The organism is Aquimarina macrocephali JAMB N27 (assembly GCF_000520995.1).
GTDB lineage: Bacteria > Bacteroidota > Bacteroidia > Flavobacteriales > Flavobacteriaceae > Aquimarina > Aquimarina macrocephali.
Genome location: NZ_JACA01000042.1, coordinates 57,672 through 115,342, shown reverse-complemented (window position 1 = coordinate 115,342; position 57,671 = coordinate 57,672). Strand labels below are relative to the sequence as shown.

The following is a 57,671-nucleotide window of genomic DNA, read 5'->3' as shown; positions in this document are numbered from 1 at the left end:
AGCATATTCTGTATCAGATTTAGATTTGTTTATCGATGAAAAAGAAATTTTTGGACTACTTGGTCCAAATGGCGCAGGAAAGACTACATTAATTTCGTTGTTATGTTCTTTAATAAAACCTACATCAGGATCATTTACTATAGATGGTTTAACCTATAAAAATCCCAATCAATTAAAACAACTCATTGGTATTGTACCACAAGAATATGCTTTATATCCGGCATTAACTGCGAATGAAAACCTTACCTATTTTGGTAGTATGTATGGTCTAAAAGGGCAGTTATTAAAATCTAAAATAAGCCAGGCGATTGAAATATTAGGTCTATCTAAGTTTGCTAATAAAAAAGTGAGTACGTTTTCTGGAGGGATGAAACGTCGTATTAATTTAATCGCTAGTATATTGCACGAGCCCAAAGTATTATTCTTAGACGAACCAACTGTTGGGGTGGATGTACAATCTAAAAATGTAATTATTAAATACTTGCAACTCTTAAATAAAAAAGGAACTACTATTATTTATACATCACATCATTTAAATGAAGCTGAAGATTTTTGTACCAGAGTAGCTATTATAGATCATGGGAAAATAATATCTCAAGGACAACCACAAGAATTAATTTCTAATCAAAAAAATGCAAATAACCTCGAAGATGTATTTTTAGCCTTAACCGGAAAAGCTTTAAGAGATCATGCATAAATTATGGGCTTCTACATATAAGGAATTCTTATTACTCACCAGGGATATTGGAGGTATTGCAATTTTATTCATAATGCCTATTGTACTAATCATCACGATAACAATAATTCAAGACAGTAGCTTTAAAACGATTAGCGATACTAAGATTCCTATACTTCTTGTAAATAATGATAATGGTCGTGTTTCTGAGACTATAATTAGTAGCTTAACAGCGTCCAATACTTTTGAGGTCATTCAAAAAGATAAAGAACAAGAAGCCAGAGACCTGGTATTTAAAGGAAATTATCAATTAGCGATCATCATTCCAGAAAAATTATCATCGGATTTAGACAAAAAAGTCAATCAGAATGTAGAAGGGATTTTATCAAAATTTGGTTTGGAGGAAGAAGAAGAGAAAGAAGTTCAACCAGAAGAAACTATTTTAAGCAAAGAGGTTAGATTATATTTTGATCCGGCAACTCAACTTACCTTTAAAAGTTCTGTGAAAAATGGTATCGATAAGATGATTTCTAAAATAGAAACACAATCTATATACAAAGCTTTTCACGAACAAGTATCAGAAGATGATACCGAGGTTATTTTTGAAACCGATAATTTTATCAGTTTTAAAGAAATAGTTCCAAAACAAGGAGACAAAGAGATCATACCCAATTCGGCGCAGCACAATGTACCAGCCTGGACTTTATTTGCCATCTTTTTTATTATAGTACCTTTATCTATAAATATTGTAAAAGAAAAAAATCAAGGAACTTTTGTACGATTAAGAACAAACCCTGTATCCTATGCAATAGTATTAGGGGGGAAAACAGTCGTCTATTTGGCTGTTTGTCTCATACAATTTACTTTAATGCTAGCAATAGGAGTGTTTTTATTTCCTAAATTAGGTTTACCAACATTAGACGTGTCGGGAAGAATATTTAATCTGTTTATTGTTGCTTTTTTTGCAGGTTTAGCCGCGATAGGATTAGGATTATTGTTAGGAACGGTTGCAAAAACGCAAGAACAATCTGCTCCATTTGGGGCAACCTTTGTGGTTATTCTAGCTGCTTTGGGAGGTGTTTGGGTACCTGTTTTTGTAATGCCAAAATTCATGCAACTGTTATCAAATATTTCACCAATGAATTGGGGCTTAAATGCCTTCTATGATGTATTTTTGCGAAATGCCAGCTTTATAGAACTTGTTCCAGAAATAATATTACTTTTATTATTTTTTATAATAACAGCTTTAATTTCTATTGTTTATAATGAAAAGAAAAATGCAGTCTAAAAATAACAAAGAGATAAGTTTCACCAGCCAGGTTAGAGTACGTTTTGTAGAAACTGACCCCTTAGGAATTGTCTGGCATGGTAATTATATTCAATATTTTGAAGATGGTAGGGAAGCTTTTGGAAGACATCATGGTATTTCTTATTTAGATCAAAAAAAATTTGGTTATGCTACGCCAATCGTAAAATCTAGTACAGAACACAAGCTACCTTTACGATATGGAGATATTGCTACCATAAAAACAATTTATGTAGATAGTCCAGCTGCTAAAATGATTTTTAGATATGAAATTTATAACCAAAATCATAAATTAGTCTGCACAGGAGAAACCGTACAGGTATTTGTTGGAGATACAGGAAGTGGTGATTTATCACTAACAATTCCATCTTTCTTCATCAAATGGAAACAAAAAGAAGGCCTTATAAAATTGAATGAGTAAGATTTACGCTTCATATAATAACATAATATCATCGCTTGGCTTTGACAGTCAAACTGTTGTACAGAATATTCATAACGAGAATTCGGGCTTACGACTTATCGATAATAAAGATCTGCTGCCTGATCCATTTTATTCTTCAATAATAAATACAGAAGATTTATATACCGATTTTAAACAATTAAATAATGAAGGGCAGTTCACACGTTTAGAACAGATGATGATTTCTTCGTTAAGCAAAGTTATTAAAGCATCTAAAATACCCTTAACAAATCGTGTTGGACTTATTATATCTACTACCAAAGGTAATATTGATGCCTTAAATAAAAACAATGAATTCCTAAAAGAACGAGCTTATTTAAGCTCCTTAGGAAAAGTGGTCCAAGAAACATTAGGATTTAAAAATGATGCTATTGTTGTTTCTAATGCATGTGTTTCTGGAATTTTATCTATTGCAATTGCAAAACGCTACATTAACCATGGTACCTATGATGATGTTTTTATTGTTAGCGGAGATATGGTAAGTGAATTTATAATAACTGGTTTTAATTCATTTCAAGCGTTAAGTAATGAACCCTGTAAACCTTATGACAAAAACAGAACAGGGGTTAATATAGGAGAAGTAGCTGCCAGTATTTTAGTTACTAATAATAAAAAAGGGCTACCAAAAGAAGCGGTTGCTATTTTGGGTGAAGGTTCTTGTAACGATGCTAATCATATTTCGGGACCTTCCCGAACTGGTGAAGGTTTATTTCGAAGTGTACAATCTGCTTTCAAAGAAGGGAATGTCACCCATAACGATATTGATTACATTTCGGCCCATGGAACAGCAACACTGTTTAATGATGAAACAGAATCGATTGCATTTGACAGACTTAATTTAAGCAAAGTACCATTAAATAGTTTAAAAGGCTATTTTGGACATACATTAGGTGCCTCAGGATTAGTTGAGACTATTGTTGGGATGTATTCATTAGAAAAGAATACATTATACACCTCATTAGGGTTTAATGAACCGGGAACATCAAAACCTTTAAACATTATCACAAAAACCACCCCAAAACAATTACATATTTTTCTAAAAACCGCCTCCGGATTCGGAGGTTGTAATACCGCAGTTATATTTCAAAAAGTAAAATAATTTATTCTATAAAGACATGCCAATCCAAACAATAAAAGCTATAGACGCAATTCAGGAAGCTCAAAAAATAGCTTTTGCACCTTTTGTTTTTCAAGCCACAGTTTCACTAAGAAAACTGGGAGTTCTAAATCTTATTTTTGATAGAAGAAAAAACGGAGGAATTTCTATAGAAGATATTTCTAAAGAATTATCTATTAGCATATATGGCATTGGTGTTTTATTAGAAATCGCCGAAAGCTCAAATATTGTTAGTAAAAATAGTGATGACAAATATGAGATTACTACAATTGGTTATTTTTTGACGTATAATAAAACGGTTGATGTTAATATTAATTTCACAAATGACGTCTGCTATAAAGGGTTATATCATTTAAACGATTCTATTAAAGAAGGAAAACCCGAAGGCTTAAAAGAATTAGGAAATTGGGATACCATATATGAAGGCTTATCACAATTAGATCCCGAAATACAAAAATCCTGGTTTGAATTTGATCACCATTATTCTGATGACGTATTTCAAGATGCTTTAAAAATTGTTTTTAGAACTAACCCAAAAACTATATTTGATATTGGAGCCAACACGGGTAAATTTGCTATAAGTAGTTGCGAATTTAGTGAAACAGTTTCTATAAAAATGATCGACTTACCCGGTCAATTAAACAAAGCACTAGCTAATGTAAAAAACAAAGGGTTTGAAAAACGAGTTTCTGGTCATGAAATAGATTGGTTATCAGAAAACCCACAAATTCCTAATGATGGAGTAGATACGATTTGGATGAGTCAATTTCTAGATTGTTTTTCTGAAAAAGAAATCCTTAAAGTTTTAAAAACCTGTGTTAATTCTATGGATGATACGACTGAGTTATTAATCATGGAAACTTTTACAGACAGACAAAAATTTGATAATGCCAAGTTTATCCTAGAAGCTACATCATTATACTTTACAGTATTGGCAAATGGAAATAGTAAAATGTATCCTGCTACTGTTTTTACAAAATTAATTGATCAGGCAGGATTAATAATAAAAGAAGATTTGGTTGTGGGAGAATACCATACCATGTTTGTCTGCAAAAAAAAGTAATCGATTTATGGAGTCTGGATTTTATATAAAATCATTCTGTCACATAAAAGATAATAAAGTCTCTTTAAACGGATCTGTTATATATGACGATAAAGGTGCTTTAGATTTTTTAGAATTTATTAAAGCAGCTTATAGAAGTTTTGATATTAAATATCCTAAATTCTTTAAAATGGATGGGTTAAGTAAACTTGCATTTTTGGCATCAGATCTTATCCTACAAAAAGAAAAATTAAATATAGAAGACGAAAATAACATTGCTATTGTATTTTCAAATAAATCATCCAGTTTAGATACCGATGAAAAACATCAGGAATCTATCCAAAATAAAGACAATTACTATCCAAGTCCTGCCGTTTTTGTTTATACATTACCCAATATTTGTATTGGTGAGATTAGTATAAAATATAAACTTCATTCTGAAAATAGTTTTTTTATCTTTGACAGCTTTAATGCTGAATATTTATCAGACTATACAAATAGTCTTTTATTAGCAAATAAAGCTGATGAAGCCCTTTGTGGCTGGGTAGAATTTGATGGGGTGGCATATGACGCATTTTTATACTTGGTTTCTAAAGAAGGAACCACAACACATACTAAACAAAATATAGTAAATTTATATAATACATAATATGGAGGTTTTAAAACAAGAACTAAAGGAAAACATTATTGAGCAATTAAATCTTGAAGATATTGCTGTTGAAGATATTGCTGATGACGATATTCTTTTTGGTGATGGTTTAGGTTTAGACTCAATTGATGCATTAGAGTTAATCGTAATGCTAGATAAAAACTATGGTATTAAATTAACCGATCCTAAAGAAGGGCGTGAAATTTTTGCATCTATAGAAGTAATGGCAAAATATATTTCTGAGCATAGAACAAAATAAATTTTAGTTGTATTTAAATGAGTAAAGGTGTTGCTATAACCGGAATGGGAATAATTTCTGCTATTGGAAACGATGTCACAGAAAATTACCAATCGCTTATTAATGGTAAAAAAGGAATCTCCAGGGTTTCCAAAATTAATACCATACATAAAGACGATATTATGGTTGGTGAAATCGCATCTACAAATCTGGAGTTAGAACAACAACTAGGTCTAACTCCTGATAATAATTACTCAAGAACAGCTTTATTAGGTGCTATTGCTGCTAAGCAAGCAATACAAGATGCCGGAATCTCTGATATCAATACCTATAAAACAGGATTAGTTTCGGCGACCAGCGTCGGTGGGATGGATATGACAGAGACTTACTATTATGATTATCTTGAAAACAAAAGCACCCAAAAATATATCGAAGGTCACCATGCCGGAGATTCTACTCAAAAAATCGCAGAGCAGTTAGGGATCAAAAAAAGCCTGGTAACTACAATAAGTACGGCTTGTTCTTCTGCTGCAAATGCTATAATGTTCGGTGCCCGATTGATTAAATCAGGAAAACTAGACAGAGTTATTGTTGGTGGTGCAGATTGTTTATCTAAGTTCACCATTAATGGATTTAAAACCCTAATGATCTTATCTGATACCTACAATACTCCTTTTGATGAAAATAGAAAAGGTTTAAATTTAGGTGAAGCTGCCGCTTTCTTAGTACTAGAATCTGATGAAGTGATTGCTGCAGAAAAAAAAGAAGTATTGGGATATGTTAAAGGATATGGCAATGCAAATGATGCCTATCATCAAACTGCATCTTCAGAAAATGGAGACGGAGCTACTTTAGCAATGCAAAAAGCTTTAAAAGTTGCAGCATACACAGCAAATGATATTGATTATATTAATGCACACGGAACAGCAACAGGAAATAATGACCTATCTGAAGGGCGTGCTATTCTAAGAGTTTTTGGTGAAGAAATTCCCGATTTTAGCTCTACAAAAGCGTATACAGGACATACTTTGGCTGCAGCAGGAGCTATCGAGGCTGTTTATGCCGTATTAGCCCTTCAACATAATATCATCTATCCTAATCTCAATTTTAAAACTCAGATGAAAGAGTTTGATATTACACCACAATTAGAGCTCAAAGAAAAAGAATTGCACACCGTGTTGTCTAATTCCTTAGGTTTCGGAGGTAATTGTTCTACAGTAATTTTTTCAAAAGAACAATAGCAAAATTGTAAACAAAGGTTAATACCTATATGCAAAAACTGTTTAATTAAAGAGATATGAGTGCAGTCTATATAACCGGTGTCGGATCTATTTCATCTCAAAAAACTTTTGACAATACTGAGTTTTTGAAAGAAATCCTCACCTATACAGATAATGTGATTTCTGTGGTTAACCCTAATTATAAAGAGTATATCCCACCTGCTGCAGCACGTAGAATGGCAAAAGGCATTAAAATGGGAGTTGTTGCATCCAGAATTGCATTGAAAGACGCAAACATAGAAAATGTTGATGCCATTATTACAGGAACAGGAATGGGATGCGTTAGGGATTCAGAGAAATTTGTTAGTGCAATTATAGATAATGACGAACAATACCTCACCCCTACTTCATTTATACAATCAACTCATAATACAGTTGGTGGGCAAATCGCTTTAGGGCTTCAATGTAAAGGCTACAATTTTACATATGTACATGCAAGTGTATCTTTTGAATCGACATTATTAGATGCCCAATTACAATTAGAAAATAATGAGGCCGATACTATTTTAATCGGAGGTGTTGATGAACATGGTGATCATACAATTACCATTCACAAACTTATTAATCACATTAAATTAGAAAAAACCGAATCTACTAAGGTATTGGATTCTAAAACAGAAGGTGCAATATTTGGAGAAGGTGCAAATTTCTTTGTAGTATCAAATAAAAAACAAGATTCGAGCTATGCCGAAGTTATAGCAGTACAAACTTATAATACATTATCAGAAACGGAAGTCTCTCATACAGCTCAACTATTTTTAAAGGATAATGACTTAGCTATTGATGATATAGATGCTATTGTATTAGGAAATAACGGAGATGTAAAATACGATACATTTTACAATGAGTTAAGTTTAAATCTATTCAAAGAGACACAACAGATATATTACAAACATTTATGTGGTGAATTTAATACCGCATCGTCTTTTGGGGTATGGTTGGCTTCAAAAATTTTAAAAACACAAGAGTTACCAGAAGTAGTTAGGTTAAACAAAAAATCAACATCAAACTTTACTACTATTTTATTATACAATCAATATCGAGGAGAGAATCATAGCTTCACTTTACTGCGTAAATGCTAAATTTTAAATACGTCAATAGAATAACAGCACTCGCTTTTTTGGTTTTACACATAACCAATTACTCATTAGAAATACCAGTATGGTCTTATTTCTTATTAGCATTTATATGGTTAATTATTACTATGGCTGGTTCTGGGCTTATACAATGGAACTATCATTTTACTTCTCTTAATGTAAATAGAGATATAAAAAATAATCAAATTGCCATTACTTTTGATGATGGACCAAATCCCGAATTCACACCGCAAGTCTTACAACTCTTAAAACAGTATAATGCAAAAGCTACTTTTTTTTGCATTGGCAAACACATTGAGATGTATCCCGAATTGGTTAAAGAAAGTATCAAACAAGGCCATGTTATTGGTAATCATACGTATTCACACCCTAACTCTTTTGGTTTTTTAAAAACAGAAGAGGTAATTTCAGAATTACAACAAACCAATGCCATAGCAAAAGAAGTAACCGGGTTAGCTATGCGGCTATACAGACCTGCTTTTGGTGTAACAAATCCAAGAATTAAAAGAGCATTAAAAGTCACAGAATTACAACCTATTGGATGGAATGTCAGGTCCCTGGATACAACATCCAGAAGTTCGGATAAAGTACTAAAACGAATAACAAAAAAACTATCCAAAGGTGATGTCATTTTACTTCATGATACAAGTTCAAAAACAATTATTGTTTTGGAACAGTTATTGTTATTTTTACAACAACAAAATATAGAATCGGTTACAATAGATTCTTTATTTAAGATAAAAGCATATGCCTAAAATTGTTTATTTAATATTATTTATAGCCACTACTCTATCTGCTCAAACTAAAATGAGTACTATAGAAGCTGATGCCTTAAAAACAAAAGTAAAAGCTCTTGCTACTACAACAAAAACTATTTCAAGTGATTTTATACAATACAAACACCTGGATTTTTTATCGAATGATATTATCACAACAGGAAAACTTGCTTTTAAAACACCAGATGTTGTAAAATGGGAATATGTAAAACCTTTTAAATATTCTGTGTTATTTAAAAACAAGACACTATACATTAATGATGAAGGCAATAAAAGTAACATTGATATTGGGTCTAGCGAGCAGTTTAAGCAATTGAACAAACTTATTATTAATAGTGTAAAAGGAGATATGTTTAATGATGATGAGTTTAGTATTAGTTATTATAAAAACCAAAGTAATAGCGAAGTACATTTTAACCCCAAAGACAAAAAATTCGAAAAATTCATTAAAGCATTTCATATTACATTTAACTCCAAAGGTGATGTTGTTGAAGTAAAAATGATAGAGCCTTCAAACGATTATACGAGAATAGTATTTAGCAATAGAGTCTTAAACACCCCTTTGGCAGATGAGATATTTGCTCATTAGTTTTTGTTTTATATGTATAGGATGTGCTTCCTATTCAAAGAAAAACAATTTCATCAAAAGAGAAACATCTGATATAGAAATAAGAAATTTATATTTTTCAGATAAGGCACAAGACTATGTGTATAAGGCAAATATTGAAGTTTACAAAAAACATTTTGGTGGGATTTTTATTGTAAAAAAAATTGAAGATAAAAATCATCGCATTGTCTTTACTACAGAAATGGGAAATAAAATTTTTGACTTCTCATTTATTAATGAAGGCTTTACAGTAAATTACATCTTAGAAGATTTTAATAAAAAGATTTTAATAAACATTTTGAAAAAAGATTTTAAAGCATTGATTGAAGAAACTCCTGTGCTTTTAAATACGTTCTCATACCAAAACGATGTCGTTTTTGAAACTGAAATTAATAATGATAAACATTATTATTACAATACAAATAATGAAATAAATAAAATTGTAAGGACTGGAAATAGAAAAGAAAAAGTAGTTTTTACATTTTCAGAAATTAGTGACACTATTGCAAATCTAATTACGATTGAGCATAAGAATTTAAAGCTTAAAATTAATTTAAAATCAATTCAAAAATGAGAAATCTTTTATTAGTCATAACCTTTCTTGGTGTTTTTGGGACGGTTTCTGCACAAAGCAAGACATCTTTTGGATTAAGAGGCGGAGCTAACATTTCGGATCTTTCAAATGCCAATTTAGAAACTAAAGCAGGTATTTATATAGGAGCTTTTTTAAATATTAGATTTTCAGAGCTATATGCTCTTCAACCCGAAGTGGGATATTCTAATCAAGGTGGTAATAACAAATTTTCAAATGGAGATGATCTCGAAATCCATTACGTTTCAATATCTGCCACCAATAAATTTTTCGTTAGAAATACAGGATTACATTTAATAATTGCACCAAGTCTTGATTTTGATTTTGATGACACCCCAGTAAGTCTTGTAAACAGAGAAGAAGGTAATGATATTACCTTTGTAGATCTTTCTATTGCTGCTGGTCTTGGTTACGAATTTAAAAACGGAATTGGTATAGAAGCTAGATATAAGCATGGTACACTAGATGTATTTTCTGGTGATTTCCATGATTTTTCAACACAATCGATATACGAAGAAAAAAATCAATTTAATCGTGTTTTTCAAATTGGCCTATCGTATAGATTTAATTTCTAATTACTTATGTTACTAAAAGATTTTTACACCGCAAATACATTAGAGACTGTTGAAAATATGTCGACAGCAACTATTACCATCAACAAAAACCATAAAATTTTCAAAGGGCATTTCCCAGGGAATCCTGTAACACCAGGTGTTTGTATGATGCAAATCATAAAAGAATTAACAGAAGGTATTGTAGATAAAAAACTATTTATGCAATCCTCTAGTAATATCAAATTCATGGCCATCATAAATCCGGAAAAAAACCCAGATTTAGTTTTAACTTTAGATATTACCAAGACAGATGATACTTATAAAGTAAAAAATGTAACTACATTTGAAGATACAGTTGCTTTAAAATTAACTGCTAATTTTAAGACAAAGTAAATTTAAATATAAAACGAACATTAAAAATATTTTTAATTTTTAATGAAAGAATGTGGTGACTACGCTCATTCTCAATTTTATAATTAATATATTATCAAATAATTACCAAAACCTAACCGTGTGAAATTTTTAATTGTTTTCATATCATTATCTCTTACCATTCTATCGATAGATCTGGATACCATTAGAATCGCGTATAAAGAAGCTGCTCATGACAAGACAAAAGTAGCTGCACTTAATGAGCAACTTGCATCGGTAAATAAAGAAGATAATATTGTTTTAGTGGCTTATAAAGGAGCTGCTATCACATTGCAAGCCAAATATGAAAAAAGTATAAAAGAAAAAAGACGGTTGTTTATAGAAGGAGTTACATATATAGAATTTGCTATAGAAAAATCACCAAATGCTATCGAACCTCGTTTTATACGTATAGGAATACAAGAAAATACTCCTAAATTGCTAAAATATAAATCCAATATAAAAGAAGACAAATTATTTCTGCTTAAACAATACAAGACTATAAAACCCAAAATTTTAAAAAAGCATATCGGTGAGTATATTTTGCAATCGAAAGCTTTTAGTGATGAAGAAAAAGCAGTAATTTTAGTTCCTTAAAAATTGAAACACTTCAATTGAGTGATAAAAGAGTTTACAAAACAAAAAATCGACCTATTCAACGTATGTGTAATAATTCCTACCTATAATAATTGCAAAACATTACGACGGGTTATAGATGGTGTATTACTTTACACTAAAAATATTATTATTGTAAACGATGGGGCCACAGATACTACTCAGGAGATATTAAAAGAATATCCTCAAGTTCAACAAATCCATCTGCCAAAAAATAAAGGAAAAGGTAATGCTTTACGTGTTGGGTTTGTATCTGCACAAAAACAAGGTTTTAAGTATGCAATTACGATAGATTCTGATGGGCAGCATTTTCCTGAAGATATTCCAGCTTTTATTACAGCTTTAGAAAAATCAGAAAATAAAAATATCTTACTCATTGGTGCCAGAAATATGAGCCAGGAAAGCGTTCCTAAAAAAAGTAGTTTCGGAAATAAGTTTTCTAACTTTTGGTTTTGGGTAGAAACCGGTACAAAACTTCAGGACACACAATCTGGGTATAGATTATATCCACTAGAAGAATTAGCAAAATTGAATTTTTATACTTCAAAATTTGAATTTGAAATAGAAGTTATTGTAAAAGCAGCCTGGAGTGATGTAATTGTAAAAAATATTCCAATACAAGTATTATATGATGAAACCGAACGGGTATCACATTTTAGGCCTTTTAAAGATTTTACCCGAATAAGTATTCTTAATACCTGGTTGGTTACGGTGGCTTTTTTATATATAAAGCCGAGAAATTTATTCCGGAAAGTTAAAAAAAAAGGAGTAAAACGTTTCTTTTTTGAAGATTTCTTAGAAAGTCAGGATTCCCCACAAAAAAAGGCATTATCGGTAGCTCTGGGAGTTTTCATAGGGGTGTCACCTCTATGGGGGTTTCATACAGTACTCGTGCTCTTTTTAGCTGTCGTTTTAAAACTAAATAAGGTAATTGCTTTTGCTTTTTCTAATGTAAGTTTGCCCCCTTTCATTCCTTTTATCGTTTTTATGAGTTTAAAAGTCGGTAGTTTTGTTTTAGGAGAATCTCAACCATCATTTACCAATATTGGTGAAAATTTTGAAATGATAAAAAGTCTAAAAACCTATATTGTAGGTAGTTTTACCTTAGCCATAATTTCTGCTTTTACTATAGGGATTTTGGCATATGTATTTCTTATCATTTTTTATAAAAAAAATAATGCATCATAATGGATAACTTTTTTTATAGTTTATATACATCTATTGTTTCCAAAAAAGTTGCAAGCTTTGGAATATTTGTACTCATTATTTCGGGTTTATTATTTATAGCTTCAAAAATTCAATTTGAAGAAGATATCACCAAATTGATTCCTACAAATGATAAAACTTCTGAGATTCAAAAAGTATTAAAATCAGTAAATTTTGCCGATAAAATTATAGTAAATATCACACGTCAACCGGGAGGATCGGTTGATGATATCACTCAGTATGCAGCACAATTTATTGATAGCGTTACTCTAAGATCTGGTAAGCACATTACCCAAATCCAAGGTAAGGTCGAAGAAGAAGATATTTTTAACACTTTGGATTTTGTGTACAAAAATCTTCCTCTTTTTTTACAAGAAAATGATTATAAAGACATTAAAAATAAAATTCAAAAAGATAGTGTTGAGGCTATCACAAATAGTAATTATAAAACTTTAGTTTCTCCTACAGGAATCATTGCAAAAGATAATATTTTAAAGGACCCCTTGGGGTTATCATTTATTGCCTTAAAAAAATTACAGCAACTTAGTTTTGGTGATGATTTCACATTGCACAATGGTTTTTTACTTAGTAAAGATCAAAATCATGTTCTATTATTTATAACTCCTAAATTAAAATCTAGCGAAACAGCCAAGAATGCTGCGTTTGTAGAAGATCTTTATCTAATAAACAATCAACTCAATGGTCTTTTTAAAGATAAAGTACAAAGTGAATATTTTGGAGGTGCTTTAATCGCTGTAGCAAATGCTAAGCAAATAAAACGCGATATCCAACTAACCATTAGTATTGCTATTACTATTTTATTGATCATACTTATCTTCTTTTATAGAAAAATTACTATTCCGATTATTTTATTTGTTCCAACAATTTTCGGAGGGTTATTAGCTATTGCTTTATTGTATTTAATTCGCGTAAAAATTTCTGCAATATCCCTGGGTATTGGCTCTGTACTGCTAGGGGTTACTTTGGATTATTCACTTCATATTCTAACACATATAAGAAGTACTACCAATATAAAAGCTGTTTACAAAGAAATCACTACTCCGGTTTTAATGAGTAGTTTAACAACAGCTTTAGCATTTTTATGTTTATTATTTTTAGAATCACAAGCCCTTCAAGATTTAGGTATTTTTGCAGCAATTAGCGTTGTCGGGTCCTCTTTTTTCGCATTAATTTTTATACCTCAAGTATATAAAAGCACTTCTCAAAAAAAGCCAAAAACAACATTAATCGATAATGCCGCTCAATATCCTTTACATAAAAACAAATGGGCAATTATAGTATTAACGTTGTTACTAATTGTAAGCTTGTTTACCTATAATAAAGTACAGTTTAATAATGACATTTCTAAGCTAAACTTTGAGCCACAAGAGCTAAAAGATGCACAATTAAGATTAGATGCTCTGACTAATATTGCTTCAAAATCAATTTATCTGGCAGCCTATGAAGATTCGGAGCAAGGTGCTTTACAAATAAATGACAAGATTTTCGAAAAGCTACAAATACTAAAAGCTGAAGGAAAAGTAATTGATTTTAGCTCGATTGGATCTTTAATTTATTCAGAAAAAGCTCAAAAAGAAAGAATTTCGAGATGGAATTCTTTCTGGAACACTAATACCATAGCAGATACAAAAGCTAATCTTATTGAAAGCGGAAACAAATTAGGTTTTAAACCTAATAGTTTTAATGCTTTTTACACCCTCTTAGAATCGAATTTCAAGCCTCTTAAAATTACAGATTATAATGCTTTAAAAACAATTTCTATTGCAGATTATATAACAACAAAAGATGATTTCATCACTGCAACAACACTCGTTAAGGTAAAAGATGAAAATGCGCAACATATAGTTGATATTTTTAAAGATCAGCCTCAAACTATTGTTATTGACAGGAAACATATGAATGAAACTTTTTTAGGGAATCTAAAAAATGACTTTAACAAACTAGTAGGTTACTCATTAATTGTTGTGCTGCTTATCCTTTTATTATTTTATAGAAGTTTATCTCTTACCCTAGTGACAAGTATTCCTATAGCGATCACATGGTTGCTAACAATTGGTATAATGGGATTATTTTCATTAGAGTTTAACATCTTTAATATTATAATTTCAACTTTTATTTTTGGTCTTGGGATTGACTATAGTATTTTTATGACTAATGGGTTACTACATGAATATAGAACCGGGGAAAAAGCATTAGCAACTCATAAAACATCAATTATTTTATCTGTTATCACTACTATTTTGGGAGTAGGTGTTTTAATATTTGCTAAACACCCTGCGCTATATACGATATCATTACTTTCTATTATCGGCATATTATCTGCAATTGTTATTTCATTTACAATTCAACCTCAATTATTTAGACTTTTTATTGGAAGTAAAACAAAAAGACCGATAACACTTAGGTTATTTATACATTCTGTTCTTTCTTTTTGTTATTATGGTATAGGAGGCTTACTACTTTCATTATTTAGTGTATTTCTGATAAAAATTATCCCGTTACCTAAAAAAATGAAAATGAAATGGTTTCATAAAATAATGTCAAAATTTATGGGATCAGTACTATATACAAACCCTTTTGTACGTAAAAAAATCATTAATCAAAGTAATGAAACCTTCGAAAAACCAGGGGTTATCATTGCTAATCATACTTCATTTTTAGACATCTTGGCAATAGGAATGTTATATCCAAAAATTATTTTCCTGGTAAATGATTGGGTGTACAACTCTCCTGTTTTTGGAAAAGCAGTTCAATTAGCAGGTTTTTATCCAGTGTCTAGTGGTATAGAGAATGGATTAGATCATTTAAAGAAGAAAGTTGATCAAGGCTACTCTCTTATTGCCTTTCCTGAAGGGACAAGATCTAATACCAATAAAATTAAACGATTTCACAAAGGAGCATTTTATCTTGCAGAGCAATTTGGGTTAGACATCATTCCGATACTTATTCACGGAAATTCCGAAGTGCTCCCAAAAGGAAGTTTTATTATTAAAGATGGTAGTATAACTATCAAAATACTCGATAGAATAAAAGCAAACGATACTAGTTTTGGCGAAAACTATGCTAGAAAGACAAAGCAAATCGGGGCGTATTTTAAAAGTGAATTTGGAAAACTTAGAAATGAGATAGAACATGATGCCTACTTTAATAATATTATTCTTGAAGAATACCGATACAAAGGTGACTCTCTATATAAAGAAGTACTAAACGATCTAAAAATTAATAAAGAAATTTATAAAATAATTATAGACACAGTCGGAAAAAAAGAAACTATACTTCATATTTCAAAAGATTCTGGTCAATTAGATTTCCTATTATCTCTAGATAGTCCAGACAGAAAGATTATTAATTATATAGAAAACAAAAACACTAGGGATATTGTTAAAAACAGCTATATTACTAATAATCATAGTAAAATTATTTGTGTCGATAATTTAGAAGAAACAATGGCATATGATGCAAGTGTTCTTATTATAAATTTAGCTACAATTACACAAAATGAATTAGAAAAGGTACTAAGCAGTAAAATTAATCTGTTAATTTTACTAAAAGAAGGTCAAAATATACATACACAGATAATTACTAATTTGGGATTCGAGATCGATCACCAAAAGAATAATCTGGTTATTTTAAAAAACAAAGAAAATTAAAGAATGAAAGAGCATTATGATATTGTAATTATCGGAAGTGGTTTGGGTGGTTTGGTTTCTGCTATCATTTTAGCCAAAGAAGGCTATAGTGTATGTGTGTTAGAAAAAAACAATCAGTATGGAGGAAATTTACAAACCTTTGTAAGGGATAAAACTATTTTTGATACAGGAGTACACTATATTGGCGGCCTTTCTAAAGGACAAAACCTATATCAATATTTTAAATACATTAATATCGTTGATGACTTAAAATTAAAAAAACTAGATGAAGACGGTTTTGATATCATAACTTTTGAAGGTGATGAAAAAGAATACAAACATGCTCAAGGATATGAAAATTTCATAAAAATTTTAGTAGATCAATTCCCAGAAGAGGAAGAAGCCATTATAACCTATTGTGATAAATTAAAAGAAACATGTCTTAAATTTCCGCTTTACCAGCTAAAACAAGGTAAACCTTACTTTGATGATACTGAAATTTTTGGTCTCAATGCAAAATCTTATATCAATTCCCTTACAGATAACAAAAAACTACAAGGAGTTCTTGCAGGAACAAATTATTTATATGCCGGGGATAGTGATCGTACTCCTTTTTATGTACACGCTTTATGTATTAACTCATATATCGAAAGTTCATATCGGTGTATAAATGGAGGGAGCCAGATTACAAAAGTTTTAATTAAAAGATTAAAAGAATATGGTGGTGAAACATACAAACACCATGAGGTTACTAAATTTGGATTTGATGATGGTAAAATCAGTTCTGTTACCTGTAAAAATGGTAAAGAAATAAAAGGAGATTTGTTTATTTCTAATATTGAGCCAAAACTCACTTTAAAATTAGCAGGAGAGGATAAATTTAGAAAATCATATGCCAATCGAGTACATAAGATTGAAAGCACAATCGCCGCTTTTACATTATATATCGTATTAAAACCTAACACTTTTGCTTATCAAAACAAAAACTTCTATCATTTTAATCATCCAGATAGGGTTTGGGATACACAAAGTTATACACAGGAAAGTTGGCCAGAAGGATATATGATGACTATGGGGATTAATAAAAACACAGATGAATATGGTGATAGTATTGCTGTAATGACATATATGCGTTATGAAGAAGTTGAACCTTGGGAAAACACATTTAATACGGTAGCTAATAAAAATGAAAGAGGACAAACCTATGAAGAATTTAAAGCTGAAAAAGCTGAAAAAATTATTAATGCATTAGAGAAAAAATTTCCGAATATAAGAGATTGTATTCAAGAAACATACACTTCAACACCATTATCCTACAGAGATTATATCGGTAGTAATGAAGGATCGATGTATGGTTATGTCAAAGATGTTAATAAACCTATGCACTCTTTTTTATCTCCAAAAACCAAAATTAAAAACTTAATGTTTACTGGCCAGAGTTTAAATATGCATGGTATTTTAGGAGTCACTATTAGTGCAGTCACTACTTGCTCAGAAATAATCGGTAAAGATTATTTACTTGATAAAATACTGGAAGCCAATAAAGAACAAAAAACTATTTAGGCAATGGGAAAAATTAAAATAACGAGCATCTAAAAAACAAAGAAGTATGTTCTCAAAAACATCTTGTTGTACAAAATGGCTGTGCTTTTTTGCACTCCTTTTTCTATTAATGTCGTGTGGCGTTTCTAGATCTATAAAGGATATTCCTGATGTTAGTGCCTATTCTTCTTCTATTGAAGAAAGAATTAAAGTTTCGGATTCTGTTTTTACTATCGGGAATAGTTTTCTTAGTAAAAACAAACAAGGTTTATGGGAACTTTATGTAGAAGGAGATCCTTTGCAAATAGGCTTACAAACCGGGAGTCTAACACAAGAATTATTTAAAAAGCAAGAACATGCTTTTCTATCTAAGGTTGGAGAATTAGTGCCTTCAAAAACAAAACAATATTTATTAAGAAAAGTTGTAGCCTGGTATAATAGGAAAATGTATTTACACATTCCTGCAGAGTATAAAGCAGAAATATACGGACTTTCAAAATATGCATCAAACGATTATAATCATATAGCAGAGAACTATCTAAGAATACTATACCTTCATGGTGCGCATGATATAGGGCATGCTTTGCAAGATTTAGCATTAGTAGGGTGCTCTTCATTTGCCGCCTGGGGAGAAAAAACTGTAGATGGTGATTTGATCATTGGTAGGAATTTTGATTTTTATGCTGGTGATGACTTTGCCAAAGATAAAATCATTGCTTTTGTAAGTCCAACAGAAGGCCATAAATTTATGTCTGTAACCTGGGGAGGAATGATTGGTGTGGTTTCGGGAATGAACGAACATGGACTTACAATAACTATAAATGCAGGAAAATCCAAGATCCCTTTATTAGCAAAAACACCAATTTCAATTTTGGCCCGTGAGATTTTACAATATGCTTCAACAATAGATGAAGCAATAGCAATAGCAAAAAAACGAGAAGTTTTTGTATCTGAATCAATATTTATAGGAAGCGCAAAAGATAAAAAGGCAATTACTATTGAGGTTTCTCCCAAAAACTTTGGTGTTTATGAAGTCTCTAACTCTAATCAATTAATTTGTTCTAATCATTTTCAAAGTGAGGCTTATTCTGATGATCAAAACAATATAAAACATATCGCAGAAAGTCATTCTCAATATCGTTATAAAAGAATGCAGGAGCTATTGCAACAACAACCAAAAGTAACACCACAAATTGCTGTTGATATTCTAAGAAATAAAGAAGGATTAAACAACAAACAGATTGGATACGGTAATGAAAAAGCTTTAAATCAATTATTAGCGCATCATGGTATTGTTTTTAAACCAGAAGATCGTATGGTTTGGGTATCATCAAGCCCATATCAATTAGGAGAATTTGTTGCCTATAATCTCAATGATATTTTTAATAAAAGACAGACAAAGGCAGCATTATCTCAATCTGAATTAAATATTGAAAAAGACTCTTTTCAATTTACTAAGGCATATAAAGATTATGAAAACTACAGGCGATTAAGTAAGGAGATTCAAATAGCAATTGACAACAAAAAAATGTTGGATCCTTCTTTTATTGGAGATTTTCAGAAGACCAATCCAGAGTATTGGGAAGTATACTATTTAATTGGTAAATATTATTACGAAAAAAAATATTATACCGCGGCATTACATGCTTTTGAGGAGGCAAGTAAAAAAGAAATTACGACAGTTCCCGACAAACGTGAAATCGATTTGTATATTAAAAAATTAAAAAGGAAATTAAAACAATGATTCCTGAAATAGAAAAAGCATCGTTGGCTCAGATCAAAAAAGTACAAGAGCAAGAATTAAAGAAATTAATATCTTATTTAGATACGCATTCTACTTATTATCAAAGTGTTTTTGCAAAGCATAATATTCTTCCTTCGACGATTAATACACTAGAGGATTTAGTAAAAATACCAGTTACTACCAAAGAGCAATTGCAACAGTTTAATGATGATTTTATCTGCGTACCAAAAAGCGAAATCATAGATTATGTTACTACTTCGGGAACTTTGGGAGAACCTGTTACTTTTGCATTAACAGATAATGATTTAAAAAGGCTAGCTTATAACGAAGCAATTTCTTTTGCCTGTGCTGGTGTGCAAAAGGAAGATGTAATGCAATTAATGACAACCATCGATAGGCGTTTTATGGCGGGACTAGCCTATTTCCTGGGCGCTCGAGAATTAGGAGCAGGAATCATACGCGTAGGAGCTGGAATCCCTGAATTACAATGGGATTCTATTTTAAAATTTAAACCTACCTACCTAATCGTAGTTCCCTCATTTTTATTGAAACTAATTAAATATGCCAAAGAACACGATATTGACCTCAATGCTTCTGGGATAAAAGGCGCTATTTGTATAGGAGAATCTCTTAGAAATCAAGATTTTTCGTTAAACACACTTGCAAAAAACATAAAAGACACCTGGAACATCGAATTATACTCTACCTATGCATCTACAGAAATGAATACCGCTTTTACAGAGTGTAGCGAGCAACAAGGTGGGCATCATCATCCAGAGCTTATTATTGCAGAGATTCTAGACGACAACAACAGCCCTGTTTCTCCTGGTGAGGTAGGAGAACTTACCGTTACTACTTTAGGAGTAGAAGCAATGCCTTTATTGCGATTTAAAACAGGAGATATGATCAAGGCACATACTTCAAGTTGTGCATGTGGGCGCAATACAATGCGTTTGGGGCCAGTAGTAGGAAGAAAAAAACAGATGATCAAGTATAAAGGAACAACCTTATACCCTCCCGCCATGGATAATATTCTCAATGATTTTAATGAGGTAGAGAATTATATCATCGAAATTTTTCATAATACAATAGGTACAGACGAAATTTTAATTAAAATAGTTACAAAAACCCCTACAGAAGAATTACTTCATGATATAAAAGATCATTTTAGAGCAAAGTTAAGAGTATCTCCAAAAATTGAATTTCACGATAAAAAAGATATTCAGAAACTTCAATTTCCTAAGCTAAGCAGGAAACCTGTAATTGTTATTGATAAAAGGGAAATGGAATAATGTCTTTTCTGATTTATGGAGTACTCCTACCTCCAAAGAAATCTTGCAATCTCTAGATTGATTTTAGCTATCTTCGACAAACAATAAGATACTCATAATGGCTACAACATATCCTGTATAAAATCATAATGGTGTTGTAGAGTGTTGTGTTTTGATTTCTCATAAGAAGAAAACTATTAATCTATAGGGTGACTAAGTAGTAAATCAACATTACTATAGAAGAAAATAGGATCTATCTAGATAAAATAGATAAATGACAGATAGGTGACATCTAAATGTCGTTACAACAACAAGGAGCTCTCCATAGCTTTGTATCAAACAAAAATATAATTATGGAAACCCAATCAATTGCTAAAAACTTAGTGTATCAACGAAAATTAAAAGGGTATACTCAAGAAGAATTATCAGAGAAAACACAAGTTACAATTCGTACTATCCAGCGTATAGAAAAAGGAGATGTAACTCCACATCTTCAAACTGTAAAATTGTTAGCTACTGCATTGGATATTGAAGTGAATGATTTATTGATATTAGAAAACCCAAAAGAAGAAACGATACAGAAAAAATGGTTAATATTATTACATAGCACTCCTTTTTTAGGCTTTATAATACCACTTGCAAATATACTTCTTCCTTTATTTATTTGGATTCATAAGAGAGAAGATAATGAGCTATACAACAGTCATGGTATAAAAATTATTAATTTTCAGATAACGATGAGTATACTATACTTACTATCACTAGTTGCCCTTGTAACTATTGAGAAATGGGGGTTTTTCTTGTTTATATCTGTAATCCCATTTAGTATAATTTGCATGTTATTTAATATAGTAAGAGTCGTTAATTCACAAAAATGTTATTACCCATTATCATTTCCGTTTATAAGCAGTACTAAAAAAGCTATACCTAAAAAAATGATAGTATTACTATTGACAAGCACTATGTGGTTCACAAGTTGCACTCAAGCGAAAGCACAAAATATTATACGTTTAGATGGAACCGAAATAGCTAAAGATTCATTAACAATTAAAATTAATCGACTCATCAAAAAGGCAAATATACCTGGGATTGCAGTTACTATTTTTAATGACAATGAAGTTACATATCAGAAGGCCTTTGGGTATAAAGATTATGATAAAAAATTAGCTCTAAATGATTCTACTAATATCTATGGAGGTTCTTTTAGTAAAGCAGTTTTTGGAGTACTCGTAATGAAATTGGTAGAAGATGGTGTTATTGATCTCGACACAGCTTTAGAGTCTTATTTACCCAAAAAAATATACGAGTACAAACCACTTACACGTTGGCATGATGATTTTTCTGCCTTAAAAAACGATAGCCTATATCATAAAATAACGGCTCGTATGTGTTTGACACACACTACAGGTTTTGCTAATTCCCGGTGGATGGAATCGTATTATCAACTGCGTGTAAACCGTGAACCAGGAAGCAGGTATAGTTATTCTGGAGAAGGATTTATTTACCTGCAAGTCGTATTAGAGAAAATACTGGGAAAGAATCTGGAGGAATTAGCGCAGGAATTAATTTTCGAACCATTAAACATGAGTCGCTCTAGTTACCAATGGTCACCATTATTTGAAGATAACTTTGCATATGGTCATACTATCACAAGTGAGCGTTTTAAAAAAGATATAGACAATGAGCCAAGAGGAGGTAGTACATTAGAAACTACTCCAGAAGATTATTCGAAGTTTCTTAAAGCCGTATTACAACAAAAAATTATCACACGAAACTCTTGGAATGAACTGTTTAAACCACAGTTTAGAATTCATTCTATCAAGCAATTTGGACCACTAGCTCTAAAAGATTCTACACAAAATGATCCTATTGAGTTAAGTTATGGATTAGGTTGGGGTATTTTGAAAACTCCTTATGGTTTTGGAGCGTTTAAAGAATGCCATGGCAATGGATTTCAGCATTATTCAATTATATTTCCAGAAGCACAAAAGGGTATAATGATAATGACCAATAGTGATAATGGAGAAAGTATTTTTAAAGAGCTATTAGAAATATCAATTGCAGATACGTATACACCATGGTATTGGGAAGATTATATCCCTTATGATGAAAAGTAAAGAATAAAAAAGCAAGTAAGTAATAACGTTATCCCAATTAGGTTTTATAATCTAATAGGATAACGTTAATATATCAAGTAGAGATTACTTTTCTTTAACAGAAGAGAATCTATTATCATCGGTAGCCAAACGTGATTTTTTAACTTCTATTTTACGAAGCATCCAGTCTGGATAATCAGAAGAATCTTCGGCATCATAAATACGAACATCCTGATTTAGATCCACATCTGGTTGTATAAGATCATCTTGTCTACATTTGAGAATTAGTGCAGCTGTCTGAACTCCAGAATAACTTGCTCCTGCTACTCCATGAGATGCAATACTAGCACCACAGAGGTATAAATTCTCGATCTCACTTTTTGGTTTATATGCTAAAGGACCAATATGACGTAAACTTTTTTCGGTACCGTACACACAACCATCGGTAGAATTTATATAGTACTCGTTGGTAATCGGAGTTCCTAATTCTTTTTGTACAATATGGTCACTAATCCCAGGAACTACTTTTTCCAAGCTATTCACAAACTTTTGAGTCAATTTTTCTTTGAATTGCAGATATTCTGGAGAGCGTTCTTTATTCTCATTTTCAAATCTTTCAAAAGCCTTATAATTAATATAAGTAATTACTTCCATAGTATGATATCGGCCATCATAACTTATAGGATCTTTAAGAGTTGTACAACTTATAAAAAGACCAGCAAATTCATCGCCTTCTTCAATATCAATTCTTTGCATCTCTGCAAATTGCTCATCCATATCTGCATTTTTGGGCATCATCCAAATATTACCAGAATCCAATCCTGCTTTTCGAAGATCCATATCCACAGTCAAAAACAGCATAAGTGATGTACACGAATATTTTGTTTTATTAAGTTTCTTTAATAATTTACGGCTTATATTATCACGACCTACCATATCTAAATAGGTTTTTCCCGGATCTGCGTTAGAGATCACCCTTTTGGCAAGAATTTTCTCTCCGTTTTCGAGCTCGACTCCAATAGCTCGTTTTTTCTTTTCTCCTTCTACCAAAATACGTTTCACACTTTGACCGGTACGTACTTCACTACCATGTTTTTTGATTGCATTAGTCATTGCCTTTACTATAGCTCCGCCACCGCCCATGGGATAAAAACCACCGTCAAAATAATGATCCATTACTGCACAATGCAGTGGAAAACTTGCCTTACCCGGTGGTAATCCATGATCACCATATTGTATATTAAGTATCGTTTTGAGTAATGGGTTTTTGAGATACCAACCGATCACCTTTTTTAAGCTAAATAATGCATATTTCCCCATGTATTTTGTTCGAAAAGGAATAGTAACGTGATCCCAAAAACCTTTTATTTTAGGAATTAATTGTATTTGTCGACTCACTGTACGAACCATAGTGAGGTATTTTTTAATATTCTTCTTTTCTTCTGGAAAACGTTGTGATAATGAGTCACATAATTCATCAAAATTAGCAGGATAATCAAAACGCTCATCACCAATCCAGCAATGTTCGTATGCTTGTGTATTCATTCTAAAAAAAGCGAGATCATTTGCAATCCCCAATCCTTCATAAAGCTCGCTTGTAGATTGCCCTTTATCTAACAACCCTACATAATGCACTCCAGGTGTAAAACGATACCCATTTAGATAAAAACTATGGCACCACCCTCCAGGCACATCGTGTTGTTCGAGAACTAATACACGTTGACCACTACGAGCAAGACAAATTGCAGAAGCAAGTCCTCCTACTCCAGAACCAATAATAATTGTATCTATTTCCGTTTCATTTTCATTTTTCAATTTTAGATCTGATGTTTCTTGAGGGTTGTCTCGCATTGTCTTAATAAAATGAAGGGTTATTTTTTTAATTGTGTTGTAATGATACAACTATATTTTCAGAAGTGATCAATGAACCTATCCTGAGTACCACTTTTCTCTATAAAATTCACATTTTACACTCTAATTTTGTTGTTTTTTCAATCTTCCATTTATCTACAAAAAATTACCATTCGTCTACACTAAAAATGCATTTCAACGAAAGAAATAATAAAATTCTCCCTAAAAAGGAGACCTTTAGTGTTGTTAAAGAACATTTTTTAACCTAACTTAAAACACTGAAATAATGAGTTTGACTTTTTTATTAATAGATGATGATGAAATAGAACGACTAAAATTTGCTAGAGTTATAGATAAAAATGGCTATCCGCATAAAATTGTAGAGGCCAAAAATGGTGAGGAAGCTTTAGATATTTTAGCTCAAAAAGATCAACAACCAGATATTATCTTTCTTGATCTAAATATGCCTAAAATGAATGGTTTAGAATTTTTGAAGGAGTTAAAGTCAAATGCATCGTTACAATACATACCGGTGATCATTTTAAGTACCTCTAATAATCATCAAGATCTTAAAGAGTCTTACAAAATTGGAGCTGCAGGTTATATTGTTAAACCATTAAAATATGAAGAATACACACATAAAATAAAATGTTTAATTGAATACTGGAGTGTTAATGAGCTTTTAAAAGTATAACGGTTATCTTTATTAACTTCAGAAATAATATAGACATGAAATAATTTTCTTTTTAATGTAAATATATTGTCATTATAGAAGTTCTTATCTGTTTTTATACCCCAAAAGAAAACATCAGTTTGAGTTAAAGTAATTTAATTTAAAATACTGAGAACTACCCCTATATTGTTTTCTTTCAAGATTACACACAATCATTCGAAACTACAACATAACAGTATTTTTGAGGTATAAAGGCGTCTAACCAAAAAGTTTTTAAAAGAATGAAAGGAATAGTATTTACAGAATTTTTAGAATTAGTCGAAGATAAATTCGGGTTAGCGGTAGTTGACAAAATCATCCAACAGTCTAATCTGCCTTCACAAGGAGCATATACTGCTATAGGTACTTACGATTTTTCTGAAATGCTAGGATTGTTAAAGCATCTTAGCGAGCATACAAAACTAAGTATCGATGACCTTCTTCTTACCTACGCCGAACATTTTTTTTCTGTCCTAGCTAGTAGTTACCCCGATTTAATTAACAAATACAACGATCCAATAGAAATGCTATCTTCTATCGAAAATCATATTCATGTCGAAGTTCGAAAAATATATCCTGATGCAGAACTTCCCACTTTTGAAATACAAGAAAAAACAGCTTCTAAACTGGTCATGATTTATAAATCCAGTAGAGCTATGTACAGCTTTGGACTTGGATTAATGCGCAAAACTTTTGAGCATTTTGATGCTACGGCTACAATCACTCTAGAAAAACTCACATCAGATGGAACGGAAGTAAAATTTAGTATCGTGAAAACAAATGAGTAGTGATGATATAGAAATACTAAAAAGAGCTATACAAAGAGAGAAATTAGCTCGAAAACAAGCAGAAAAAATTCTTGAAGATAAATCTCGAGAACTTTATCTAATCACTCAAGAATTAAAGGATACCAATGAAAAGCTAGAAGATCAAGTTGGTACAAAGGAATCTGAGTTACAAGGTGTTTTTGATAATTTACTGGATGCCTATGTTCGAATGGATATTTTTGGTAATGTTCTGGAGATGAATTATGCCGCCAGAAATTTATTTGGATACGATATTACAGAAGAAAAACTAAATGTTGTAAAACTTATTTATAAAGAAGATTATAAATATGCCATGGTTTCTTTTCAGGAACTGGTCACCAAAGGTTCTTTTTCTAATTACCAGGCCAGAGTATATACAAAAGATAATGGAGTACGTACCGTTCATATCAATGCCAGTCTTATTTTTGATAAAAATAAAACTCCAATTGGAGCACAAGGTATTGTAACGGACATTACTGATGAGCTTATACAAAAACAAATATTCGAAGAGCAAAAAAAACAACTATCTGTTATTGTTGAAAATTCGTCTTTAGGAATTGCTCTTTCTCAATTTGGAAAAATACTTCAAACCAATAAAGCTTTCCAGAATTTATTGGGATATACGCAAGAGGAACTACTACAAATGGAGATCAAAGATATTTCTTTAAAAGATGAATACGAAGCCTCGGCCAGTAATATGGAGAAAATGAATACTGGTGAGATTGATGATTTTTCTATAAATAGGAGGTATGTAAAACGAAATAAATCCACATTCTGGGCAAAAACCAATGTAGCCGCAGTACGAGATCCTAACGGAAATATTAAATATATGGTTGCCCTAGTAGAAGATATTACAGAGCAACTAGAGGTAGAAAAACAAAGGGATCAACTCGTAAAAAATCTGGAAAAAACAAATCAGGAACTTAAGGATTATGCGCATATCGTTTCTCATGATCTAAAATCACCTTTGAGAAGTATTAATGCTCTTGTAAACTGGATTAAAGAAGATCATGTTGATACACTTGATAAAACCGGGGTACGCCATTTTACCATGATCGAAAATACATTGGAAAAAATGGAAACTCTCATCAATGATATCCTTAGTTATTCTAGTGTAAGTAACAAAGAAGGCCTACAAACCAAAGAAATAGATCTTAATATACTTATTGGTGAGATAAAAAATACTGTATTAATACCAGAAAATATAACGATTTCTATTAAAAATAAACTTCCTGTAATCAATGGTGACATTACCAGAATTCAACAACTTTTTCAAAACCTAATTGGTAATGCTGTAATTTATAACGATAAAGAAATCGGAAAAATAGAAATCAATTATGAAGACAAAAAGACCTATTACCTCTTTAAAATTAAGGACAATGGTATAGGTATAAAAAAAGAACATCACGAGAAGATATTTAAAATGTTCCAATCTGTAGGAGACAATGAAAATTCTTCGGGAATCGGACTCGCCATTGTTAAAAAAATAATAGACCTGTATGAAGGAGATATTTGGCTGGAAAGTGAATTCGGTATGGGTACAACATTTTACTTCACATTAAAAAAATAGGCATATGAGATTTCAACAATTTGAAAAGAGAAAAAATCAAGAATGGACTGCCGTTGTAACAACAGAAAAAAAACTAAAAAACCCTTTAGTGTTGGTTTTCGGAAATCGATATGAACTAGAAGACCCAGAAGTTTATAATGACGTAAAAAAACTATTCCCAGATGGAGAAATTGTTATCGGTTCTACTGCTGGTGAAATTATTGGCGGTAAAGTTCTTGATGATTCAATAGCACTAACTGCCATAGAATTTGAAAAAAGTACTTATGTTATATTTCGTGAAAATAGTATCGACAATAATAAAGATGCAGTACGACTAGGAAATAAACTGATTCAAAAAGTACCAAAAGAAGGTTTAAAACATGTTTTCATTATTTCTGAAGGAAGTTTTGTAAACGGTTCGGCATTAATTGAAGGCCTCGAAACAATGATCGACAATGTTGCAATAACGGGTGGACTCTGTGGTGACGATTCGAGATTTGAAAAAACAATATCGGGTTATAATGAAAACCCTAAAGAAGGAGAGGTTATATTAATCGCCTTTTATGGTGAATCTCTAGAGATTAGTTATGCCCAATATGGAGGATGGACTGCTTTTGGACCAGAGCGAATTATTACAAAATCTGATCAGAATGTGTTATATGAATTAGACAATCAACCTGCTCTGGATTTATACAAAAAATATTTGGGTGATAAAGCTGCAGAACTTCCTCAATCTGCTTTATTATATCCGCTTAGTGTTAAGTCCAAAGATAAAGAAGAGCCTATTGTAAGAACAATTTTATCGATCGATGAGAAAACCAATACGATGACACTGGCAGGAGATGTACCAGAAGGAGCCGTCGTTCAATTAATGATGGGACATATTGATAATATTGTAGATGGAGCATTGCAAGCAGCAGAAATAGGAATGAGAGACAGAAAGCATAAACCCGAACTAGCATTATTGGTAAGCTGTATCGGTAGAAAATTAGTCATGGATCAACGTGTTGAGGAAGAAGTAGAAGAAGTTATAGAATCTATTGGCGCTCAAGCTACCGTAGCTGGATTTTATTCATATGGCGAACTATCTCCTTTTGAAGGAAAAAATTCAAACTGTGAGTTACACAATCAAACAATGACTTTAACTTTATTTAGTGAATAGTATGCACTCATTATTGACCAGACAAATCAAAAAACATTTGGATACTGAACATAAAGAATCTCAGTATTCCGAAAAATTCTTAAGTGCTATTGATAGATCCTATCACAATTTTGAAGATCAACTAGGTATGTTACAGAGGGCAATGTCTATAAGTTCTAAAGAATTATTTGATGCCAACCAAAAACTTCAGAAAGAAGCAGAACAGCAAAAAAAAGTAATTGCCAGTTTAACCGATGCCACTAGAATTCTTCAATCCATAACTTTCAAAAATATGAAAGGAGGAAAAAATGGGGATGAACTCTCAGGAATCGAACTAGCTGTAATGATCGAAGAACAGGCTGTTCAAATTTCAAAAGTCGAGAAACAAAGAGAATTGTTACTCAAGGATTTAGAAAAAAGTAATAAAGAGCTTAACGATTATGCGCATGTGGTATCTCACGATTTAAAATCTCCATTACGAAGTATCAATACGCTTATTAACTGGATAAAAGAAGATACCCAAGGAGGACTTGAAGCGCCAATACTAAAGAACCTGAATTTAATTGATCAGAATATTGAAAAAATGGATAATCTAATTAGTGGAATTTTAGAATATTCTATAATTAGTGATAGAACAAAAAATCTCGAATCTGATATTGATCTAAATACTCTAATCGGAGATATTACACATGTAATACATCCTCCTGATCATATAAAAATTAGCATACACAATCAACTTCCTGTTATATATGCAGATGTATCAAGAATTAAACAAATATTTCAGAATTTAATTAATAATGCTATACAAGCAATAGATAAAGATAAAGGAGAGGTCATAGTAATGTATGAAGAAATCCCTAATTTCTGGAAGTTTGGTATTAAAGATAATGGAAGAGGAATTTCTGAAAAATATCACAACAAGATATTTCAGATATTTCAAACTCTTGATGACGAAAAAAAATCAACAGGTATTGGGTTATCGATCGTAAAAAAAATAGTAGAATTTTATAATGGAAAAATTTGGATCGAGTCTGAAGAAGGACAAGGAACTACTTTCTATTTTACATTAAAAAAATAACATATGAACGAAACTCCAAATCTCATATATATTAAAGAATTGGCGGCTGGTTCTGAGTCTTTTGAACAAAAATTAATTGGTATTGTAAAGCGAGAATTCCCTGATGAAAAAGATGAATTTCTTAAAAATTATACCTCAAAAACATATAATAAAGCAGCAGAAAATGTTCATAAACTAAAACATAAAATTGGAATGTTTGGTTTTGAAGAAGGGTACCAAACTGCAATAGACTTTGAAGAAGAGCTAAAAAGCGGTAACACTTCGTTATATTCAAAATTTATATTAATTTTAGAATCCATAGAGCATTTTCTAAAAACTCTTTAAAAATCCTTTAAAAACCAATTTATTATGAATTGCATAATTATAGATGATGAAGAAACCGCAAGAATGATTATTCAACAACTTTGTTCACAGGTTGATGAACTAAATGTTATTGATGATTTTCCGAATGCAATTCAGGCCATTAAATTTTTAAATAAAGAAGAAGTAGATCTTATATTTCTGGATATTCATATGCCAGACTTTACAGGTTTTGATTTTATTGATACCTTAAAGAATCCACCTAAGATTATTTTAACAACTTCTGACAAAAATTTTGCTTTAGAAGCTTTTGAGTATGAATGTATCGTAGATTATCTGGTAAAACCAATAACCTTACCTAGATTTCTTAAAGCAATACAAAAGGCAGAAAGCGCAACAACAGTTGCTGCTACAGAAACCTCAACAGAGACACAAACAGAATCGTCCTTAAACACTTCTTCTTCTGAAGAAAATGAGCTTTATATTAATATAGACAGAAGGTTAATCAAGATTAATATCCCAACTATTAATTTGATTGAAGCCAAAGGAGATTATGTGCTGATTAAAACCGAAAAGCAAAATTACACAGTACATTCTACATTAAAAAAGGTTGAAGAAAAACTACCAACCGATCTTTTCCTAAAAGTACATCGATCTTATATTATTAATATCAAAAAAATTATTGATATAGAAGACAACAGTGTACTTATTGCAAAAGATGTTATACCGGTGAGTCGTTCTAACCGCCCTGAGTTAATGAAGCGCCTTAATATGCTTTAAGTTAAGAGAATAGTAGCCAATTACATAAATAACGTGAGTTCGACATAAGAAAATTTACGTCAGTCAGAGTGATTTTCGGTAGAAAATTGTACTTCGACCAAGCTCAGCAGAACTATCGAAGACAAGTAAATTTTCAAGCAAAAGCCTTGTCATCCTGAGCTTCGTCGAAGGGTCGATACAATTTTTCTCCGTTTCACTATGAAAAATCACTCAAGTTGACGGCTTTTTAAAACTAAATCCTTACATCGAATCCAGGTTAAATAACATCACGCCAGTCTTATCTAAGAAGGTAATTGAATTTGATATCTATGATATTTCAAATCGCATAATCTGGATTTAACCACTCCCACCCTCATGTACTCAACTCTATACAAAACCCATTCATCTACAGTAAATTACCCCTGATCGAATAACTCCAATATAAGGAGTTTATATAGATTAATTTTAGTCATCTGAAACCTAAATCTATATCAAAATGAAAAAAATAACTACCCTCATATTAATATTAGTAGTTTTATCTGGATACGCTCAACAACCTTTTGATTGTGATGAAGGTAATTTCTATCAGGTGATCTCTGGATCTTTAAAAGCATATGATCCAATTACCGGTTCATATTCTGATGCACTACACACCTACTCTACCACCTATAATGCTGGAGGATATAATCCCGAAGATAATTATCTATATGCAATTAAGAGAGGTGACAATCACCTCCTTAGAATTGCCAAGGATATGGTGATTGATCTTGGTGCTGTAACCCCTGCCGGGACTACAGTTTTTGGTGGTGGATATGCAGCAGATGTCGACGCAGACGGAAACCTTTGGGTGTATCAAAATACCAACAAAAAAACATTTCATAAAATAACAAACTTAAAAGATTATGACGGATCTTCTTCTCCTGTTTTCGAAGTTGTAGAAGCTGATCAGACTTCGCCTAGTACTTGTGCAGATATTGCATATATAAATGGTGCTTTTTATGGAGGAAGCAGAGGAAAGCTATACAAATGGGATCTGTCTTCAGGAACCCCTGTATTTTCTCAAAAAACAGTAACCAATCTACCTACTGGTACTTTTGGAGCTGCTTATGCCGATGCTAATAACAGATTGTATTTATCTGTTAACAACGGAGGTTTATACTTAATCAATGATTACGAAAGTGCTACCCCAACAGCCACATTGCTTAATCTTACCGAAACCACAAACTCTAATGACGGTTTTAAATGTGCCAACGGTATTTCTCCACTCGATAAAGATCAAGACGGGGCTTTAGATTCTATGGATGCTGATAGTGATGGTGATGGTATAACAAATATTGCAGAATGTAACGGTATGAATCCTTATGGAGATAATGATGGAGATGATTTATACAACTACCTGGATAACGATATTAGTGGTAACGGAGACAATGTAGTACAAGACGCTTTTGATAGAGACAGTGATGGTAATCCCGATTTTCTGGATATCGATTCTGATAACGATGGTATCTATGATATTGTAGAAGCAGGGCAAGGCGATAAAGACACAAATAACGACGGGATTTATAATGGATCTGACAGCAATTTTCTGGATACTGATCTAGATGGATTAGCAGATGCGTTTGATCCTGATCAAGGGAATACTTTTATTCCTAACGATACTGATAATGATAGTATTTATGATTGCTACGATATCGATTCTGATAATGATGGAATTGTAGATATTATAGAAGGACAAAATAGTGGTAGCTATCAAGGGTTATCTAATATTGATGAAGATAAGGATGGTATGGATGATGCGTTTGATCCTGATTATGGAGGAACCACAAACGGAACCATAAATACTGATGGTGCAGATACTTATGATCATCTGGATACCGATTCTGATAATAATGGTGTATCTGATAGTACAGAAGCATATGATAGTGATGGTGACGGAGTTGCAGAAACTACATTATCTGGAGTTGATAATGATAATGACGGATTAGATGATAGTTTTGATTTAAGAAAAAGTAGTTTTGCTCCAGAAAACGGAGGGCAAACTCCAGCAAGTTTTCCTATTCCTGAGATCTGTGACAGATATAACTACTTAGGTGATTTTTCTTCTAATGGAAAGCCACTGTATTTGGATGGGCAAGATGTAGTTACCCAAGAAACTATCGATTTGGTTAATAATGCATTACCAGAAGGGTATCCGGTACCAGATTTTAACCCTCATTATATTTCTTCTGGTTACGATTCAGATATTGAAGTACAGGAACAAGCTGATATCTGGGTAACTTTTATAGGAGAAGGTGCTGGATACAAAAATACATTAGGATTCTATACCTATGATATTAATAATCCATCGACTTCAATACCTGCTCCAGAAGATATTACCATCATTTTTCCTAACGTATCTGCTGTAGGAAGCGGCGGTGAATTAGAAATTGGTGATAAAGTAAAAATTGGAACTTTCCCTCCTAATACAGGAATAGGATGGGTACTGCTAGCCAATGCTTGGTCAGACGGTTGTGTGGGAACTGGATACTGGCAACTACATTCTAATCCAAATTATAACCCAGAAACAGATCCTTCATTAAGATACCACAACGTATTATTATCTGATCCTGATAATGAAAGAATTATATTAGGCTTTGAAGATATTAGAAGAGATTATGCTTCTTGTGATCAGGATTTTAATGATGCATTATTCTATATCACAGCAAGCCCTTATACAGCGATCTCAACAGATAATTATGTGGATATCGATACGGCTACAGATGTTACTTCTGCTAATAATGGTGGGTTAGAAAGTAACGGTGACTTAGCAAGCTTAATTGCTAAACGTAACTTTAGCAGAACAAAAACAAATAGTATTTTCAATACCAAAAAATCACAAAAAAGATTTCAACCTGGTATGAAATCGTACAAATCGGGTAACAATGAAGATTTAAGTATTTATTTCCCTAATACAGGAATATTCGGAACGGAGTCTACTTATGTATCAAGTCCAGATGATCTATTAGGTATCACTAATGCAAAAGCTGTATTCTCTGTAGATTACTACAAAGGAAATGAAAGAGTAGCAGCAGCATTAGCCACATCGACCAAAGGTTCTATTTATGATCATTCAAAAACAATTTGTGACCGATTAAATGGCTCTAAATTATTAGATGTAAGAACAGTAACTATTAAAAATCACACTATTGTGAGTACTAGAATAGAGAGAGCTTCTGGTCAAATTGAATATGCACTAACCTTTTCGGTTAAGAAAGGTGAATCTGAGAATGAAATCTATAGCTTATGGAATATTGGCAACTATCCTGATGGAGATTATATAAATTTCCAGGTATGGGGTGGATCAGTACCACAAGTAGCAAATATTGCGAATCATATTTTGGATTCATTTACAACCGACAAACCTATGCGTAGTCATAAAGTGAGTCATAGAGTACCTACTGTATTTGTAGAAAAAGGATCATATGCAAATGGAAAGCTAACCCTAAATATTATCAATAAATTAGGTGCCAATCATATGACATTTAATGGTAACATTAGAAAGACTGAACAATCAAAAGAACACAATATGATTGAAACAGTAGCATTATCAGGAGCATACAATGAGCAAATCACCATAGAAACAGGATATCTATTTGATATCGGGTTCTCTATCCTAGGACAAAACTCTACTCAATTAGATGCATTGTATCTGGCAGATGGTCCCTGGGGTATTGATTACCAGGAACAAGGAGTAGTGATCGAGAATTTTGAAGTAACAAAACATGATGTTGCAGCTCAGAAAAATGAATATACTATAGAACGTAATGCACTAGTATATGGTAATGTAAAAGAAACTTTAAATCTTTTTAGAAATATATTGGCAGGCGAATTAACGCTATCTGTGTCTGACTATGATGCTGTACAGTTTGAAATGTATAATGATAGAGATATCGAGGTGATATTAGTAACCGAAGGTCTTACAGACTGGAGTAACAGACTTAGATATAGAATTCCTGCTACCGATGAAAAAACAACGCATACCATTTCGTTTTCTGATTTCACAAATGGTAATAAAGAAAATGAAAGCTTCAAAAAAGTAAGAAGTATTGTGTTTTCTGTACAGGGAGATTATCAAAACTTTACTCCATTTCACTTGGAAGTATCTGATCTGGCATTCACCAATACAACAATAATAGATCCAGAATTAGATCCTGAAACACCTGTGGTGGTGGTAGAAAATGGAGAAGATAATAGCGACGAAATCGCACAAGTAGAAACAGATGAACAAATCACAGTTACTACGCTTTCTAATTATCCTAATCCTTTTAAAAACAAAACTTCAATTCAAGTACCAGGAACACATGAAGCATTAGAAATGGTAGTCATCGATATGATAGGAAGAACAGTACGACAAGAGCGCATGGTTGTATATAATAACACCATAACTTTTGAAACAAGAAGCCTTATCCCAGGTGTATATTATTACATCTTAAGAGGCAATAACAAACAAAAATATAAAGGTAGTTTTTTAATCCGATAACAAAAATAGGTTAAGTTCAGGATTTGGGTAATAGCGGGGATAACGTCATGGTTGTCCTCGCTATTTATATATAATTTATTTTGAAATACATAATCCAAATTTAACCAAGCATATGATATCAAGCCCGTCCCAAAATGACTCGAAGGATTACCAACGTATTTCGAACAGTCACCTATAATCCGGCTGTTTTGATATTAATCCTGAAGTAATTTACACAACCAACAATAGATAGTTAATCCCTCTTAAACGATACAGAATACTTTCTACTTATAGCATTAAAAAAAATCCGATAATCCAACATAGGTTATCGAATTTTCTATAAAAGAACATAGCTTCACAAAACAAAATCACTTTACATTAGATCCGTTTTATCTAAAGAATGTAGTAAGCTTGTTCTTTACAATTAATGGATAGCCATTGCTGCATACATTATATTTAACATATAGCATTGCGGGCATAAAACAAATGGAACAGGTCCTGGTCGTCGGTCATCATCTCCTCCATTGATTTTGGATAATTCTTTTCTATCTAACTTCTTGAAATTTTTAAGATTCTTCATAATTATTATTTTTGTTTATACACTTTTTACTTAACGCTTAACTTACGTTTCTAAGAATAGTATAAACCTAATAACAAAATGTTTTTTGAATATCCGAAATGTTTGAATTTCAAAAAATTCGGACGTTTTAGCCAGCGTTTCTATAAGTACCAATTATAATTCTTGTGAAGTTGTTTATCCCCGATAGTGTGGATTTAAGGTACCAATACTCGTTACTTTTGTAATTCCATTATCTTTTTATCAAAAATCGGTTTACGTAAGAAATACCATTTTAGTCTAAAACCAAATTCTACATACTCAAAACCTGCCGCTGTAGCCGAAGCAATATTACTATACTTGCCATAGAGGTCTGCTTTAAAACGTTCTGAAAACCGGTATCCAAATTTTCCTTCTGCTCTAAAAGTAGATGATCCCGGATCATCTTCTACAAATTGTCGCCCCAAAGCTGCACTAGCATTATAAAACCACTTTTTTTGTGGATCACTTACCACTTCTGCGAATAGCTCTCCTAAATTAAATCGTGCAGGGCTAAAATAGATTGTAGGTACCTGATTCTTAAAAGACAGGTATTGATAATTAATACCTACTTTTAGAATAGGCCTTTGTAGTACCGTATAATACAAAGATGTAAAAAGTAGATTTCTACTATTATCATCGGTTTGAGAAGTATAGATATACTGGGTATACCATCCTAAATTAAAATTGGTACCAAGGTTATAATTCAAAAAGTAATTATTCATTACAATCTCACGATTCAACAAATCTGCATTAAAATTTTGTAGCTCTCTTTTATATCCAACATCTAAGTTTTGAAGGGTAAATGGTTTTGTTTTTAATATTGCCTCGGCAACCAATTCTGTATACTCAGTTGTAAATCCATCGGCATTGGTAATCCCTATTTTGGATTGTAGAGAAACTCTTCCATTAAATTTATACACTCCCCCTAGCCAAAAATCATGAGAAGTGGCTTCATTTTTGGTTACTGTATTTTTAGTAGTTCTATAATCATATTGAATCTCGGATTTGAATTTGGCAGATAATGGAATCTCGGTCTTTACCGTAATATTTACTGCTTCATTATCTCCATTGTCAAAAGTAAATGCTGTTTTTTCTTCTATAAAAGGCGTGTGTGTTTTCTTTAATGTCTTTATCAGTTTTTCGGCATCCTGTTGCTTTGGGTAATATTCTAATGTTTTAAAAGCATATGTATAGGATTTCATATCCTCTCCCACTGCTCTATATGCATTTGCTATTCCTAAATTACCATCAAAAGATCCCTTGTCTTTTCCCAAAATCGTATTGTATTTTTGAAGACTGGTTTTAAAATTGCTGGTATACATACCATGAGTAGCTTGTAAAGCCAGTACTCTCGAGTTATCTGGATATAATTGTTGTAATTGATCTATATCTTCTTTTGCTGCAGTAAATTTCCTATTCCATAATAATGCTTGTATATATCGTTCTCGTGTAGATAGATAAAGTTCTTTATCTTCTTCTAATCTTTTCACTTTATGCATTGCCATACCAGCTATTGCTAATGCTTTCTTCTCTTTATATCTTTTATGAGCCACCAGAGCCAAGCCATTTAACGATAAAATACTATCCTTAGGGTTTACTGCCAAAGCGGTATATGTTTTTTCTGCGTTATCCAGATTATCTGTCATTAGATATAGGTTTGCCTTATTTAACTGAGTATCCTTATCATTAGGGAAATCAATCAGGTTTTGATCTAATAGCGCAATTGCTTCATCATATTTTTTGTCCTGTGCTATGGTATTAGCATACCCCAAACGAATATATTTTCGAGATAGTAAGGCATTAGGATTTCCTTTTTGTAGTTGTAATGCATTGTTGACCAACTTCAATGCATTTTCATATTTTTTGAGATTAGAAAGTGTATTTGCATATCCCAGTACCGCGGGAAAGCTTGTGCTATCTTCTTTAATCAATTTTTCATAAAACGTTTCGGCTTCGGTAAATTGACGATTCCAGAGTAGTGACTCCGCATAATTTAGTTTAATTTCAAAATCATTTGGATATTCTTTTTTTAGTCCTGTAAAAATTGATACTGCTTGTTGTGAATCTCCTAATAACCCCACAGCTCTTCCATAACATAAACGTGCAGTTTTGTTATCGGGATATTGTTTTAGAATCGTATCAAAAAAAGATTTTGCCTTATCATATTTACCGGTTTCCAAATACTTAAACCCTTCTTGCATATCTTGTGCAAACAAAAATGAAAATGAAAACAAAAATAAAAGGCTAATAAAAAATGACTTTAAGTGCATTATTTTGTGTAATAGTTGATTAACATCGTTAAAGTAAGAATAACTAAAAAAACATCTGTCAAAAACTTAATAAGTTTTATAAAAATAATATCACCACCCAAGATTCATTTAAGAAAAAACACATCGGTATTAACATAATTTTATAGAATTAAGGATTAAAACAGGGGAAAAAACCCCTTTTTTTAACATTAAAATTATCAAAAAAGCATTTTTTTCTTTAACACTTGTAGTATTTTACCTTCTTTTTTAAATTCAAAAATGTTAAAATTTCAGTAAAAAATATCGATTAACCGATGAAATACACCGTTTTTGGAATTTGCGTAAACATTTTGTGGTTTTACCATAACCAAATTTCAAAAACACATATTACTTTTACAACGAGTTGATAACTAGCGCTTATGGTCAATTCGAGATTACAGTAAATTCGTCAAAATGTAAAATAATCTTCAAAAATCCCCAGAAGAATGTTTAACATGTTTTAAAAGATTTAGGTCTAAAAAAAGTAATAAAGACCAATATTAAGAAACCAATACTTCTACTACCCCAGAAGTATGTCCCAAAATCTAAAAAAAAATGACGAAAATTACCGGAATTATTATCCCATGTTATAATGAATATAATAGATTACCTCAAAAAAAGTTTTGTGATTTTTTAAGCAGAAATTCAAATTACCACTTATGCTTTGTAAATGACGGCAGTTCTGACGATACATTAAAAATGTTGTGTGAACTGAAAGAATTTGACCCACAAAGGATATCAGTTCTTGATCTCGAACATAATCAAGGTAAGGCTACTGCAGTACAAACAGGAGCAAACTACCTGGCAGATATAGACATTATAGAAAATATTGCTTTCCTTGATGCCGACCTTTCTACATCATTAGAAGAAATGGACAACTTAGTAAAGAAACTGAATAGTGATCCAAAACTAACCATGGTTTTTGGTTCTAGAAAAGCAGCAGAGTCAAACAATATTGACAGAAATATAATTAGAAAACTCTTATCAAACTTTGTTGGATTCTTTATCCGATTTATTCTTCAGCTTCCTATTAAAGATACACAGTGTGGAGCAAAAGTATTTAAGAAAAGTATCATCGAAAATGTATATAGCCAACGATTTATCAGCAGGTGGTTATTTGATATTGAAATCTTTCTTCGATTAAAAAAGCATGTAGGGTTAAAAGATCTATTAAACTGTATTAGTGAAGAACCGCTAGATAGCTGGATTGAAGTAGAAGGTTCTAAAATAACACTAAAAGATTCTTTTCTTATCCCAATCAATCTATTAATGATCTGGTTTAGTTACTTCAAAATCAAAACAAATAGCAAAAGTGCTTCAGACATTTTCAACCTTAAAACAGATTACTATATGGTACGATAACTACTTTTCTTCTTTACTAAATTTAATTCAAAATATATTTTAACTATCAATAAACGTCTGTATTAGTTTTCAATACAAGCGACCAGTATATACTATGAAAAAGATCATTATACTTTTGATAATTCTCCTAGCAAATATTACGTATGCCCAGCAATCATTAGACTGTAATGAGGGAAAATTTTATCAGGTAATTTCTGGAGCATTACGATCATACGACCCGATAACAGGAACATATTCAGTGCCTCTTCATACGCATACAGCATACAATGCGGGAGGATACAACCCTGTAGATAACTTTTTATATGCGATTAGAAATAGCGATAAGCATTTATTACGTATCGGAACAGACATCGTAGTAGATCTGGGTGCTGTTGCCCAAAATGGAAGTGTTTCATTTGGTGGCGGTTATGCAGCCGATGTAGATAGCGAAGGGAACTTATGGGTTTTTCAAAATGCACTTGATAAACAATCATTTCATAAGATTACCAATCTTCAAAGTTATGATGGCTCTTCATCACCAACATTTGAGATCGTAGTATCTGATCAGGCCTCGCCAAGTACTTGCGCAGATATCGTTTTTATAGATGGTAATCTATATGGCGGTAGTAAAGGAAATGTTTATAAATGGGATCTTACTACAGCTACACCTGCTTTTAGTTATAAGACCGTTACAGATTTACCGAGTCATACATTTGGTGCTTGTTATACCGATACCAGTAACCGATTATATGTATCTAGTAATAAAGGTGGATTGTATTTAGTAAATGATTATGAGTTAGCTTCTCCTTATGCCACATTACTCAATAATACCGAAGTAACAAATTCTAATGATGGTTTTAAATGTGCAGTTGGAGTATCACCTATTGATGCTGATAAAGATGAAGTTTTAGATCCTTTTGATAAGGATACCGATGGAGATGGAATCCCTGATATTGTAGAAGGTGGTGGGATTGATCCATATGGTGATGATGACTCTGATGGAATTTTTAATTACCTGGATCCAGATTTTGGGAATACTTGTAATAGTGGAGTCTCTTTGGCTTTTGATACTGATCGTGATGGAGTCCCTAATGTATTGGACCTTGATAGTGATAATGACGGGATATTCGATATCGTTGAAGCCGGATTAGGAAGCTATGATACCAATGGAGATGGTTTTTTTAATAGTCAGGATGCTAATTTTGTAGATTCTGACCTTGATGGAATTGCAGACATAGTAGACGTTGATCAAACCGGAATTGCATTTTACCCTACAGATACCGATGGTGATTTAATTTATGACCCATACGATATTGATGCTGATCAGGATGGTATTATTGATCTTATTGAAGGACAAAACAGCTCAAGTTTCGTTGCTCTTTCTGGTTCAGATCAGGATAGAGATGGTATGGATGATGCCTTTGATCCAGATCATGGGGGTACGCCTCAAGGATATATAAATACAGATGGCACTGATAATCCTGACTTTATGGATACTGATTCTAATAATGATGGAACTTTGGATACTGTAGATGGGTATGATACTAACAGTGATGGTACTGCTGATACAGTTGCCGCAGGAAATGATTTTGATCAGGATGGCTTAGATGATAATTTTGATCTAAAGGAAACCGTATTTGATTCTGAGAATGGAAACCAGACTCCAAGCAGTTTTCCTGTATTAAGTATTGGCCAGCGATACCAATATCCAGGAACATATAATAGTAACGGAACTCCTGATTATTTAGGAACAAACGAAACACTCGCTTCTGATTACCTCACACGAATCGACAACGCATTACCAGAAGGAAATTCTGTACCAAATCTTAATCCGAATTATATTTACTCGGGATACGATACCAATGTTACCATAGAAAGTACAACGAATGTTTCTGTAACTTTTATTGGTGAAAACACAAATTATAAAAATACATTAGGTTTTTATACCTATGATATAAATAGTCCTTCTACTGCGGCTCCTAACCCAGAAGATATAACTATTGTATTCCCTAATGCTTCTAAAACAGGCAGCAATGGTGAATTAAATGCTGGTAATACTGTAAACATAGGTAGTTTTGCTGCAGATACTGGTATTGGCTGGGTATTACTTGTAGACGGTTGGAATGGTAGCACTGTAGACTCTGGATTATGGCAAATCTATTCTAATCCTGATTACAATCCAGAATGTGATGAAGCACTACGACCACATAACATCCTTCTTGCAGATACAGCAAATGAGACCATAGTACTTGGTTTTGAAGATATCAGAAGAGATTATCCGGGAGTAGATCACGATTTTAATGATGTTCTTTTTCACATCAAAGCTGATCAATACTCATCTTTAAAAACTACAAATATCCCTGAATTAACAGAAGAAGGTGTTGTAACTTCTGGAAACGACGGTGGATTAGAAAGTAATGGTGATCTGGCAAGTTTAATTGCCAAAAGAAATTTTTTAAGATCAAAAACGAACAAAGTATACAATCAAAAGAATTTACAGAAACGTTTCGCTCCGGGTCAAAAATCATACAAGTCTGGTAATAGTCAAGATTTAAGTATTTATTTCCCAACAACTGGTGCCACAGGAACAGAAACATCTTTTGTTTCTAGTCCTGATGACCTGATTGGTATAACAAATGCTACGGCAGTATTTTCGATAGATTACTACAATCAAAATAAGAGAGTTGGAGCGGCCCTTGCCATGGCAACCAAAGGATCTATTTATGATCATTCTAAAACGATCTGCGACAGACTTAATGGTTCTGTATTAGAAGATATAAGAACATTAACAATTCGAAATCATACTTTGGTAAATACCAAAATCAGAAGAGTTACAGGAGAAATCGAACAAGCTTTACATTTCTCTGTGAGAATAGATGAATTTCAAAATGAATTATATAGCTTATGGAATATCGATCAATACCCAGAAGGCGATTACCTTAATTTCCAGATTTGGGGTGGTTCTATCCCACAGGTAGCAACTATTGCAAATACTATTATCGATAAATTGATCGAACAAAAGTCATTAGGTAAAACTTTTATTCCTAATAATATCCCATCAGTATTTGTACAAAAAGGATTTTATAGAGATGGTAAACTTGTTCTAGATATTATAAATAAATCAGAAGTAAGTCAGTTTAATTTCAGAGGAAACAAAAGAGCCACTGAATTGTCTAAAGAACAACTAATTACCAAAACAATATCCTTATCTGGTAAATATCAAGAGACCATTACTGTAGAGACAGGATACTTATTTGATATTGGATTTGCCATTACCGGTGATAATCCCAATACAGCAGATATACTATATCTGGCAGATGGCCCCTGGGGGATCGATTATCTGGAGCAAGGAGCTACCGTATTTAATTTTGAAATCATAAAAAATAAAAACAGTGAAACTCAAAAAGGGCATTATCAAGTAGAACGAGATGCCAAAGTAAATGGTAATCTAAAGGAAACTATGAACCTGTTTAGAAATATCCTTGGTGGTGATCTAACACTAAATGTTTCTGAGTATGATGCCGTTGAGTTTGAATTATATACTGACAGAGATGTAGAAGTAATTTTGGTAACCAAAGATCTTGCGAACTGGAATGAAAGGCTTAGATATACCATAAAAGCTAGTGATACAAAACAAACGTATACAATTCCTTTTTCAGATTTTTCGAGTAAAGCAAAACAAAGTGTTTCTATCGATGAATTAAGAAGTGTTGTATTTTCTATTCAGGGAGATTATCAAAGCTTTGCTCTTTTCAATCTCGAAGTTGCTAAACTCGCTTTTACCAAGGAAAAAGAAAACACAGACACTATCGATGAGGAAGATAGCGATGCTACAATTATTAATAATGATGATATAGAAGATATTACTCTAGCTACAGATAATAATACTGTCATAAACAATTCTCCTAATCCGTTCAGGACACAAACAACTATCAAAATGCCTACAGTAAATCAAAAAATTACAATTTCTGTAATTGATATGTTAGGTAGAGTTGTGCAAAAAGAAGAGTTAGGAAGTGCAGGAGCTCCATCAGACACATTTACGTTTACCGCTAAGAATTTACAGCAGGGAGTGTATAAGTACATTATTAGAGGAGATGATTTTAAGAAAAGATACGAGGGAAGTTTTTTAATACAATAACAATAGTCAATAAAGCTGCTATACTACCTAAAAACAGGTAGTATAGTGGTTTTATCAAAAAGAGAATATTTTTAGAATAAAATGTAAACGTTGGAAAATTAAAAACTAACTTTATGAATATGATTCTTAATACTGCTTTAAAAAAATTAAGTGCTGAACAAAAATTTATGATCAGCGTTATCATTGTTAATGGAGGAAACTATCTATACAATTTGATATTAGGTAGAATCTTAGGTCCCGAACAATTTGCAGATGCAGCATTATTAATTACTTTTCTTTTGGTTTTATCTTTTATCGCTATGACATTTCAGCTATCCACAGCTAAATTTTCTGTGATTTTTGAAGATTCAATATTTAAAAGTTTTATCAATATTATTTATAAATATTCAAGTATTGTTGGAGTTATCTTTGGTGCTCTCTTACTTATTTTTTCCAAACAACTTCAAGTACTTTTTAATACTCAATCTTCTGTTATGTTTACCATTTTTGGGATTGGTGTTCCTATTTACTTCATAATGAGTGTGAACAGAGGAGTGTTTCAGGGCAGTAAAAAGTTTGACAGTCTTGCAATCACCTATCAGGGAGAGATGTTAAGCAGGTTGGTTATTACTCTTATTTTGATATATACCTTAGGTTTACAATCTTCTATTTTAGTTGCTTTGGGTATTGCTATTTCTTTTTTGTTTGGGTTATTACCTTTTCATTCGCGAGATATAGAGATCACAAAAAAGCATAAACTACCATCTGCAGAATCTAAATATATCATTAAGTTTTTCTTGCTAACGGCTTTCTATGAGTTTACTCAAATCATAATCAACAATAGCGACATTCTAATGGTTAAACATTATTTTGAAACTTATGAAGCTGGTTTGTATGCATCATTAGCATTGATTGGTAGAGTAGTTTATTTTGTGGCCTGGATGTTTGTGATGTTACTATTACCCAAGGTAGTACAAAAACAAAAGGACGGAGAATCCCATGCTCCTATATTATTTAAATATGTATTCTATATCACACTGCTTTCGGCATCCATTGTTCTGGGATGTTATCTATTTCCCGAATTGGTAATCAATATCATGTTTGGCTCAGAATACTTAAGTGTTGCTCCATTACTATGGAAATATGCAATTGCAACTTCACTTTTTGCTATTTCTAACATTTTTGCCTATTATTTTTTATCCTTAGATCAATATATCCCCGTTATATTATCGGCTTTACTAGGGGTCTCACAGGTTGTACTTATTATATTCTTTCACGACACATTATCCGATATTGTTATTATGCAAATAATAGCAATGGCTATTCTTCTTATATTTCAAATCTTCTTTTTTATAAGCTATCAGAAGCTATCTAAAAAAAGCTCAACGAACAATTAAATCAATTCATCGAAGGATACTTGCACCTCAACAGATTTAGCGTAGAGATGCAAAAAAACTGATCCATCTTTGAAATATTAATAACCAATAAAACAATAAGTTATGGCTTTAAGAATTACTAAAAATCAAGGGATTTTTGAAATTAAAGGAAGTATTGTAGCAGAAAATACCAAATCTCTACAACATCATTTTGAGAAGCTATTATTCAATTCAGACAAAGTGATATTGTGTATTGACAAGGTTAAAAAAATTGATGCTTCAGGTGTTACGGTATTGACCAAGTTATTCAGAAATGCTATGGAAAGCAACAAGATTTTTTACATCATTGGAAAAGAAAACAAAAAAGTAAGTAATGCTTTTGGTAAAGTAAGTTACATACTAAGAAGTGATTTCGTATAACATTTAACACTCCCCCCAAATATAAAATATCATGAAACTACAAATAATAAATACGTCAGGAACATTTGAAGTAATAGGTAACTTTACTTTGGATAATACAGAAGTAGTAAGAGATCATTTTAACTACTTATTAGATCATTATGAAGAAGTAGTAATGTCTTTAAAAAAAGTAAATAAAATCGACAAAAAAGCAATAAAAGTTTTAAAAGACATCTATGCAAAAGCAAATAGAAGAAGTAAAATACTTTTTGTTTTAGGAAAAGAAAATAATGTAATAGTAAATGCTTTCAAAAAAAATAAAGCAAATCATATTTTTAGAGAAAATTACTAATCTAGGTATATAAGTTTATTACCTGTAATAGTCTTATAAAATTCTTTCTGATCGGCAACACTATAATCATTCTTCTTATGTTTCAGTTGTTTTTGTTGTTAGGTTATTATAAATTGTAGTTTATTATATCAAAAAATAAAGACGTACCCCATTCGTCCTAAAATCTTGAAACCTATATAACCAATAAGATTTCTACTCGATTTTAATTCGTCTCTGTCTGTTTCTAAAAAGAACACAAAATTCAACAGATGAAATTAGCAATTGTAACAGCATATCCGCCTAGTAAAGTAACTTTAAATGAATATGCATACCACCTGGTAAAACATTTTAGACAGCATGCCGAGGTATCCGAACTTATTTTATTAACCGATGTATCTCCTAATGACGCTGATACAGTTTTTGAAGAAAAAGGATGTAATGTAGTCGTTAAACAATGTTGGAAATTTAATAGCTATAGTAACATCTTCTCTGTCATGAAAGCTATTAGACAAACTCGTCCAGATGCAGTATTGTTCAATCTTCAGTTTATGAAATTCGGAGATAAAAAAATAGCTGCAGCACTTGGTTTATTACTACCCAAACGTTGTGTTTTTAACAAAATACCAACTATAGTTCTGTTACACAATATTATGGAGCAAGTAGATCTGGAAAGCTCTGGGTTTACAAAAAATAAAGTTTTACAAAAAATCTATAACGGGATAGGAACAACACTCACCCGGTTTATTTTATCTGCAGATATCGTTGCCGTTACTATTGACAAATATGTACATATTTTAAAAGCGAAATATAAAACTGAAAATGTAGTGCAGATTCCTCATGGAACTTTTGAAATACCTGAAGAACCAAAATACACGCTTCCAGAAGGTCCATTACAAATTATGACTTTTGGTAAATTTGGCACCTACAAAAAGGTAGAAATCATGATTGAAGCGGTAGAAAAAATACGATCAAGAACAAATATTGATTTAGAGATTGTAATTGCTGGAACCGATAATCCTAATGTTATTGGATATCTACAATCGATGAAAGAAAAATATACAGATGTACCTCAACTCACTTTTACTGGTTATGTAGAAGAAGCAGATGTGCCTCGAATCTTTACAGAAAGTGCAATGGTCGTATTTCCTTATACCTCTACAACGGGTAGTTCTGGTGTATTGCATCAAGCAGGAAGTTATGGTAAAGCTGTGGTTATGCCAGATTTAGGAGATCTAAGTTTATTAGTAAAAGACGAAGGATACCAAGGAGAATTCTTTAATCCGGAAAGTGTAGATAGCCTGGCCGATGCTATCGAAAAAATAGTCATGGACCCTGCATATCGTACTGCTTTAGGAAAAGCAAATTATAAAGCAGCAACTGCCTTACCGATGAGTAAAATTACAGCAATGTATATAGAGCAGTTTAATGCTATTAAAAAAAATAACGCTCGCAAAATTGAAAAGACATATAAAGGGGCTTCTTTATAAAAACATTTCTGCCTGCATACTGGCAGGATTGCCCCCAAACTTAATGATTTGTCGTAACTGTAAAACACTCTATTGCAAAAACAATAGAGTGTTTTTTTTTAAATAGCTTTGTATAATAGTTGCTATTATGCGAATGTATTCTGGTTAAATTCAATTTGTTTTCTTTTTCTTGAATATGTTTAATATAAGGTTCAATTCATACCCTTTATTTCCTTTAAAAAAAGAAATAAACGCATAGCATTATACTATAAATCTATGGCATGAGTTAGTTATTAAAGCTTACTAAATATTCTTTTATACACAAGGTTCTATTTCACTTCAAATTAATCGTAATTTATATGCTTAATTCCCAGTATTTTTTATTGTTTTTTCTATTTAGTCTTTCCGTGGTTGCCCAACAATGTGACAATAGGGTTTGGTCAGGAGTGGCAAAGTACCATCACGTGACAAATGCTACTACATCATGTGGATACTCCCCAATGGCTAATGATACATTATATGCTGCACTTAGAGCTACGGATTATCAAGCAGAAAGACTTTGTAATACATGTTTAAAAGTAAGTTCCAACAAAGGCAGTGTTATTGTAAAAGTAATGGATAAATCTGGTACTCATGGATTAGACATTCATAAAAAGACTTTTGCCAAACTGGGAGATACTCTCCTGGGTAATGTTAACGTTACATGGAAAATCACAACTTGTCCCGAACAGGGAAATATGGGGTATTATTATTCCAAAAGTTCCTTTGCATCAGAAAAGAGAGTAATGGTTGTAAACACCAAATCGACCGTTAAGAAACTGTATTTCAGGTATCAAAACAATGATTTCAAAGAGGTGTTTCGTGCAAAGAATAATAGTAATGATTTTTTTGTAATCACTTGGAGAGATGATCAAAATTTAGGGCCTTATGATTTTAAGGTTGTAGACATTTATAATAATTCTATAATCGATCGGGATATAAGTTTTTCGCCAAATACTACTTTTTATGGTCAAAATCAATTTATTGGATGTGATGTGGTTTCTGAAATAAACAATGAATCTACAGATAAGGTAGCTATCAAATTTCAAAACCCAATGAGTTCTAATGGATCGATTTCTATCGAAACAGATCAAGAAAAACAATTCACAATTTATTTATATTCATTAAAAGGACTTAAGATATTAGAAGCTAATCTTGAAAGTAATTCTAAAAAGCATCTCTTTAAAGGTATACAAGAAGGATTATACATTATCTCTGTCTATAGCAATGAGGGTTTAATTTTGAATAAAAAGTTAATCCTTCAAAATTAAATATTTAGGGTAATATCTGTTTATATGTTTCAATGCCTATCATTGGATGAGTAATATTGACCTCATTTTGATATCAGAAAACTGCGTCGGTTCAAATTTACTTACTTATAAACTCAAAAGCAGGTTTCTTATTTCCATTGCGATCAATAAACCCAAAGTATTTTTGTTTATGTTTTCGCCAAGGTAATTTACCTACCACGGCACTAGGCACCTCATCAAAATCATATAAAGTCCAGGAGAGGTAATGGATATTATCTTGTTTAATGATCTCTTGAAATTGTTTATAATAATTGGCTTGCCCTTTTTCTGAAGGACCAAAAGGACTCCAAAGTCCCCTGCTAGAAGATAATCCAAATTCTTGTAAAACCATAGGTTTCTCAATTTTTGCACTCATTGTAGTATACGCTTCAGAAAAAGTATTGATGTCCAGATAGTAATGAAAAGAGATAATATCTACTTCATCCTGTAGTAAACTAGCAGATGCTGTATCAGACCACCCTATAGTAATCAAGTGATTAGGATCGAATTGTTTGATTTGACGAGTCATTTCTTTTAGCCAGGCCAATACATTTTCTTTTCCTCTGCTATCAAAATCCAGGTTAGGTTCATTTTTTATATCCCAGGCAAGGATAGCGTTATGATTTGTAAAAACACTTACAATTTGTTCTGCATGGCGATGGGTTAATGTCCAATCCAATACAGAGTAATCCCCATAAAAATCAAATAATGTAACAATAACTTTAAGGTTTTTGGCTTCTGCCTTATCTAATACTTGTTTAAGTTTTTCTAATTTTTCTGTTTTCACCTTAGCTTTTCCAAAAACTTCATAGGGTATAAAAATTCGTATCGTATTTAAGCCTGCATTCTTAATAACATCAAAATCGGCACCAATGACATTAATGTCATAATCATCACCAAACATATCCCATGGTGTTTTCTGTGGATAGTAGTTAATCCCTTTGATCTGGTATTCTTTATCTTCTACAAATATTTTTTCTCCTATAACTTTAATCGAGTTATTGGTTTGCATTACAGGATCTGATGAATAATTTTTCTCTTTTACCATATGGCGTATTCGCCAAAAACCATCTTCTAACATTAACATCACCTGATAGTCTGATTGCAACTCTGTTTCTAATAGTAGTTCATTATCGCGATAAACTCTTTGATATTCTTTTACACCTGTATCTGTTATAACTGCTAATTGGCCATCTGCGCTATAAAAATCTAATGCTACATTATGAGAAGTGGTGGTGCTATGTATAGCAATATCTTTTTCTTTGTTGGATACTAATGATGTAACAATATGTTTCTGTGCACTTTTAGTATAGTAATCCTCTATTCCCTCTTGTTTATTAGTTTGGTATGCTGCATTGCGTATATACCATGCATTAAGGTAATCTTGTTCTATATCCTGTAACGTCTGTTTTTCTATAGGTCGCCCGGGGTTAATCGTGTCTTTCCATTTTAATTTGGGTAAATACACTTGCTCTTTATGTAAAGCCAGATGTAGCATCGAAGTTCGATCTGCTCCTGTAGTAAGATAAGATAATGTCTGGCTGATACCAAAGAGTATTAATATAATGACTCCAACAAAAGAAATGATGATGATTGATCTATATATGTTTCTATTCCAGCTTATCATTTTAGTGCTATATTCTTAAATTCTTTTTGTATTCCTAAAGCTTTGATTTGAATATCATAGTTCCCAGAAACATAAAACCCATCCTGTAAAAGGAATCTAACGATCCCTTGTGAAGAAGTCTTAATTCTGGTTTCTATTTTTTGATTATCCTTAAAAATATCAATCTTTACTATAGTTCCATCGGGGATCAATTGTTCCATAAAACTTATCAGAGGCCCAATAGTAATCTCTCGATTATCATCGTTAAATTTCACTTCAAAATCATTCAAAACCTGAGTATATGCTATAGTTAATGTATTGCTCTCTGCCATTCCTGGTACATAGGCTTTAATTTGCCACGTATCTTTGTGATCGGGATGTAAAATTTTACCTACCGCCTGGCCATTAACAGTACTTCCTTGTGTATGCAATAGTAATCCTTTTGCATCTCTAATTACAAATTTAACAAGGGAGCCATCACTTACTATATTGCCATATTCATCTTTTATGATAGAAGTAATAAACTCTGTAATTTGATTACCATCTGCATATGCATGTTTTCGATTACTTTTAATCTCAAAATTTTCTGGTAACGAAGGATATACCTCAACAGAAAACTCTTTAGAAACCGTCCCGCCAACTTTCGAAAACAATAATATTCGTCCTGATTGCTCATAAGAGAATATGTTTATCCAGCCTATCATATCTTTGCTTTGCAATATGCTTTCTTTTTCTATATCCAAAAATTGATGCCTGATCAATACTGCTGTACTATCCGGCAATGGATTATCATAAGAATCAGTAGGAACGATAATTTGCATTGTATAATCTTCTCCTCCTGCTATGATACTAGGAGGTCCAATATAGGATTCTAAATGCACTTTTGTTTTGGTATTAGGTATGATTCGTATTTCACCTTCATATAAACTCCCTGACCCACCAAGTAAGGTATACGATACTAACCCTTTTTTCTTTGCCATAAACTCTGGAACGACAAAATGAGCTGTATTCTGTTCATCAGAATCGATTACATTACTTCCAAAAGAAGAATGTATAAAAAGTTGAGTCCTAACAGGCGTATTAAGTTTAAAATCTAACACAATAGTATTTCCTGCTTCAAACACTCTTTCTTTGGTTAATAACACTGCAGAAACTTCGTCTGTTTTTTCTAGAACAGTCGTAAAAGCTATACTTATGGTACAAATTAATGACTCTAGCAGTAGTAGAATAATATGTTTCTTTCTTAGCTTCATTAATTTGGTGCTCCGATATAGGTATTAATTTCAAATTTAATATAACTAAACCCTTTTCCTTCTATTGGTAAAAATTGTGCTGATTGGTGTTCAACTTTTCTACTAGGAACCACTTTACTACTAATTAAAGTATTTAATAGTCCATTTACAAAAACGTTTTTCAAATCTTTATTAATAGTATTTACCCCTGATAAATCTAACAATCGATAATCAAAATATTGTTTACGTTGTGGGCGAATACCTTCTGGTAAATATTGATGATCTACCCATACTAGTTCATGATCCTTATTGTAATAAGAAACTAACAGTAAAGGAATGGTAACCTCTTCTAGTCCAGAGTTAAATAAAACTCCTTCTACATGATCATTTTTTATAGAGAGTTCATTAATTGCAACTCCTTTATATAAATCTACTGTTGTTACATTTCCTGCACATTGCAAGTTGAATTTAGCAGGTTTTTCATCAAACTTCATTGCTGTAAACTGATCAGGGTCAAAAGTCTTAGGCTTATGGTCCTCTTTATCTATCCAGGCAATTCCTTCAAAATTAATCCGGAAACTAGTAATTTCCTTAGGCATTAATTTATGTTTCATTTGATGTTTGGCATTGTATCTCGCTAATTTTTCATCATTACTATTATATAATGTGCCAGTGATTACAACATCTGCTGGTATATTATCGATATTTTGTATTTCGCCTATAAGGCTATATTGATCTCTACATTCAATAATTTTTGCCGATAACACCTCTAATACAGGTTGTTTAAGAACATCTTCATGGTAGGTCTGTTCAGAACTAACTCTACGTCTTCCATGATTATAAAAAGCAGTGATGTTTTCTGCAAATAATTGATCCGGAGGAATATCCAAATCATATGGTAATGGCTTTACAAACCACTTTTTGCCATATTTTATCAACTTATGATAAAATATTTTATCTATTTTTTCTAATGGAGTGATCCAATAAGTAATTACTTTAGCTTTGGCCGTACTATCAGTTTGTGCAATAATGTCTACATTAATCTCATCTAATTTGGCATATGAGCTTAATAGTCCATCTGTTACCGCAACCTCTAACATATATTGATCCATAGTTTTATCACTTTTCGGATCCAGATAAGAGTATGCCCTTTCAAATTCTTTAAAATCCAATGCATCATAATATGATTCTGTTACATTAACAGGGCTTATCTGTTTTACATTTTTTATGTATATCAAATAAAAACCATATCCCGTAAAAATCAACATTAGGAATCCCCATAGATAAGATGCTTTAAAAATTGATTTTTGAAATCCCTTATAGTGTATTCCATACTTAAAATATACAGGAAAACTTTTATGTTTAGCTTTTAAAGCATGTATCCATATCAACTGTATATTAATAATAAATGCCAATAATACAGTACATAATGGAATTAAACCCCACATTAATTTTTGAAACGTGGGAACATCTTCTTTGGGTAAAATACTGGATAACGGAGGAACATTTAGTTTTTCCCAAACCATAATCCCGTTTTCTAATTGTCGCAGCCTCTGCCAGCCACAGAAATATAAGATAGGGTCATAAAACTTATCATTAGAAAACACATATTTTAAATTATATTTCTCGGGAACAGTAAGAAATTGTTGCAGAGAGCCAATGCCTTCTACTCCTCTAAATTTTGAATTTTCTAAGCGTTCTACCGCTCTGGTCGTTAACTCTGGTAATCTCCTGGCAGAATGATAATTGCCATCAACCGTCATTGCTTTAGTTTGAGCAGAAAGCCATGCCATCTGATCTCCAAACCCCAAAGGAAGGTATCTCCATTGATCATGTTGATCCTGGCTTAAAAAATTTAAAATAGGTAGCATTTTAATCTTTTGCGGTTGCGAAGGTCTGAAGTATCCCAGGCTCATCGTAAAAAACGTTGTAAAAACAAGAACTCCCGTAAATAATCCTCCCAAAACTCTATGATACACGCTTCCGTATCTTTCTTGAATTTTTTGTTTTAAATCTCCTTCTATAAATCGATAACTAAATTCACCAAACATAGGCAAGGCCATAATAGAGGCCCATAGTGTAAATCTGTCTAGCGTTAGGATATTAAAAGCATTTTCGCCCAGCATTATTCTGGGGATTGGAGTCGTTCCTCCTGTTCCCAAGATCGTTAAAAGTGTTATCGACAACCCAAAAAACAAATACCGCTTACTGTAGAATCGATACCATATATAAGGTAATAAGAATAACAAAATCCCCCATGGGATCAAAAAGAATATTAATCCCGATGAAGTGACTTCGAAAAAATTATCTCTGGATCCATGTGGTATGGGTACTTGAGTAATCGGATTATTCTTAGTATTAATCCAATAGGGAAGAATACAAACAATAATTAATAGTAGTGATCCAAAACCAAAACCTACAATTCTTTTAAAAAGAGAAAGAAAGCTTTGCAAGAACATCAAAAACCTAATTTCTTTATATGAACCCGCTTTTTCTTTGGAAACATCCATGATTACCATACCTATAAGCGGAAAAATGAAGAATACCATCCCAAAAATTGGAGTTACATGATGAGAAGTCACTGTAACCGCTAAAAGGCTCAAAGCATTTAATAAATATTTATATTTCCCAATTTTAAGCCATAGATAAATTTCGGGTAACGCATGCAATAGGATAGACAGCCCTATAATGCTGGGTAATTGTCCAAAAATATGTAGTGTTTCTATAAAAGCAGAAGAGAACACTGCAAGTATAGCTGTATATCCAGCAACTTTTCTATTAGAGGTAAGTACCAGGGCAAAACGGTATATTCCTGTTATAAAAAGAATGATGGCTATAATAGCCACAGTAAACAAACCAAATTTAAGCCCTCCAATATAAGAGAACAACCCAATACTTTGATGTACCAATGGTGGATATCCCATTACTGTAAAACCTGTATACCAACTATAGTTCCAGGGTTCAAACCAATTATTGGCGTAATGATTTCCAAAAAATAAATGAATTAACGCATCATATGTAGACTCTAGCGTAAAAAAAATAGTCGTACCATGAAAAACCACTCCGATGAGTAATGCACTTATCAAATACTTATTTGTGGTTTTATCCATAAAGACTCGCCATAGTTTTCGATTTAAATATACGACAAAGGTTTCGGTTTAGAACACCTCTAAAAAGAATGCAAATTAAAAATTAGCAGTTTATGGTTCTGGTTGACTACAAATCAGACTTCTATAGAAACCCGCGACCTACTCAGAGTAATCTCGAACCCCTCAAAACATTGGTTTTCAAGAACCAGAGCCTTCTAATATGAGTATAGACGAATGGTATGTCTTTCGATAAAAACCATTCATCGATAGCAATATTCTACTCATCGAAATACCTACTTGTAGCGTGCATATCGTGGCTACTTTTGGAATATAAACCTCAAAAAACTACCATTATGAAAACGGGAATTATCATACCATGCTATAACGAAGAAAACAGGTTAAATGTAACTGCTTTTTTAAACTTTATACAAAAAGAAAACGATTTTCACTTATGTTTTGTAAACGATGGAAGTAAAGATAATACTGTAGGTGTATTAAAGAACATTCAATCTCATAACCCTCTTAAAGTAAGTGTTATTGATATCAAAAAGAATTCTGGAAAAGCGGCAGCAGTAAGAGCCGGTGCCAGATATCTACATAGTAGAGGTGATATAGAATTTATTGGTTTTATCGATGCCGATTTATCTACAGATTTTGAAGATTTTGATGGGCTTTTAAAAACATTAAAAACCAATAGAAACTTAAGTTTTGTTTTTGGTTCAAGAGCTAAAAATGCATCAGATGATATCCAAAAAGATGGTATTAGAGCAATGATCTCAAAACTTATTAATATTCTTATTGTATTCATTTTGGGATTGTCTATTCAAGATACACAATGTGGAGCCAAAGTGTTTAAAGCTGATCTGGTTCCTGTAATTTTTAACAAAAGCTTTTTTAGCAGATGGTTATTTGATGTAGAAATGTTTATAAAAATGAAAAAGCATTTTGGTAAAACCGAAATCATGAATAAAATTTATGAGCAACCACTTAAAAGATGGGTTCATATGGAAGACTCTAAATTAGGGTTAAAAGATTCGTTAGAAATTCCTTACCAATTATTATCTATATGGTTTAATTATAATGTACTACAATCTTTACAGGTTTCATTTTCTAAAGAAATCACTGAGCCTACGATAGAAGTATCCGGAATGGTTACTCCAGCTTTAGCAGCCTAAGGCATAAGATAACCTTACAAAATTTGACTCGAAGTTACCCCTAAATATATCTATGAATAGAGAGAGTGTTACTTTATAAAAGTATACTCTCTCTTTCTAATTTTGTATTGACTAATAGGATTATTTAGTGAGTTTTACGATTGTATATTCTCTATTCACCGTATCTCCTGTTTTACTTTCAATTCTTTTTCGGTCATAGTCATAGCCTTTTCTAATAAAAATCAATTGATTGTATACACTGCACAATGCCAGGTAAATTGATATGCTACATTATTATATGTTCCCGGTTTTTTATCTTCGTGTGTTGCTTCAATCACATATCGGGTTTTAAAAGGTAAACTAAATGTTATCATTCCATTCTTATCAGTCTTTATTTTTTTTGACCAATCCTCTTTTATGAATAGTGTAACTTCTGCTTCTGCCAGAGGCTTGTCTTTAAAAAGTATTTGAAGTTTAGCCTGTTCAGGTGTTGTAGAAAGATCGATTATCGCTATACTTTCTGGATTTACCGCAACCGTTTTATGTACCGTATTTTTTCCTACTTCTACCTTAGCAACCGAATGATATTGTGGTCTAAAAATACCATAATCATATTGAGTATAATCCAAAACCTTATACTTCTTATTATCTAAGACAATAGAATACGTACCTTCTGATTTTGGAATAAAATTAGCTACATGATAAGATGATTTTGCTTGGGTTTCTAGTTTTATCTTATTCCCTTGCTGATCCACAACCCAAAGTGTAAAATGTTGTGCATTTTGAAATACTTCACCGTCTGTTTTTTCTATTACCCCACTAGCAAACTCTCCAAAATAGATACGTATTTCGTGTTCTTGATTTATAACTCCATTAGGATTGGTTTCTATCCAAAAGAAGTGTGCAAAAGTTTTTGTAGTACATAATAGTAGTATAATTACTAATCCTGTTATTTTTCTCATTCTCTATTGCGTTATACTTTGATTAAAATTGTAAAAAACACTCCTAAACCAAGTTGTTCAGGAGTGCTTCTTCCCACAAGGTTAGATTAGTTAGTTACTTTAAAAATTCCTTTAAGTGCTAATCCTTGTATTTTAGCGCCTTTGGTTGCAGTAGCTGTTTTTGGATCTACAATATATACATGTGTTTCTGTCCCTGCATAGCTACTAAGGTATGCTTTACCATCTTCTACATACATTGGAGAAGTATATCGATTTGCATGGGTTGGTATTCCTTGTACATCGGTAACGGTTTTATTATCTAAATCAATAATTACCAGTTTGAAAAAATCTCCTGTTTCTTTAAATACACCCCAAGGTCCAACAGTATCATCCATAATAATTCTGGCGATCGCTTTACCATTTCCTATATAATCCATCCAGAATAATTTTCCTCCATTAGGTGCAGATTCTACATCAAAGAAATAGTTTTTATCAAATTCTGTAGCTCCGTTTTTAATTTTTAAAATACCTGAAGGTTTTGTAGCAGAAGTAAAACCAGCACTTAATGCCGAAGTTGAAAACGAATAAATATCTCCATTTTCGGTTTTTTCAATTCCTGTGCTATGACCGTTAACTCCTATCGGACTAGTTCTGTCATCATAGATTATTTTTTCTAATTCGAATTCGGGATATTTAAAAACTGCTACATAGGCTCTATTCACATCTGGTGTTATATACGAACCATCTGCCATCCATTTATGATAAGAAACAAACAATTT

At 32.1% G+C, this 57,671-nt stretch carries 45 protein-coding genes (2 of these 45 cut by a window edge); 37 read left to right on the top strand and 8 right to left on the bottom strand.

Annotated features, from left to right (window positions below):
• The 21 genes from Z054_RS0120945 to Z054_RS31090 all read left to right on the top strand — a co-directional run.
• Nucleotides 1–697: the 3' portion of an ABC transporter ATP-binding protein gene (locus tag Z054_RS0120945; protein ID WP_024771991.1), read on the top strand. 44 nt of this gene lie to the left of the window's left edge; only the last 697 of its 741 coding nucleotides appear in the window; its start codon lies off the left edge, out of view; the stop codon is at nucleotides 695–697.
• A complete protein-coding gene (locus tag Z054_RS0120940; protein ID WP_024771990.1) occupies nucleotides 690–1,964 on the top strand; it encodes an ABC transporter permease in 1,275 nt (424 codons plus the stop codon). The genes Z054_RS0120945 and Z054_RS0120940 overlap by 8 nt, the downstream gene beginning before the upstream one ends.
• Complete coding sequence (locus Z054_RS0120935) at nucleotides 1,942–2,403, top strand: acyl-CoA thioesterase (RefSeq protein WP_152538635.1); 462 nt, start codon at nucleotides 1,942–1,944, stop codon at nucleotides 2,401–2,403. Before Z054_RS0120940 ends, Z054_RS0120935 begins: the two co-directional genes overlap by 23 nt.
• Complete coding sequence (locus Z054_RS0120930) at nucleotides 2,396–3,541, top strand: beta-ketoacyl synthase N-terminal-like domain-containing protein (RefSeq protein ID WP_024771988.1); 1,146 nt, start codon at nucleotides 2,396–2,398, stop codon at nucleotides 3,539–3,541. Before Z054_RS0120935 ends, Z054_RS0120930 begins: the two co-directional genes overlap by 8 nt.
• Nucleotides 3,542–3,557: 16 nt before the next feature.
• Entirely contained in the window at nucleotides 3,558–4,622 is a 1,065-nt protein-coding gene (locus tag Z054_RS0120925; RefSeq protein ID WP_024771987.1) for a methyltransferase, read from the top strand.
• A gap of 7 nt (nucleotides 4,623–4,629) precedes the next feature.
• A complete protein-coding gene (locus Z054_RS0120920; RefSeq protein ID WP_024771986.1) occupies nucleotides 4,630–5,250 on the top strand; it encodes a 3-oxoacyl-ACP synthase in 621 nt (206 codons plus the stop codon).
• Between the two features lies 1 nt (nucleotide 5,251).
• A complete protein-coding gene (locus tag Z054_RS0120915) occupies nucleotides 5,252–5,509 on the top strand; it encodes a phosphopantetheine-binding protein (RefSeq protein WP_024771985.1) in 258 nt (85 codons plus the stop codon).
• A gap of 17 nt (nucleotides 5,510–5,526) precedes the next feature.
• Complete coding sequence (locus Z054_RS0120910) at nucleotides 5,527–6,729, top strand: beta-ketoacyl-[acyl-carrier-protein] synthase family protein (protein WP_024771984.1); 1,203 nt, start codon at nucleotides 5,527–5,529, stop codon at nucleotides 6,727–6,729.
• Between the two features lie 56 nt (nucleotides 6,730–6,785).
• Nucleotides 6,786–7,850, top strand: a complete 1,065-nt coding sequence (locus Z054_RS0120905; protein WP_024771983.1) for a beta-ketoacyl synthase N-terminal-like domain-containing protein — start codon at nucleotides 6,786–6,788, stop codon at nucleotides 7,848–7,850.
• Nucleotides 7,844–8,620 carry a polysaccharide deacetylase family protein gene (locus Z054_RS0120900; protein WP_024771982.1) on the top strand — a complete coding sequence of 259 codons (777 nt, stop codon included), beginning with the start codon at nucleotides 7,844–7,846 and terminating at the stop codon, nucleotides 8,618–8,620. The genes Z054_RS0120905 and Z054_RS0120900 overlap by 7 nt, the downstream gene beginning before the upstream one ends.
• A complete protein-coding gene (locus tag Z054_RS0120895) occupies nucleotides 8,613–9,230 on the top strand; it encodes a LolA family protein (RefSeq protein WP_024771981.1) in 618 nt (205 codons plus the stop codon). The genes Z054_RS0120900 and Z054_RS0120895 overlap by 8 nt, the downstream gene beginning before the upstream one ends.
• Nucleotides 9,211–9,822, top strand: a complete 612-nt coding sequence (locus tag Z054_RS0120890) for a hypothetical protein (protein WP_024771980.1) — start codon at nucleotides 9,211–9,213, stop codon at nucleotides 9,820–9,822. Before Z054_RS0120895 ends, Z054_RS0120890 begins: the two co-directional genes overlap by 20 nt.
• Nucleotides 9,819–10,415: a porin family protein gene (locus Z054_RS0120885; RefSeq protein ID WP_024771979.1), complete on the top strand. Its 597-nt coding sequence runs from the start codon at nucleotides 9,819–9,821 to the stop codon at nucleotides 10,413–10,415. Before Z054_RS0120890 ends, Z054_RS0120885 begins: the two co-directional genes overlap by 4 nt.
• A gap of 6 nt (nucleotides 10,416–10,421) precedes the next feature.
• Nucleotides 10,422–10,787, top strand: coding sequence for a 3-hydroxyacyl-ACP dehydratase (locus Z054_RS0120880; protein WP_024771978.1), 366 nt, complete (start codon nucleotides 10,422–10,424; stop codon nucleotides 10,785–10,787).
• Between the two features lie 120 nt (nucleotides 10,788–10,907).
• On the top strand, nucleotides 10,908–11,402 hold the full coding sequence (locus Z054_RS0120875; RefSeq protein ID WP_024771977.1) for a hypothetical protein: 495 nt from the start codon (nucleotides 10,908–10,910) through the stop codon (nucleotides 11,400–11,402).
• Nucleotides 11,403–11,423: 21 nt separating this feature from the next.
• On the top strand, nucleotides 11,424–12,608 hold the full coding sequence (locus Z054_RS0120870; RefSeq protein ID WP_024771976.1) for a DUF2062 domain-containing protein: 1,185 nt from the start codon (nucleotides 11,424–11,426) through the stop codon (nucleotides 12,606–12,608).
• A complete protein-coding gene (locus Z054_RS0120865; protein WP_024771975.1) occupies nucleotides 12,608–16,297 on the top strand; it encodes an MMPL family transporter in 3,690 nt (1,229 codons plus the stop codon). Before Z054_RS0120870 ends, Z054_RS0120865 begins: the two co-directional genes overlap by 1 nt.
• A 3-nt stretch (nucleotides 16,298–16,300) precedes the next feature.
• The gene (locus Z054_RS31385; RefSeq protein ID WP_024771974.1) at nucleotides 16,301–17,839 is read left to right on the top strand and encodes a phytoene desaturase family protein; all 1,539 of its coding nucleotides are present in this window, start codon (nucleotides 16,301–16,303) and stop codon (nucleotides 17,837–17,839) included.
• A 46-nt stretch (nucleotides 17,840–17,885) separates the two neighbouring features.
• The gene (locus Z054_RS0120855; protein WP_024771973.1) at nucleotides 17,886–19,562 is read left to right on the top strand and encodes an acyl-CoA--6-aminopenicillanic acid acyl-transferase; all 1,677 of its coding nucleotides are present in this window, start codon (nucleotides 17,886–17,888) and stop codon (nucleotides 19,560–19,562) included.
• Nucleotides 19,559–20,854 (top strand): phenylacetate--CoA ligase family protein, encoded by a 1,296-nt coding sequence (locus Z054_RS0120850; protein WP_024771972.1) that lies wholly within the window; start codon nucleotides 19,559–19,561, stop codon nucleotides 20,852–20,854. Before Z054_RS0120855 ends, Z054_RS0120850 begins: the two co-directional genes overlap by 4 nt.
• 332 nt (nucleotides 20,855–21,186) lie before the next feature.
• Nucleotides 21,187–22,950 (top strand): serine hydrolase, encoded by a 1,764-nt coding sequence (locus Z054_RS31090; protein ID WP_024771971.1) that lies wholly within the window; start codon nucleotides 21,187–21,189, stop codon nucleotides 22,948–22,950.
• A gap of 84 nt (nucleotides 22,951–23,034) precedes the next feature.
• On the opposite strand, the gene Z054_RS0120840 is transcribed toward Z054_RS31090, so the two are convergent.
• Nucleotides 23,035–24,780 (bottom strand): phytoene desaturase family protein, encoded by a 1,746-nt coding sequence (locus Z054_RS0120840; protein WP_024771970.1) that lies wholly within the window; start codon nucleotides 24,778–24,780, stop codon nucleotides 23,035–23,037.
• A gap of 286 nt (nucleotides 24,781–25,066) precedes the next feature.
• On the opposite strand from Z054_RS0120840, the gene Z054_RS0120835 reads away from it, so the two are divergent.
• The 8 genes from Z054_RS0120835 to Z054_RS0120800 all read left to right on the top strand — a co-directional run bounded on the left by Z054_RS0120835 (nucleotide 25,067) and on the right by Z054_RS0120800 (nucleotide 35,644).
• On the top strand, nucleotides 25,067–25,474 hold the full coding sequence (locus Z054_RS0120835; RefSeq protein ID WP_035092948.1) for a response regulator: 408 nt from the start codon (nucleotides 25,067–25,069) through the stop codon (nucleotides 25,472–25,474).
• Nucleotides 25,475–25,734: 260 nt separating this feature from the next.
• Nucleotides 25,735–26,280 (top strand): heme NO-binding domain-containing protein, encoded by a 546-nt coding sequence (locus tag Z054_RS0120830; protein WP_024771968.1) that lies wholly within the window; start codon nucleotides 25,735–25,737, stop codon nucleotides 26,278–26,280.
• The gene (locus Z054_RS0120825; RefSeq protein ID WP_024771967.1) at nucleotides 26,273–27,868 is read left to right on the top strand and encodes a sensor histidine kinase; all 1,596 of its coding nucleotides are present in this window, start codon (nucleotides 26,273–26,275) and stop codon (nucleotides 27,866–27,868) included. The genes Z054_RS0120830 and Z054_RS0120825 overlap by 8 nt, the downstream gene beginning before the upstream one ends.
• Before the next feature lie 4 nt (nucleotides 27,869–27,872).
• Entirely contained in the window at nucleotides 27,873–29,009 is a 1,137-nt protein-coding gene (locus Z054_RS0120820) for an FIST signal transduction protein (RefSeq protein WP_024771966.1), read from the top strand.
• 37 nt (nucleotides 29,010–29,046) lie between these two features.
• Entirely contained in the window at nucleotides 29,047–30,066 is a 1,020-nt protein-coding gene (locus Z054_RS0120815; RefSeq protein ID WP_241461437.1) for a sensor histidine kinase, read from the top strand.
• Nucleotides 30,067–30,069: 3 nt separating this feature from the next.
• Nucleotides 30,070–30,390, top strand: coding sequence for an Hpt domain-containing protein (locus tag Z054_RS0120810; RefSeq protein ID WP_024771964.1), 321 nt, complete (start codon nucleotides 30,070–30,072; stop codon nucleotides 30,388–30,390).
• Between the two features lie 24 nt (nucleotides 30,391–30,414).
• Nucleotides 30,415–31,146 (top strand): LytR/AlgR family response regulator transcription factor, encoded by a 732-nt coding sequence (locus Z054_RS0120805; protein WP_024771963.1) that lies wholly within the window; start codon nucleotides 30,415–30,417, stop codon nucleotides 31,144–31,146.
• A gap of 475 nt (nucleotides 31,147–31,621) precedes the next feature.
• Nucleotides 31,622–35,644: a DUF6923 family protein gene (locus tag Z054_RS0120800; RefSeq protein WP_024771962.1), complete on the top strand. Its 4,023-nt coding sequence runs from the start codon at nucleotides 31,622–31,624 to the stop codon at nucleotides 35,642–35,644.
• 403 nt (nucleotides 35,645–36,047) lie between these two features.
• Here the strand turns inward: Z054_RS0120800 and Z054_RS31380 are convergent, their stop codons facing one another.
• Both Z054_RS31380 and Z054_RS0120795 read right to left on the bottom strand, forming a co-directional pair.
• Nucleotides 36,048–36,203, bottom strand: coding sequence for a bacteriocin-like protein (locus tag Z054_RS31380; protein WP_152538634.1), 156 nt, complete (start codon nucleotides 36,201–36,203; stop codon nucleotides 36,048–36,050).
• A gap of 212 nt (nucleotides 36,204–36,415) precedes the next feature.
• Nucleotides 36,416–38,491 (bottom strand): tetratricopeptide repeat protein, encoded by a 2,076-nt coding sequence (locus Z054_RS0120795; protein ID WP_024771961.1) that lies wholly within the window; start codon nucleotides 38,489–38,491, stop codon nucleotides 36,416–36,418.
• Nucleotides 38,492–39,064: 573 nt separating this feature from the next.
• Between Z054_RS0120795 and Z054_RS0120790 the strand changes: the two genes are divergently transcribed.
• The 7 genes from Z054_RS0120790 (at nucleotide 39,065) to Z054_RS0120760 (ending at nucleotide 48,852) form a co-directional block, all read left to right on the top strand.
• Nucleotides 39,065–39,871 (top strand): glycosyltransferase, encoded by an 807-nt coding sequence (locus Z054_RS0120790; RefSeq protein ID WP_024771960.1) that lies wholly within the window; start codon nucleotides 39,065–39,067, stop codon nucleotides 39,869–39,871.
• Between the two features lie 94 nt (nucleotides 39,872–39,965).
• Nucleotides 39,966–43,991 (top strand): DUF6923 family protein, encoded by a 4,026-nt coding sequence (locus Z054_RS0120785; protein ID WP_024771959.1) that lies wholly within the window; start codon nucleotides 39,966–39,968, stop codon nucleotides 43,989–43,991.
• 113 nt (nucleotides 43,992–44,104) lie between these two features.
• A complete protein-coding gene (locus tag Z054_RS0120780) occupies nucleotides 44,105–45,367 on the top strand; it encodes an oligosaccharide flippase family protein (RefSeq protein ID WP_394331066.1) in 1,263 nt (420 codons plus the stop codon).
• Nucleotides 45,368–45,469: 102 nt separating this feature from the next.
• Complete coding sequence (locus Z054_RS0120775; protein WP_024771957.1) at nucleotides 45,470–45,766, top strand: STAS domain-containing protein; 297 nt, start codon at nucleotides 45,470–45,472, stop codon at nucleotides 45,764–45,766.
• A gap of 31 nt (nucleotides 45,767–45,797) precedes the next feature.
• Nucleotides 45,798–46,097: a hypothetical protein gene (locus Z054_RS0120770; RefSeq protein ID WP_024771956.1), complete on the top strand. Its 300-nt coding sequence runs from the start codon at nucleotides 45,798–45,800 to the stop codon at nucleotides 46,095–46,097.
• A gap of 248 nt (nucleotides 46,098–46,345) precedes the next feature.
• On the top strand, nucleotides 46,346–47,563 hold the full coding sequence (locus tag Z054_RS0120765) for a glycosyltransferase (RefSeq protein ID WP_024771955.1): 1,218 nt from the start codon (nucleotides 46,346–46,348) through the stop codon (nucleotides 47,561–47,563).
• 338 nt (nucleotides 47,564–47,901) lie between these two features.
• Nucleotides 47,902–48,852 (top strand): T9SS type A sorting domain-containing protein, encoded by a 951-nt coding sequence (locus Z054_RS0120760; protein WP_084050506.1) that lies wholly within the window; start codon nucleotides 47,902–47,904, stop codon nucleotides 48,850–48,852.
• 97 nt (nucleotides 48,853–48,949) lie between these two features.
• On the opposite strand, the gene Z054_RS0120755 is transcribed toward Z054_RS0120760, so the two are convergent.
• Genes Z054_RS0120755 through Z054_RS0120745 form a run of 3 tightly spaced genes read right to left on the bottom strand, consistent with a single transcriptional unit; the run spans nucleotide 48,950 to nucleotide 54,818 of the window.
• Nucleotides 48,950–50,497: a cellulase family glycosylhydrolase gene (locus tag Z054_RS0120755; protein WP_024771953.1), complete on the bottom strand. Its 1,548-nt coding sequence runs from the start codon at nucleotides 50,495–50,497 to the stop codon at nucleotides 48,950–48,952.
• Nucleotides 50,494–51,729, bottom strand: a complete 1,236-nt coding sequence (locus Z054_RS0120750) for a hypothetical protein (protein WP_024771952.1) — start codon at nucleotides 51,727–51,729, stop codon at nucleotides 50,494–50,496. The genes Z054_RS0120755 and Z054_RS0120750 overlap by 4 nt, the downstream gene beginning before the upstream one ends.
• Complete coding sequence (locus Z054_RS0120745) at nucleotides 51,729–54,818, bottom strand: membrane protein (protein ID WP_024771951.1); 3,090 nt, start codon at nucleotides 54,816–54,818, stop codon at nucleotides 51,729–51,731. Before Z054_RS0120745 ends, Z054_RS0120750 begins: the two co-directional genes overlap by 1 nt.
• Nucleotides 54,819–55,150: 332 nt before the next feature.
• Here Z054_RS0120745 and Z054_RS0120740 point away from each other — a divergent pair, with 332 nt between their 5' ends.
• Nucleotides 55,151–55,972 carry a dolichyl-phosphate beta-glucosyltransferase gene (locus Z054_RS0120740; protein WP_024771950.1) on the top strand — a complete coding sequence of 274 codons (822 nt, stop codon included), beginning with the start codon at nucleotides 55,151–55,153 and terminating at the stop codon, nucleotides 55,970–55,972.
• A 221-nt stretch (nucleotides 55,973–56,193) separates the two neighbouring features.
• Here Z054_RS0120740 and Z054_RS0120735 read toward each other — a convergent pair whose 3' ends face one another.
• On the bottom strand, nucleotides 56,194–56,913 hold the full coding sequence (locus Z054_RS0120735) for a DUF4198 domain-containing protein (protein ID WP_024771949.1): 720 nt from the start codon (nucleotides 56,911–56,913) through the stop codon (nucleotides 56,194–56,196).
• Between the two features lie 86 nt (nucleotides 56,914–56,999).
• Nucleotides 57,000–57,671, bottom strand: the 3' portion of a protein-coding gene (locus Z054_RS28990; protein WP_035092946.1) for a DUF4374 domain-containing protein. 600 nt of this gene lie beyond the right edge of the window; the window shows 672 of its 1,272 coding nt (coding positions 601–1,272); its start codon lies beyond the right edge, outside the window; its stop codon occupies nucleotides 57,000–57,002.

What these genes read in the sequence shown, in the direction of transcription:
- Z054_RS0120790 (WP_024771960.1), top strand. Translation starts at nt 39,065, where the DNA reads ATGACGAAAATTACCGGAATTATTATCCCATGTTATAATGAATATAAT.
- Z054_RS0120765 (WP_024771955.1), top strand. Translation starts at nt 46,346, where the DNA reads ATGAAATTAGCAATTGTAACAGCATATCCGCCTAGTAAAGTAACTTTA.
- Z054_RS0120880 (WP_024771978.1), top strand. Translation starts at nt 10,422, where the DNA reads ATGTTACTAAAAGATTTTTACACCGCAAATACATTAGAGACTGTTGAA.
- Z054_RS0120735 (WP_024771949.1), bottom strand. Translation starts at nt 56,913, where the DNA reads ATGAGAAAAATAACAGGATTAGTAATTATACTACTATTATGTACTACA.
- Z054_RS0120840 (WP_024771970.1), bottom strand. Translation starts at nt 24,780, where the DNA reads ATGCGAGACAACCCTCAAGAAACATCAGATCTAAAATTGAAAAATGAA.
- Z054_RS0120830 (WP_024771968.1), top strand. Translation starts at nt 25,735, where the DNA reads ATGAAAGGAATAGTATTTACAGAATTTTTAGAATTAGTCGAAGATAAA.
- Z054_RS0120865 (WP_024771975.1), top strand. Translation starts at nt 12,608, where the DNA reads ATGGATAACTTTTTTTATAGTTTATATACATCTATTGTTTCCAAAAAA.
- Z054_RS0120795 (WP_024771961.1), bottom strand. Translation starts at nt 38,491, where the DNA reads ATGCACTTAAAGTCATTTTTTATTAGCCTTTTATTTTTGTTTTCATTT.
- Z054_RS31385 (WP_024771974.1), top strand. Translation starts at nt 16,301, where the DNA reads ATGAAAGAGCATTATGATATTGTAATTATCGGAAGTGGTTTGGGTGGT.
- Z054_RS0120905 (WP_024771983.1), top strand. Translation starts at nt 6,786, where the DNA reads ATGAGTGCAGTCTATATAACCGGTGTCGGATCTATTTCATCTCAAAAA.
- Z054_RS0120805 (WP_024771963.1), top strand. Translation starts at nt 30,415, where the DNA reads ATGAATTGCATAATTATAGATGATGAAGAAACCGCAAGAATGATTATT.
- Z054_RS0120890 (WP_024771980.1), top strand. Translation starts at nt 9,211, where the DNA reads ATGAGATATTTGCTCATTAGTTTTTGTTTTATATGTATAGGATGTGCT.
- Z054_RS0120755 (WP_024771953.1), bottom strand. Translation starts at nt 50,497, where the DNA reads ATGATAAGCTGGAATAGAAACATATATAGATCAATCATCATCATTTCT.
- Z054_RS0120780 (WP_394331066.1), top strand. Translation starts at nt 44,105, where the DNA reads ATGAATATGATTCTTAATACTGCTTTAAAAAAATTAAGTGCTGAACAA.
- Z054_RS0120920 (WP_024771986.1), top strand. Translation starts at nt 4,630, where the DNA reads ATGGAGTCTGGATTTTATATAAAATCATTCTGTCACATAAAAGATAAT.
- Z054_RS0120820 (WP_024771966.1), top strand. Translation starts at nt 27,873, where the DNA reads ATGAGATTTCAACAATTTGAAAAGAGAAAAAATCAAGAATGGACTGCC.
- Z054_RS31380 (WP_152538634.1), bottom strand. Translation starts at nt 36,203, where the DNA reads ATGAAGAATCTTAAAAATTTCAAGAAGTTAGATAGAAAAGAATTATCC.
- Z054_RS0120915 (WP_024771985.1), top strand. Translation starts at nt 5,252, where the DNA reads ATGGAGGTTTTAAAACAAGAACTAAAGGAAAACATTATTGAGCAATTA.
- Z054_RS0120930 (WP_024771988.1), top strand. Translation starts at nt 2,396, where the DNA reads ATGAGTAAGATTTACGCTTCATATAATAACATAATATCATCGCTTGGC.
- Z054_RS0120910 (WP_024771984.1), top strand. Translation starts at nt 5,527, where the DNA reads ATGAGTAAAGGTGTTGCTATAACCGGAATGGGAATAATTTCTGCTATT.
- Z054_RS0120740 (WP_024771950.1), top strand. Translation starts at nt 55,151, where the DNA reads ATGAAAACGGGAATTATCATACCATGCTATAACGAAGAAAACAGGTTA.
- Z054_RS0120835 (WP_035092948.1), top strand. Translation starts at nt 25,067, where the DNA reads ATGAGTTTGACTTTTTTATTAATAGATGATGATGAAATAGAACGACTA.
- Z054_RS0120940 (WP_024771990.1), top strand. Translation starts at nt 690, where the DNA reads ATGCATAAATTATGGGCTTCTACATATAAGGAATTCTTATTACTCACC.
- Z054_RS0120850 (WP_024771972.1), top strand. Translation starts at nt 19,559, where the DNA reads ATGATTCCTGAAATAGAAAAAGCATCGTTGGCTCAGATCAAAAAAGTA.
- Z054_RS0120770 (WP_024771956.1), top strand. Translation starts at nt 45,798, where the DNA reads ATGAAACTACAAATAATAAATACGTCAGGAACATTTGAAGTAATAGGT.
- Z054_RS0120885 (WP_024771979.1), top strand. Translation starts at nt 9,819, where the DNA reads ATGAGAAATCTTTTATTAGTCATAACCTTTCTTGGTGTTTTTGGGACG.
- Z054_RS0120800 (WP_024771962.1), top strand. Translation starts at nt 31,622, where the DNA reads ATGAAAAAAATAACTACCCTCATATTAATATTAGTAGTTTTATCTGGA.
- Z054_RS0120745 (WP_024771951.1), bottom strand. Translation starts at nt 54,818, where the DNA reads ATGGATAAAACCACAAATAAGTATTTGATAAGTGCATTACTCATCGGA.
- Z054_RS0120760 (WP_084050506.1), top strand. Translation starts at nt 47,902, where the DNA reads ATGCTTAATTCCCAGTATTTTTTATTGTTTTTTCTATTTAGTCTTTCC.
- Z054_RS0120810 (WP_024771964.1), top strand. Translation starts at nt 30,070, where the DNA reads ATGAACGAAACTCCAAATCTCATATATATTAAAGAATTGGCGGCTGGT.
- Z054_RS0120900 (WP_024771982.1), top strand. Translation starts at nt 7,844, where the DNA reads ATGCTAAATTTTAAATACGTCAATAGAATAACAGCACTCGCTTTTTTG.
- Z054_RS0120855 (WP_024771973.1), top strand. Translation starts at nt 17,886, where the DNA reads ATGTTCTCAAAAACATCTTGTTGTACAAAATGGCTGTGCTTTTTTGCA.
- Z054_RS0120825 (WP_024771967.1), top strand. Translation starts at nt 26,273, where the DNA reads ATGAGTAGTGATGATATAGAAATACTAAAAAGAGCTATACAAAGAGAG.
- Z054_RS0120935 (WP_152538635.1), top strand. Translation starts at nt 1,942, where the DNA reads ATGAAAAGAAAAATGCAGTCTAAAAATAACAAAGAGATAAGTTTCACC.
- Z054_RS0120775 (WP_024771957.1), top strand. Translation starts at nt 45,470, where the DNA reads ATGGCTTTAAGAATTACTAAAAATCAAGGGATTTTTGAAATTAAAGGA.
- Z054_RS31090 (WP_024771971.1), top strand. Translation starts at nt 21,187, where the DNA reads ATGGAAACCCAATCAATTGCTAAAAACTTAGTGTATCAACGAAAATTA.
- Z054_RS0120925 (WP_024771987.1), top strand. Translation starts at nt 3,558, where the DNA reads ATGCCAATCCAAACAATAAAAGCTATAGACGCAATTCAGGAAGCTCAA.
- Z054_RS0120750 (WP_024771952.1), bottom strand. Translation starts at nt 51,729, where the DNA reads ATGAAGCTAAGAAAGAAACATATTATTCTACTACTGCTAGAGTCATTA.
- Z054_RS0120785 (WP_024771959.1), top strand. Translation starts at nt 39,966, where the DNA reads ATGAAAAAGATCATTATACTTTTGATAATTCTCCTAGCAAATATTACG.
- Z054_RS0120895 (WP_024771981.1), top strand. Translation starts at nt 8,613, where the DNA reads ATGCCTAAAATTGTTTATTTAATATTATTTATAGCCACTACTCTATCT.